Below are 56,962 nucleotides of genomic sequence, written 5' to 3' on the forward strand. Positions count from 1 at the left end.
ACGCCGAACTATCGCGCCGTTGGCCGCGCCATCCACACCAACGGGCCGATCGCCGGCGCGTTTCGCGGCTTCGGCGTGCCGCAGGCGACCATCATGCAGGAGACGCTATACGACGCGATGGCCGAAAAGCTTGGCTTGGACCGGCTGAATTTTCGCTTGATGAACGCACTTCGGAACGGCTCCGAAACGGTTACCGGGCAGGTCCTCAAGGCCGGCGTCGGCATTGCCGAGTGCCTCGAAGCCCTGAAGCCGCATTGGGCGCGCGCGCTGGCCGATGCTGAAAACTTCAATGCCGAAAACACGGCCAAGAAACGCGGTGTTGGCGTCGCCTCCTGCTGGTATGGCTGCGGCAACACTTCGCTGCCCAATCCTTCGACGATCAAGATCGGCATCTCCCCCGCCGGCAAGGTGGTGCTGCATCAGGGCGCGGTCGATATCGGCCAGGGCTCCAACACCGTGATTTCGCAGATCGCCGCCGACGCGCTCGGCGTGCCGCTGTCGCTGATCGTGTTGCGCAGCGCCGACACCGCCATCACGCCTGACGCCGGCAAGACCTCCGCCTCGCGCCAGACCTTCGTCTCCGGCAAGGCGGCGGAGAAGTCGGGCCGGAGCTTGCGTGAAAAGATCCTGCGCTTCGCCAATGTCTCGGAGCGCGCAACGCTGCAATTCGATGGCGCGGCGCTCGTCATCCGCGAGGGCGAGGCCACCCGCCGCGTCGATCTCGCCGGGCTTGCCGTGGATGCTGACGGTTTCGTCTTCGGCGCGCAGGAGACCTACGATCCGCCGACCTTGCCGCTGGACGAAAAGGGCCAGGGCACGCCCTACGCACAATATGGCTATGGCGCGCAGATTGCCGAGCTTGAAGTCGACCTGAAGCTCGGCACGGTCAAGCTGATCAAGATCACCGCCGCACACGATGTCGGCCGCGCCATCAACCCGCTGCTTGTCGAGGGTCAGATCGAAGGCGGCATCGCGCAGGGCATCGGCATGGCGCTGATGGAGGAATACATCCCCGGCCGCACCGAGAATCTGCACGACTACCTCATCCCGACCATCGGCGACGTGCCGCCGATCGAAACCATCCTGGTGGAGGTTCCGGACCCGGAAGGACCGTTTGGGGCCAAGGGTCTGGGCGAGCATGTTCTGATCCCGACCGCACCGGCCATCCTCAACGCCATCCGCCATGCCACCGGCGTTCTGGTGACGAAAGTTCCGGCGACGCCAAGCCGCATCCGCGCGGCGATCCGGGAGGCTCGGCTATGATGAGGGCACGGCATGGTGGCAATCCATCCTCTCCCGGCCTACGGCACGCCAATCACCTATGGCACAGCCGACCCCCACTCCGTCACGCTTCGCGTGACACCTCTCCCCCTCAAAAAGGGAGAGGAAGGGTGCCAGACATTCGGACGGCGTTTCCTCTCCCCCGTCGATCGGGGGAGAGGTGGTTTGCGAAGCAAATCGGAGTGGGGGTCGAATGGCATAGTCGATTGCCCTCAAGTTCCTGGAGAAAGGATGCCGGCAGGCAGGTGAGGGGCGGCGCGAATCGTCCTATGCTGGCTCTGCCCCTCATCCGCCACTTCGTGACACCTTCTCCCCGTGAACGGGGAGAAGGAAGGGAGGCGCCATCATGAGCGAGCTTGCCGAACGCTTCGACACCCACGACCCCGGCGAAAAGCAGGTGGCCGAGAAGATCCGCTGCGATGCCTGCCCGGTCATGTGCTACATCGCCGAAGGCCGCACCGGCGCCTGCGACCGCTACGGCAATACGGGCGGGCGCATCGTGCGCTGCGACCCGCTGACCATCCTCGAGTACAGCGCCGGGGCCGGCGGCGCGGTCGTGCCCTTCGCGGCGGAAGGCGAGGAATGGAATGGCGAACTGATCAACAGCGGCCGCCGCTTCGTGACAGCCATCGGCGCCGGCACGACCTATCCCGATTACAAGCCCGCCCCCTTCATCGTCAGCCAGGAGGTCGAGGGCGTCGATCTGGTGACGGTCGTCACCGAGGGTATTTTTTCCTATTGCGGCATCAAGATAAAGATCGACACCGACCGCTTCCTCGGCCCCGAAACGGCGATCGTGCGCGCCGAAGGCGAGGCGGTCGGCCATGTCACCACCGGCGAGTATGGCTCGCAGATGCTGTCGCTGGGCGGGGTGCATCACCTGACCGGCGGCTCCAAGTCGGAAGGCCGCGTTACCTGCGCGACCATGCTCGACCTTTGCAACCGCAAGCCGGTCGAGCTTTCCATCGACGGCGGCGTCACCGTCGTCGTCGAAGCCGGCAAGGCGCCGGTGATCGACGGCCAGGCCGAGCACCGCATGCGCGTCGGCTGCGGCTCGGCCACCATCGGCATGTTCGCGACGCAATGGCGCGGGCTGGTCGACGAGGTCGTGGTGGTCGACGACCACATCACCGGCGTCGTCTCCGAGCATCAGGCCGGCAAGGTGCTGGGCTGGGAGGACACGGGCATAAAAATCATCGGCCGGCGCTCAACGCCCGGCCGTTATTTCAAGGTTTCGGAACCCGGCCTCGGCTGGGGCGGCACGACCATTTCCGACCCGCTGTCGATCCTCGGCGAGTGGAACCCGAAGAAGGGCGCGCGGCCCGGCCTGTCGCTGCTGATGGTCTCGACCACCGGCGAGCAGTTCGCCTATTTCGAGCTCAACGACGATCTGAAGCCGGTCGAAAAACCGTTTCCCGAGCGGCTGCGCAAATCGGTCGGGCTGATCGAGGACAATTGCGAGCCGGCGCTGTGCACGGTGCTGTTCGTCGGCGGGGCCGGCGGCTCCTTGCGCGCCGGCGTGGTGGAAAATCCGGTCAACCTCACCCGCTCGGTGCAGGGCCTGAAAACCTACGTCACGGTCGGCGGCGCGCCGGTCTATGTCTGGCCCGGCGGCGGTATCACGCTGATGGTCGATGTCATGCGCGTGCCGGAAAACGCCTTCGGCTATGTGCCAACACCAGCACTTGTCGCGCCGATCGAATTCACGCTGCGCCGCGACGACTATATACGGCTCGGCGGCTATGCCGATGAAATCCGCAGCGTCGACGATGTCCTCGCCAAGGGCGGCGAATATTTCAATGCCCGCGCCCGCAAAGACGCGCCGGCTGACAATCCATGGCCGCCGCTGGCGCAATTGCGCCGCTCCAGCGAAAGCCCGGATCGATGAACGGCCCGCAGGTATCCTGGCTGGCCGACGGCAAGCGCCTTCACCTCAACCATGGCCCTATCGACTTGATCATCGAGTCTTTCGGCGAGGCGACGGAAGTGCGCGCTACGTATGAGCAAGCGGTCGCGCGTTTCCAGACGGTGCTGACCGAACTCGTCGCCGAACTGCCGGAGTTGCGCCGGCCTGCAAGTGTTCAGCCACGCGCCTTTGCCGGCGTTGTGGCGCGACGCATGGAGGCGGCGGTCAGCCGGCTTGCTGACAAGAACTTCATCACCCCGATGGCCGCAGTCGCGGGTTCCGTGGCAGAGGAAATCCTTGCTTCCATGCTCATAGGTCGAACCTTGCAAAAGGCCTATGTCAACAATGGCGGCGACATCGCACTGCATCTCGCACCCGGGGAAACGATGACGCTGGCCATCGCCGGCACCGGCCACGGCTTTGCCGACCGCATCACCATCCGGGCGGAAGACGGGATAGGTGGCATCGCCACCTCCGGCTGGCGCGGGCGCAGCCATTCGCTCGGCATCGCCGATGCGGTGACTGTTCTGGCGCACACGGCGGCCGAGGCCGACGCGGCGGCGACGCTGATCGCCAATGCCGTCGACCTGCCAGGGCATGCGGCAATCGCACGGCGGCCGGCGCGGGAGCTCGCGCCCGACAGCGATCTTGGCGACCGGTTGGTGACGGTCGGTGTTGGGGTGCTCAGCTCTGCCGAGGTAGACGCTGCACTGGGGCGTGGCCTTGATGTTGCAGAAGACTTTCGCCGGCGTGGACTGATTGAGACAGCAGCGCTGTTTCTGGATGGCGACAGTCGCCTGTGCGGGGAGGTTCGTCCTGAAGCATTGATGGCCCACGCTGCACCCTCTGTCCTGCCGAACATCTCCCGCGCCGCGACAATCGCATATGGCACGGCTAACCCCCACTCCGCCGAGCTTCGCTCGGCACCTCTCCCCCTCAAAAGGGGAGAGGAAAGGCGCCAGCCTTGCCGAGGTGCGTTTCCTCTCCCCCGTCGATCGGGGGAGAGGTGGCTCGGCGAAGCCGAGACGGAGTGGGGGTCGAATTCTATAGGCGATTACCCTGCCCTTGGAGATGTCCAGCAGGACAGAGGGTAGTGCGAATGCGCCCGCAAACAATCCTCGTTCCCACCACTCGACAAACATCGAAAGACCCGCACCATGCCTGACTTCCCGATCCGCAAGATCGCCGTCCTGACCGAAGAAATCTTTCACGAGGGCGGCCCCGCCACCAGCGAACCGCGCCGGCGCGTTGCCGGGCTGGCCGTCGTGAAAAACCCCTTCGCCGGCCGATACGCCGAGGAACTGCAGAGCGCGATGGACGATCTGAAGCCGCTGGGCCTGCTCCTCACCGACAGGATGATCGAGGCACTGGGCGGCGACATCAAGGCTATCGACGGCTATGGCAAGGGCGCCATAGTCGGCACCGGCGGCGAGATCGAGCATGGGGCGCTGTGGCATGTGCCGGGCGGCTATGCCATGCGCGAACGCCTCGGCCAGGCGAAGGCCATCGTGCCGTCGGCGATGAAGGTCGGCGCTTTCGGCTCGCGCCTCGACGTGCCGCTCGGCCATACCAACGCCGCCTATGTGCGCAGCCATTTCGATGCCATGGAAGTCGGCATCGCCGACGGCCCACGGCCGGACGAAATCCTGTTCTGCCTTGCCATGGCCTGCGGTCCGCGTATTCATAGCCGCATGGGCGGTCTTGAAGCCAAGGACATCAAGGTCTGGGACGGGCAGCGATGACCGGAGAAGACAATCTCCTGAAGCTTGTTGAAGCCGACGAGACGGAAGGCGAGTACCATCTGCAGGAGCAGGTCGGCTTTATCCTGCGCAAGGCGCATCAGCGCCATGTCTCAATCTTCGCCTCGCATATAGGCGACCTGACGCCGCCGCAGTTTGCAGCGCTCGCCAAGCTGCATGATGTCGGCGAGACCTCGCAGAACCAGCTCGGCACCCTGATAGCCATGGACGCGGCGACCGTCAAAGGCGTCATCGACCGGCTGAAGGCGCGCGGGTTGGTCGAACTGTCCAAGCACGAGGTCGACAAGCGCCGGCTGCTGGTCAGCCTGACGGTGGAGGGCCGCGCCATGGTGGAGCGGCTGATACCGCTGGCCCAGAAGATCACCGAGGAAACGCTGGCGCCGCTGACGCCGAAGGAGATCGGCACCTTCCTGAAGCTGCTGGCCAAGATGGCGTAACTCGCCTGCCGCATAGGCGAAAGGCTGAAGCATACCCCAAAGATCGGAATCGATTTTTGAAAGTCTCGCGCCCAGATTAGAAATAGCTAATGCGCGGTATATCCACTTTGACATATCGTTTCAACGCTCGCAGACCGCCCATGGCGCATGCGACATTTGCGTATGCTGCAGTGCGATATTTTATGTTGCAACGCAATAAAATCAGCGTAGGCTGAGTTCGAACCCTGGGAGGAGCAACCGTTTCACGGAAGGCGTGAAAGCATGCTCCAGATCATGATCCTCGTTTGCTCGGTCAATGTTTCCCCGGTCGACTGCCAGATGGAAACCGCCCTCGACGTCATCAGCGGCCCGCAGACGGCCAGCGCCATTTCCTGCGGCATGCAGGGCCAGGCGCTGATAGCGTCGACCTCATTCGCCAGGCGGCGCCCCGGCGAATATGTGAAAATCAAATGCACGCATTTGAAAGAGGCAAGGACGGCGCAGAAGATCTGAAGGCCGAATACTTGCAAGACGAATGAGCTTGGCCTTGCCAAGGTGTGCCTAATCCCCCTCTCCGTCTCGGCTTCGCCGATCCACATTCCGGGGCGAGCCACGGGTCTCGCCCGTCCTCCGGACCCCCCATTTCATGGGGGCGAGGAACCCAGGTTCTGCAAAGCTGCGACCTCGGCGAGTGCCGGTTCCTCGCCCCCGCATAGCGGGGGAGAGGTGGATCGGCGAAGCCGAGACGGAGAGGGGGAATTCCAGCCAGCACCGTTCCGAAGTCGTTACTTTTTCGCCACCCGCAGTTCCCGCGTCGCTTCCCGGTCGATCGAGTTCGCCGCCACCACGACCCCGAACATCTCTGCTGCCTGCTCAGCCGTGTAGTAGCCCAGCCGGACATCCCTCAGCACCAGTTCGGGATCGCGCTTGAGCGGATCGCCGTAGCCGCCGCCACCGGGTGTGCCGACCTGTACGCGGTCACCGGCCCTCAGTGGAATGTCCTGTTCCTTCGACAGATGCGGGGGCACATGGGCCTCGCCGCCTCGATAAACGGTGACGGAATTAACCGCGCCATCGCTGCCGCCGCGCACGCCCTGCGGACCGACGCGGCCATGGTCCATGACGAAGGAGGCACGCGCCTCGCCGCGCAGCAGTTCCACTTCGTATGCCAGCCCGAAGCCGCCGCGATGTTCGCCCGCGCCGCCCGAGCCTTCGCGCAGCGCATAGTGGCGGTAGAGCACGGGATAGGCCTGCTCCATGATCTCGACCGGCGGCGATTTCGAAATGCCGATGGTCGAGCAGCCATTGGAGAGGCCGTCATGGGAAAGATTGCCGCCATAGCCACCGCCGGAAATCTGGTACATGACATAGTCGCGGCCCCGTGCCGGGTCGCTGCCGCCGAGCGCGAAATTGCCGCTGGAGCCGGCGGGCGCTGCCGTCACTTTTTCAGGCACTGCCTGCACCATGGCCGCAAACACCGCCTCGGCGATGCGCTGCGAAACCTCCGCCGCACATCCGGAAACCGGGCGGGGGTATCTGGCGTCGAGGAACGTTCCCTCCGGCCGCTTCACCTCCAGCGGCTCGAAGGCGCCGGCGCTGATCGGCACATCGGGGAAGATGTGGCGCATGGCGAGATAGACCGACGATAAGGTCGTGGCCAGCACGCTGTTCATCGGGCCGATGCAGGGCGGGCTCGATCCCTCGAAATCGAAGGTCAGCGTATCGCCCTGTTTCTCGATCGCCAGCGCGATGGTCAGCGGCTGGTCGACCACGCCGTCGGAATCGACGAAGGCCTTCGAGCGGTAGATGCCGTCCGGGATCGGCGCGATATGCGCCCGCATCTGCTCGGCAGCGCGCCGGCGCAGTTCGGCGATGGCCTCGATCACCGTTTCGTCACCGTAACGATCGAGGATCGCAAAGAGCCGATCCTGCCCGACATAAAGCGCTGCTGCCTGGGCGCGGATGTCGCCGATGCGCTGGTCGGCAACGCGGATGTTCGAGCAGATGATCGAATAGATCTCCTGGTCGAGCATCTTCTTCTTGAACAGTTTTACCGGCGGCAGGCGCAGGCCCTCCTGCTCAACCGCCGTCGCTGAGGCGGAAAACCCGCCCGGCACCGAACCGCCGATATCGGGCCAGTGGCCGGTGTTGGAGAGCCAGCAGAAGATTTTTCCGCCGCGCCACACCGGCATGGCGAAGCGCACATCCATCAGATGCGTGCCGCCGAGATAGGGGTCGTTGACGATGTAGATATCGCCCTCGTCCGGGGCCGCGCATCTGCCGTCGCGGATCATCCCGATGATCGTGCGCGTCGAATACTGCATCACGCCGACGAACACCGGCAGACCCTGCGAACCTTGCGCGATCAGCGAGCCGTCCTGGGCTGAATAGATGCCGTCGGAGCGGTCGTTGGCCTCGGCGATGACAGGGGAGAATGCGGCGCGCGAAAAGGTGAGGTCCATCTCGTCGCAGGTCTGCTGGAGCGCTGCCTGGATGACGGAGAGGGTGATGGCGTCGAGGGAGGTCATAGCGCCAATCTCCTCCCTCCCCCTTGTGGGGAGGGATCGAGGGTGGGGGTATTTGCCGTGCGCCCTTCGTTGACTTCCTGCGACACTGCACGGCCGTAAGTACGACAAGCAAAGGAACCCCCACCCCTAACCCCTCCCCACAAGGGGGAGGGGGACAACGGCATCGCGTTCATTTGCCCACCTCGATCACAATATTCCCATCGCCGTCCGACCGCGCCTTATCACCAGGCTCCAGCACCGTCGTGGCATCCATCTGCTCAAGGATCGCCGGCCCCACAATCTCAGCATCCAGCGGCAGCTTTTCGCGGGCGTAGACCGGCGTGTCGTGCCATGCGCCATCATACCAGACCGGCCGCGTCTCGCGCAGCGCGCCTTCCAGCGTCTTCGCCCGCCCCGCCGGGTCGATCAGCCGCGAAAGATCGACCGCGGGTCGCACGCCGGTGACCGAAGTGTTGAGGTTGACCAGATTGGCTCGGATTTCCGGCAGTTCCACCTTGAAGCGGGCGAAATAGGCTTTTTCGAACAGGCTTTGCAGCGTCGCGCGATCCACTTGCGCCGACGGCAGCGGCACGTTGAGGATATGGGTCTGGCCGACGAACTGCATGTCGGCCGAATGCGTCACCCGAATGCTTTCCGGCTTCACCGCTTCCTTGGCGATGAGTGCCGCGCCCTCCTCGCGATGCCACTGCAGGATATCAGCAATACGTGCCTCATCGACGCTCGCCACCGGCTGGTTGACGGTGTTGACGAAATCGTGGCGCAAGTCGGCCACCACGCAGCCCAGCGCATTGGTGATGCCGGGCCGCGCCGGCACCAGCACCTTCGGCAGGCCGAGTTCGCGGGCAAGTGCCGTCGCATGCAGCGGCCCTGCCCCGCCGAAAGCGAACAGCGCGAAGTCGCGCGGGTCGTGGCCGCGCGCCACCGAAACCATGCGGATCGCGCCCGCCATCTTCATGTTGCCGAGCCGCAGGACCGCGCCCGCCGCCGCGACACCGTCAAGGCCGGTCGCCTGCCCGATCCTGTCGGCGAAGATCGCGCGCACATGCTCGACCGTCACCGGGTTCTCCACCGCCAGCAGCTTTTTCGGATCGAGCCGCCCCAGCACCAGATTGGCGTCGGTGATGGTCGGCTCCGTGCCGTCGCGCCCGTAGCAGATCGGGCCGGGATTGGCGCCGGCACTTTCCGGCCCGACCTGGATCAGCCCCGAAGCATCGACGCGCGCAATCGAGCCGCCGCCCGCCCCCACGGTGTGCACCGCCACCATCGGCACATGGATCGGCATCGCATATTCGATCTCGGTCTCGTTCGACACCGCCGGCTCGGCGTTCTGGATCAGCGCCACGTCGGTCGAGGTGCCGCCCATGTCGTAGGTGACGAGATTCTCATAACCGGCGCGCTTGCCGGTATAGGCCGCCGCAATCACGCCCGAAGCCGGGCCCGACATCACCGTCTTGGCTGATTCACGTGTGACGAAGCGGGCCGAGATCATGCCGCCATTGCCGTTCATGATCAGGAAATCACGGCCATAGCCGCGCGCTTCCAGTTCCGTGCGCAGCCGCTCGACATAGCGCTCGAGGATAGGCTGCACCGAGGCGTTGACGGCAGCGGTGACCCCACGCTCGAATTCACGCGCCTCCGAAAGCAGCGCGTGGCCGGTGGTGATGTAGCCGTTCGGCCAGCTTTCCCGCGCGATCTCGGCTGCACGTTTCTCGTGCTCCGGATTGGCGTAGGCGTGCAAAAAGTGGATGACGAGGGATTCGCAGCCGGCCTCGATCAGACGCTGCACGGCCTCGCGCATCTCCGCCTCGTCGAGCGGGATGCGAACTGCCCCCGATGCTTCCACGCGCTCGGACACTTCCAGCCGCAAGTCGCGCGGAATGACAGGCACGAACACGCCCGTCATGCCATAGGCCTGCGGCCGCGTGCGGCGGCCAAGCTCGATCACGTCGCGAAAGCCGCGAGTGGTGATCATGCCGGTGCGCGCCAGCCGGCGCTCCAGCACGGCGTTGGTGGTTGTGGTCGTGCCATGCACGATCAGGCCGATCTCGGGAATGGGAAAGCCGGTGTCGGCAAGGGCCGAAACCACGCCGAAAGCCTGGTTGTGAACGGTGGTCGGCGTCTTGGCGATGTGCACCCGGCCGCCGCCCCGGCCGTCGATCATCAAGAGGTCGGTAAAGGTCCCGCCGACATCGATGCCGGCGACCACACTTCCGGCATTTGCGGAATAATTCTCAACCATGCTCGAAACCCGAAATGTCCGGCCTAAGGATGGGAAGTAGATTGGAAAGGTGTTTCACGTCGCTATCTTGACGTCAATATCGTTTGTATACTAATAAATTTCGGACACAAGAGTCTACCGTTTCGGGATTTGTGGTGGCGCGCCGGGCAGTCAGGCCTTGGTTCGCAGGGCGATGTTTTTGCGCCGCCGCAGGCACAAGGTTTGGTTTCGATGAACACCGCGACTGCCCTGAATACCGTTGGCGCCAAGCCGCTCGACTTCCCTATACCGGCCAATGTTCATGCCGAGACCGTCGTCTCGGTCAAGCACTATACCGACCGCCTGTTCTCCTTCCGCATCACCCGGCCGCAGTCGCTGCGCTTCCGCTCGGGCGAGTTCGTCATGATCGGCCTGCCCAATGCCGAGAAGCCGGTGTTCCGCGCCTATTCGGTCGCCAGCCCGGCCTGGGACGAGGAACTGGAATTCTTCTCGATCAAGGTGCCGGACGGTCCGCTGACCTCGCACCTGCAGAAGATCCAGCCCGGCGACACGGTGCTGATGCGCCAGAAGGCGACCGGCACGCTGGTGGTCGACGCGCTGACGCCGGCCAAGCGCCTGTTCATGATCTCTACCGGCACCGGCGTGGCGCCCTTCGCCAGCCTGCTGCGCGATCCCGACACCTACGAAAAGTTCGATCAGGTCATCCTCACCCACACCTGCCGCGACGTGGCCGAGCTTGCCTATGGCAAGGAGCTGGTTGAGGGACTGGAGAACGATCCGCTGATCGGCGAACTCACCCATGGCCGCGTCACGCTCTATTCGACGACGACGCGCGAAGAGTCCTCCCATATGGGCCGCATCACCGCGCTGATCGGCTCGGGCAAGTTCTATTCCGACCTCGGCATCGAAAAGCTGAACCCGGAAACCGACCGCATCATGATCTGCGGCTCGATGCACATGCTGAAGGACGTCAAGGAACTCGCCGAAAGCCTCGGCTTCGACGAAGGCTCCCTCAGCCACCCCTCGACCTTCGTCGTCGAGCGCGCTTTCGTCGGCTGAGTTTTTGGCGAGTGGCGGGTGTCGCTCGTTTTGGCCGATTTTCTCCGGAAATCTTCGGACGCAAGCTTCAGCGTCGGTAGTTGGTGACTACGTCCGTGACATCGCCAACGTCAACCTTGACGATTAGCGATGCCAACCATGACGTCGTCTTCCCGGAAACCGCAGCGAAGCGGAGGTTATCCGGCACCCATTGGCCGCAGCATCGTCAGGCACGGCCCGGTCCTGATATTGAGGCGCGTTCTGTACCGTTGAAGCTCTTCTACATTCAGGCATGGATTCCCGACACTCTCCGCTCGTTCCTCGCTCACGAGGTCGAGAATGACGAATTGCATTTAGGCTTGCCGCCAATCTCAGGCGTTGGCGGTTTGGCGTTGGCCGTTTGGTGTGTTGGCGGCTTAGCGTTGACGGTTTGCGAAGGCGGCAAATAACAAGCTCGTCATCCTCGGGGCCGGAGCCGAACGAAGTTCGGCGGAGGGACCCGGGGATCCATGCCGGAACCTCGGTGAAATGTACCGCGGTGCAGAACAGCTGAAACTGAAGCTTGCTAACTGTGGGAAAGATTTTCACTCGATTTCCCAGCAACCCATTGTTTCCATTCACACCACACATTTTTTCACCCTCACTTTATCCACACCCTTCAAGCATCTTTCATAATCCAGCCAGTTCCTCCCACGGGAACGCCGGTCGCGACGGTGATCTGTGGGGAGGAACCGGCGCTTCCGTCTTGCGGCAAACGTAGCAGCAAGGCCGGGGAGGTTCCGTCCGAGGGTTCCCCTGCGGGTAATACGGCCCGCGCGTGCTGGACGAGCACATAGGCCCTGCAAACCAAAAGGTTTGCAGGGAGCAGCGGAACGGACGGGAACAGAAATCGCCGGCGGGGCGCGGACGTCGCGCCACGTACTAAACATTAGGAAAGGCACGGCCATGCGCCCCGCTTCCCACCCTCGTAGAGGGAGTTCTTTGACAATGGCCAGACGGTGAAAACCGGGCGTGGCGATGAATAGGTGCGTCCTTCGAGGCTCGCTACGCTCGCACCTCAGGATGAGGATGCGAGTTTCCTACGATCCTCATCCTGAAGTGTGAGCACATTTCAGAAGAATGGCTTTGCCGGCACACCCTCCCTCATCCTGAGGTGCGAGCGTTAGCGAGCCTCGAAGGACGCACCAGGGACAGTTTACTTTCTTGCCCGGAAAGGCAGCGGCGGCTGCGATCGCGCAAGGGGCAAAAAGTAAACTGTCCCCTGCCGCCTAGCAACGAAGCGAAGCGCCAGAGGGGTCGGTCAAGCAGCGCGCGGCCGCAAAAGAACGTCGAGCACACTACCGCAGCCACCCTACCCGGCCCTTTGCTTACGCTTCGGGCGTTCGTCGCTTCAATCGACAAATCGTTGTCGATTGATCGCCTTTAGCGACCGCGTCTCACGGGAGGGAAATGCCCGCAAAGCTCACCTCTTCTTGCAAACGATTTGCAATTGCATTGACAGCTGGCCGCTGCTGCTTTATCTCCAGGCACAAGGGCCGGGACTTCCGCGCGCCCAAACTCCACCCGACAGGATTTTTCATGACAGGCATTCGCGCATTTCTTGTTTCGTTATCGCTCACGGCTCTTGCGGCTATCTCCGCCAGCGCCGCCCAGGCCGCCGACAAGATGAATGTGGTCACCACCTTCACGGTGATTGCCGATATCGCCCGCAACGTTGCCGGCGAGGCCGCAACCGTTGAATCCATCACCAAGCCCGATGCCGAGATCCACAATTACCAGCCGACACCGGGCGACATGATCAAGGCGCAGAAGGCCGACCTGATCCTGTGGAACGGGCTCAATCTCGAGCTCTGGTTCGAAAAGTTCTTCGCCAATCTGAGCGAAGTGCCGAGCGTCGTCGTCTCGGAAGGCGTCGAGCCGATGGGCATCGCCGAAGGCCCCTATACCGGCAAGCCGAACCCGCATGCCTGGATGTCGCCCGAGGCGGCGCTGGTCTATGTCGAGAACATCCGCAAGGCCTTTGCCGCGCAGGACCCGGACAATGCCGAGGCCTATGCCAGGAACGCCGCCGCCTATTCTGAAAAGATCAAGGCGACCGTCGAGCCGATCCGCACCGAGATCGCCAGCATTCCGGAAGACCGGCGCTGGCTCGTCACCAGCGAAGGCGCATTCTCCTACCTCGCCCGCGACTTCGGCCTGAAGGAGCTTTATCTCTGGCCGATCAATGCCGACCAGCAGGGCACGCCGCAGCAGGTGCGCAAGGTGATCGACGCGGTGCGCGCCAACAACATTCCCGCCGTGTTTTCCGAAAGCACCATTTCGGCCTCGCCCGCCGAGCAGGTCGCCCGCGAGACCGGCGCCAAATATGGCGGCGTGCTCTATGTCGACTCGCTGAGCAACGAAGACGGCCCGGTGCCGACCTATCTCGACCTGCTGCGCGTCACCACCGAGACGATCACGAAAGCGCTCGTGCAATGAATGCTTTAGACAGGGCGAAGCCAGCCAGCAGAACGGAAGACGGCAGCGGGCTTCGTGTCGACAGCATCACCGTCACCTATCGCAACGGCCACACCGCGCTGCGCGATGCCAGCTTCGCCATCCCGACCGGCACTATTACGGCGCTGGTCGGGGTCAATGGCAGTGGCAAGTCGACGCTTTTCAAGTCGATCATGGGCTTCGTGCCGCTGGCCGCCGGCACGGTCGAGATTTTTGGCCAGCCGGCAGCCTACGCCCTGAAGCGCAACGCGGTTGCCTATGTGCCGCAGAGCGAGGATGTCGACTGGAACTTTCCGGTTCTGGTCGAGGATGTCGTCATGATGGGCCGCTACGGCCACATGAACTTTCTGCGCATGACGCGGCCGGTCGACCGGCAGGCAGTGGACGAGGCGCTGGAACGGGTCGGCATGGCCGACTACCGCAAGCGCCAGATCGGCGAGCTTTCCGGCGGCCAGAAGAAGCGCGTCTTCCTCGCCCGCGCTCTGGCGCAGGAAGGAAAAATCATCCTGCTCGACGAGCCCTTCACCGGCGTCGATGTGCGCACCGAAGAGGCGATCATCACGCTGCTGCAGGCGCTGCGCGACGAGGGCCGGGTTATGCTGGTTTCCACCCATAATCTCGGCAGCGTGCCACGCTTCTGCGACCGCGCGGTGCTTATCAACCGCACGGTGCTCGCCGCTGGACCGACAGCGGAAGTGTTCACGCAGGCCAATCTCGAAAAGACCTTCGGCGGCGTGCTGCGCCAGTTCATCCTCGGCGGTGCCGATCTCCACGCCGACGCCGACAAGCGCCGCGTCACCGTGCTGACCGACGACGAGCGCCCCTTCGTCATCTATGGCGACGAGCCTCAAACGGCGAACAGGGCAGAAATGTCAGAGACAGAAAAAGATCGTATCGGAAAAGAGAAATGACCGTGTTTCATCTGCTCTACCTTCCTCGATCGGCGCATGCCATTTCACCCCCGCCCCTTACCCCTCCCCACAAGGGGGAGGGGTTTTCTGAGACGCTGACGCCCCCCTCCCCCCTGTGGGGAGGGGTTAGGGGTGGGGGTCGGAAAGCTAGAGACGCGAAGGCAAGTCCTTCCCGCACTACACCGCCGTCTCTACGCGAGGTCATTGCATGAGTGTCCTCCTCGAACCCTTCGGCTATGGCTACATGGTCAATGCCATGTGGGTGTCGGCGCTTGTCGGCGGCGTCTGCGCCTTTCTCTCGGCCTATCTGATGCTGAAGGGCTGGTCGCTGATCGGCGACGCGCTCTCGCATTCGATCGTGCCGGGGGTTGCCGGCGCCTATATGCTCGGCCTGCCCTTCGCGCTGGGGGCGTTTCTCTCCGGCGGGCTTGCGGCGGCGGCCATGCTGTTCCTCAACCAGCGCACCAAGCTGAAGGAGGACGCCATTATCGGCCTGATCTTCACCTCCTTCTTCGGCCTCGGCCTGTTCATGATCTCGCTGTCGCCGGCCTCGGTGAACATCCAGACCATCGTGCTCGGCAACATCCTCGCCATCACCCCGGGCGACACGCTGCAGCTGGTCATCATCGGCGGCGTCTCGCTGGCGATTTTGCTGGCGAAATGGAAGGACCTGATGGTTGCCTTCTTCGACGAGAACCACGCCCGCACCATCGGCCTCAACCCGGACTGGCTGAAGGTGCTGTTCTTCACGCTGCTTTCGGCCTCGACGGTTGCTGCCTTGCAGACGGTTGGCGCCTTTCTCGTCATCGCCATGGTGGTGACGCCGGGCGCAACCGCCTATCTGCTCACCGACCGCTTTCCGCGACTGATCGCCACCAGCGTCGCCATCGGCGCGGTCACCAGCTTCGTCGGCGCCTATGCCAGCTACTTCCTCGATGGCGCCACCGGCGGCATCATCGTTGTGCTGCAAACGCTGATCTTCCTCTCCGCTTTCGTCTTCGCCCCCAAGCACGGCATGCTGGCGGCGCGGCGCAAGGCGCGCGAAGCTCTGGAGGCGGGGGTATGATTTACTTCGGGACCAGCAGCGCTGCCCCTCACCCTTACCCTCTCCCCGTAAAAGACGGGGAGAGGGAGGCGTCAGCGTTGCAGCTTCGTCCTTCCTCCCGTCCTTCACGGGGAGAAGGTGCAGGCAGGCGGATGAGGGGCAAACAATCATGACCGAAACCCTCCTCATGCCATTCGCATTCCCCTTCATGCAGCAGGCTTTCGTCATCGCCGTGCTGGTCGCCATACCCATGGCGATGCTGTCGGCGTTCCTGGTGCTGAAGGGCTGGTCGCTAATGGGCGATGCCATCAGCCATGCGGTGCTTCCGGGCGTGGTGCTTGCCTATATCGCCGGCATTCCGCTCGCCATCGGCGCGTTTGCCGCCGGCATGGTCTGCGCGCTTGCCACCGGCTTCCTGAAAGAGAACAGCCGGGTCAAGGAAGACACGGTCATGGGCATCGTCTTTTCCGGCATGTTCGGCCTCGGCATCGTGCTCTACACCAAGATCCAGACCGACGTTCACCTCGACCACATCTTGTTCGGCGACATACTCGGCGTGACCTGGGGTGATGTCGCGCAGACCGGCATCATCGCCGCGATTACCGTCGGCGCGATCGGCATATTCGGACGCGACCTGCTGCTGCACGCCTTCGACCCGCAGCACGCGCAGGCGATCGGCCTGCCGGTGAGGCTGCTGCACTACGGGCTGCTGGCGATCCTGTCGCTGACCATCGTCGGGGCGCTGAAAGCGGTCGGCATCATCCTGGCGATCGCCATGCTGATCGCGCCGGGGGCGATCGCCTTCCTGCTGACGGACCGGTTCTCGCGGATGATGCTCGTCTCCGTCATCATCGCGGTGGCGGCATCCTTCTTCGGCGTCTACCTCAGCTTCTTCATCGACAGCGCGCCCGCGCCGACAATCGTGCTTCTGATGAGCATCGCCTTCATCGTGGCCTTCATCTACTCGCGCTGGAAGACCGCCCGCGCCGAGCGCAGGCTGACCGAGGCGAGAATATCCTGAGAGGTTGCAGACACAACAACGGCGGGGCAAAACCCCGCCGTTGTCATGCGCGTCTTGGGATCAGGCCGCTTTCGCAGCCAGGCGGTCGCGCGCGAAGGAGCGTCCATCAGCGTCGAAGATATGCAGGTCGCCGGGATCGGCGGTCAGCCGCAAGACGGCACCGCGCGTGATCTCGGCATTGCCGGGCAGCTTCGCCACCAACGGTTCGGTGACGCGGCCAACCTGGATATAAGCCATCTGCACTTCACCGAGCTGTTCGATGTAATCGACGACGCCCTCGAAGAGAAAATCCTTACCCGTCGCGATGTTGAGGTCTTCCGGGCGCACGCCGAAACTGACCTTGGTGCCTGCAGCGTCTGCCGGCGTTGCCACGGGAACGGACACGTTGTGTCCGCCGACGTGGCTGACGATCGTCGGCTGGCCCGTCTTTTCGATCGTTGCCGGCAAAATGTTCATTGCCGGCGAGCCGATGAACTGCGCGACGAACAGATTGCCGGGATGGCGGTAAAGCTCCATCGGCGAGCCGACCTGCTCGATGCGGCCATCCTTCAACACCACGATACGGTCGGCAAGCGTCATCGCCTCGACCTGATCGTGGGTGACGTAGATCATCGTCGTTTCGGGCATGCTCTCCTTGAGCTTGGCGATCTCGATGCGGGTCGCGACGCGCAGTGCTGCGTCGAGGTTGGACAGCGGCTCGTCGAACAGGAACACCTTCGGATTGCGCACGATGGCGCGGCCGATGGCGACGCGCTGGCGCTGGCCGCCGGAAAGTGCCTTGGGCAGGCGTTCGAGATATTTGGTGAGCTGCAGGATTTCGGCGGCCTGGCGCACGCGCTTGTCGATCTCGGTCTTGTTTTCGCGGCCGATCCGCATGCTGAAAGCCATGTTGTCGTAGACGGTCATATGCGGGTAGAGCGCATAGGACTGGAACACCATGGCGATGCCGCGCTTGGACGGCGGCACGTCGTTGACCTTCTCGCCGGCAATCTCAAGCGTGCCGCCGGTGATTTCTTCCAGCCCGGCGATGGTGCGCAGAAGCGTCGACTTTCCGCAGCCCGACGGTCCGACGAAAACGATAAACTCGCCGGACTTTATGTCGAGATCTATGCCGTGCAGGATGTTGAGGTTGCCATATGCCTTCTTGACGCTGGTCAATGTGAGATCGGCCATAATATCCTCCCGATTTCCTTTGTTCCCCGATCAGGCGAGACGCCCGAACCAGGCTTCATAAGCTCCAAGCCGAATCGCGCCGGCGCCGGCATTTCCCGAAAATCCATGACCCGACAGCGGCTGCGCCGTGTCGTTTCCGCCGAGATCGATCACCGCAGGCGCCGAGCCCAGATTGAAGGCGCAGACGATTTCCTCGTTGCCTTCGCGACGGGTGAAGGCGACCGCGTCACCGTCTGCCGCGAGGAAGGAAATATCGCCCTTGGTGAGTGCCGGATGCATACGGCGGAAGTCGAGGAAGCGGCGGTAATGCTCAAGCAAGGACGCTTCGTCGCCTTCCTGAGCGCTGACCGACAGCGGCAGATGATCCTTCGACACCGGCAGCCATGGTTTCGCGGTCGAGAACCCGCCATTGGCAGCGTTGCCATCCCAAACCATCGGCGTGCGGCAGCCATCGCGGCCCTTGAATTCGGGCCAGAAGCGGATGCCGTAGGGGTCTTGCAAATCCTCGAAAGCGAGATCGGCCTCGCCGAGACCAAGCTCCTCGCCCTGATAGATGCAGACCGAGCCGCGCAGCGACATGAGCAGAGCCGAAAGCACCTTCAGATAGGCGGTGCGATCGGCCTCGCCCCCGCCCCAGCGCGAGGCATGGCGCATCACGTCGTGGTTGGAGAAGGCCCAGCACGACCAGCCGTCGCTGGCAACGTCGCCGAATGTTTCCAGCACGGTCCGCACGCGGGCAGCGGTGATCTTTTCCGGCGCCAGGAAGTCAAAGGCGTAGCACATCTGCACGCGGTTATCGCCGGCGGTGTAGGCGGCGACGATATCGAGGCCGCGCTGTGCATCGCCGACTTCGCCAACTGCGGCAGCCGCCGGATATTCGTCGAGCAGAGCGCGGAAGCGCTCGAGGAAACCGAGATTGTCGGACTGGCTCTTGTCGTAGAGATGGTCCTGATAATTGTAGGGGTTCACCGCCGGCGCGATGGAATCGTTGCGCTGCTCCTTCGGCAGCGGCGGATTGTCTTCCAGCCCGGCGGAGTGGAAGTAGAAGTTGATCGTGTCGAGGCGGAAGCCGTCGACGCCGCGCTCCAACCAGAAGCGGGTGGCGTCGAGCACGGCGTCCTGAACCTCGACATTATGGAAGTTGAGATCAGGCTGCTCCGCCAGGAAATTGTGCAGGTAATATTGCAGACGCCGCGCGTCCCACTGCCAGGCCGAGCCGCCGAAGATCGACAGCCAGTTGTTGGGTGGCGTGCCGTCCGGCTTGGCATCGGCCCAGACGAACCAGTCAGCCTTGGGGTTGGTGCGCGAAGCGCGGCTTTCCCGGAACCATGGGTGCTCGTCGGCAGTGTGCGAGATGACCTGGTCGATCATCACCTTGAGGCCCAGCCGGTGCGCCTCGGCAATCATCGCGTCGAAATCGGCAAGCGTGCCGAACATCGGGTCGACGTCGCAATAGTCCGACACGTCATAGCCGAAATCCTTCATCGGCGACTTGAAGAACGGCGAAATCCAGATCGCGTCGACGCCGAGCCCGGCGATATAGGGCAGGCGCTGGATGATGCCTTTCAGGTCGCCGATGCCGTCGCCGTTCGAGTCCTGATAGCTGCGCGGATAGATCTGGTAGATCACCGCGCCACGCCACCAGTCGCGGTCGACCGCCGGTTCAGGATGTTCGATTATGCGTGCAGCATGCATGGGCGGTCAGCCTCCTTTGACGGAGCCCGCGAGCAGGCCGCGGACGAAATAGCGTTGAAGCGAGAAGAACACGGCCAGCGGCACCAGAATGGTGACGAAGGCCGAGGTGGTGAGGATTTCCCAGTTGCCACCGCGCGAGCCGAGCAGGGCATTGAGTTTTCCCGTGAGCACGAGCTGGTCCGAGCCCGAGCCCAGGAACACCATTGCCACCAGAAGGTCGTTCCAGACCCAGAGGAACTGGAAGATGGCGAAGGAGGCGAGCACCGGGAAGGACAGCGGCAGCACGATCTTGATGAAGATCTCGAAATCGCTGGCGCCGTCGATGCGCGCCGATTCCATGATCTCGCGAGGCAGACCGGCGATGTAGCTTCTGAGCAGATAGATGGCGAAAGGCAGGCCGAAGCCGGTATGCGCCAGCCAGATGCCGAGATAGGTCTTGGCCGGCACACCGAAGAACGCGCCGACGCCGTTGTAGAGCTTGAGCAGCGGGATAAGCGACATCTGCAGCGGCACGACGAGTAGGCCGATGATGGTTGCGATCAGCAGCGCGCGGCCGGGAAAGCGCATCCAGGCCAGCGCATAGGCTGCAAAGGCCGCAATCAGGATCGGGATGATGGTGGCCGGTATGGTCACCGTCAGCGAGTTGATGAAGGAGCGCCCGATGCCTTCGGAAAACAGCACCGTCTGATAGTTGTCGGTGGTGAAGCGCGGCGGCATCGAGGAGGCGAAATAGATGCGGCGGCCGCGATCGCCTTCAAAGGCGACCGGCGAGGATTGCACATAGGAGCCGTCGTCATTGACCTGAAGCGTCACGCCATCGCCGAGGTCGGCAACGGCGCCTGCCGCAAACTCGGTCGGAGCCTGCGACTTGATGCCGAAGGCGCTGATCGTGCGGTTGTCGCCGGCCTTGAGCAGATTGCCCATGATCAGGAATTTGCCGTCTTTCTGAACTTGGTCGGCGGCGGTGCCCAGCCGCCCGTCGTCGTTCTGCGAGGAGGTGACCAGCGACGTCCACCAGCCGGTGACGGCAAGCTGGTTCTTGTCGCGCAGCGAGCTGACGAGGATGCCGAGCGTCGGGATCGTCCAGATCGCGACGAAGATCAGAACCGCGATATGGACGCCGAAGCGGCCGAGGAAGGATTTTCCGGTGGAGCTGGCCATCTCAGTGTCCTCCGCCTTCGCGATTTGCCTGACGAATGTTCCAGATCATGATCGGAACGACGGCCAGCATGATGATGACGGCGATGGCCGCGCCGCGGCCGAAATCGCCGCCGCCGCGGAACATCCAGTCGAACATCAGGTTGGCCAGCGTGTTCGAATTCCACTGGCCGTTGGTCATGGTCAGGACGATGTCGAAGACCTTCAGCACGAGGATGGTGATGGTGGTCCAGACCACGGCGATGGTGCCCCAGATCTGCGGGATCATGATCTTCCAGAAAATCTGGAAACCACTGGCGCCGTCGATGGTCGCCGCCTCGATCGTCTCGTCGGGAATGCCGCGCAGCGCCGACGACAGGATGACCATGGCAAAGCCGGTCTGGATCCAGATCAGGATGACCATCAGGAAGAAGTTGTTCCAGAACGGCGTCGATATCCAGACCTGCGGATTGCCGCCGAAATACTGGACGATGGCGTTGAGGATGCCGATCTGCGGCTGGCCCTCGCCGCGATATTCATAGACGAATTTCCAGATGACGCTGGCGCCGACGAAGGAGATGGCGAGCGGGGCGAAGACCAGGCTCTTGGCGATGTTGCCCCACCAGATCTTGTCGGTGAGCACCGCGATGATGAGGCCGAGGAAGGTGCAGGCGGCCGGCACGACGGCAAGCCACAGGATGTTGTTGAAGATCGCCTGCAGGAACTCCCGGTCGCCGAAGGCCCAGCTGTAATTGGCCATGCCGACGAAGTTCTGCCCGGTGCGGTCGTGAACGGAAAGGATCAGCGTGGCGACAACCGGGTAGATCAGGTAGACGGCGAGGATGATCATCGCCGGGCCGACGAACAGCCATGGCCGGATGTAGCCCTGCCGGCGAAGGTTATCGATAGCAGCCGCGCCCGACACACCGCGCGAGGGGAAGATGACATCGAGTAGGCGGTTTGCTGTCCAGAAATAGACGACGCAGCCGCCGACGCCGATGATGATCGTGAAAACCGCTGAGAGAAGCTGTGCCGTCATGGGATCGTCCCCCCTGATCAGACTTGCGATAATTTCCTTAGAGCCGTTCAGCTTTTTGATAGAAACGTTGAACAGCTCTAACTATTTGTTTTTACGCAATTCCGAACGGAAAACCGCTACACACTTTTCCCGGAATTGCTTAGGCATCCTGCCGGAAGGATCCGGGCCGTTGGCCCGAATCCTGTTTGCGGCCTGATTGGCCCTACTTGATCGCGTCCCAGCTCTTCTGGACGTCGGCTGCCACGTCGGCTGCCGGCTTGCCGCCGACCAGATCGATCATGCCGGTCCAGAAGGCGCCGGCGCCGATCTTGCCGGGCATCAGGTCCGAACCATCGAAGCGGAAGGTCGAGGCGCCCGACAGTATCTCGCCCTGCTTCTTCAGGGCGTCGCTGGCATAGGCGTCGTTGTTGACCGATTTGAACGGCGTGACGAAGCTGCCCTGCGCCATCCACAGCTCATGCGCCAGCGGCAGCTTGAGGAACTCGATGAAGGCGCGCGAGGCCTTGGTGTCCTTGGTGATCATCGCCAGCGTGCCGGCGCCGAGAACCGGCGTACCGAGTTCGGGCTTCGAGGCATAGGTGGGATAGTAGAAGAAGTCCGCATCCTGCCCGAGCTTGGTGCCTTCCGGGAAGAACGAGGGAATGAACGATGCCTGATGGTGCAGGTAGCATTTCGGCGGCACCGAGAAGAGACCCTTCGGGCTGTCGCGGAAATCGGTTGCGGACACTGCGGCGGCACCGCCGCTGACCATCTTGTCGTCGGTGGCGATCTTGGCGAAGATATCGAGCGCGCCGATCACAGCCGGATCGTTGAACGGGATCTCGTTCTTGACCCATTTGTCATAGGTTTCCGGCGGCTGCGTGCGCAGCATGATGTCTTCGACCCAGTCGGTCGCCGGCCAGCCGGTGGCGCCACCCGAACCCAGGCCGATGCACCACGGCGTGCCGCCATCGGCGATGATCTTTTCCGACAGAGCCTGCAGTTCTTCCTGCGTCTTGGGAACTTCGTAGCCGGCTTCCTCGAAATTATCCGGCGAATACCAGACCAGCGACTTCACGTCGGCCTTGTAGGGAAAGGCAAAATAGCCGGCCTTGCCGTCCTTGTCCTTGAAGGTGCCGAGATCGACCCATGACTGGCCGGCGCCGTAATTGTCCTTGACCCAGGCGGCCGTCTCGTCGCCGAGCGGCGTCAGCAGGCCCTTAGAGGCCAGGTCCTGGATCAGGCCCGGCTGCGGCAGGATGGCGATGTCGGGCGGGCTGCCGGCCTGCGTGTCGATGACGATCTGCTGCTCGTAATTCTCGGACGAGGAGTATTTGAGATCGACGCCGGTGGCTTCGCTGAAATATTCGAGAACGTTGCGGACCAGCGCTTCGTCCTCACCGCGCCACGGTCCGAAAATGGAGAGCGTCTGGCCCTTGAGGTCGACTTTCTTCAATGTTTCGAAATCGGCCCAGTGGAAACGGGCGTCCTCGCCCGGCTTGAATTTCAATTCCGCCTGAGCGGGCGCACCGAGCGCCAGCGCTGCCAGCGCCACGCCTATGAAAAGGCTCTTTCTCATCGACTTTCCTCCCAGTGGTCACAGGTCATCGGCGAAACCTCCATTTCGCCGTGCCGATGTCGCCCTGGTCGCGTCCGCCTTGCGGAACCGTCAACTCCCGACCGTGCTGGCCGAAAGTCTTCCAAAGCGCTTTGGCTACTTTTATCATCGCCGCCGAAACGGGTCAGAGTCAAGCGTCATGTTACATAAACCGATTTAAATTGCAAATTTGCTGCGTTGCGTCATTGTTTTTTGCGTCGCAACAGCGAATTTCACTTCTGAAACGAGCTTTCTGCACCTAAACTGGAAATTCCGGATTTGGGTAAGGGCAAAGGAAAATACCGATGTTTAAAAGCGCTTTGAGGATAGAGGCGTGAACCTCAAGCAACTGTCGCTGATGCTCGACCTGTCGCAGACCACGGTCAGCCGGGCGCTCAACGGCTATCCCGAAGTCAGCGAGGAAACGCGCCGGCGCGTGGCGGACGCCGCAAAGCGCCACGGCTATCGCCCCAACCCCAGCGCGCGCCGTCTGGCGACCGGCAAGGCGGGCATGATCGGCTATGTCATGCCGACTGGCGCCAGCGTCGATATCGATCCGCATTTCGTCGAATTCCTGTCGGGGCTGGGCGACTATGCCCGCGCGCATGATCTGGATCTGGTGCTGAGCCCGGCCGATGCCCGCGACGAGGAAACGACCTACCGCCGCATCGTCGCCAACAAGCAGGTCGATGCGGTCTATGTCTCCGCACCGCGCCATGGCGACAAGCGGGTGGCGCTCATTCATCAGCTCGGCATGCCCTTCATCGTCCACGGCCGCAGCGAGGGGCTGGATTTCGATTATCCCTACCTCGACATCGACAACGAGGCCGCCTTTCACGAAGCGACACGGCTTCTCGTCCAGCTCGGCCACAAGCGCGTTGCGCTGATCAATGGCGACGATACGCAGACCTTTGCGATCTTCCGCGAACGGGGCGTGCGGCGCGCGTTGGCGGCAAGCGGCATTGCGCTCCCGCCGATCTTGCTGCGATCGGTGGCGATGACCGAGGAAAACGGCTACCGCGCCACCCGCAGCCTGCTCGAACAGAGCGAGGCGCCGACGGGCATCGTCTGCTCCAGTCTGATCATGGCGCTGGGCGCGGTGCGTGCGGTGCGCGATCTCGGCCTGACCATTCCCGGTGACCTGTCGCTGATCGCCCATGACGACGTCTTCCCATGGCTCAAGCCGGAAAACTTTTCCGTGCCGCTGTCGACGACGCGCTCTTCGATCCGCGCGGCGGGCCAGCGCATTGCCGAACGGCTGGCAGCACGCATCTCAGGGCTGGAAACCGGCGCACGCGGCGAAATCTGGCCGGTCGACCTCGTCGTGCGCGGCTCGATCGCCGGCGCACCTAGCTGAACCAGCGCAAACCGGCTTTCTTCTATCGACAATCGCGGGGCCAGGCTTTACGGGGCGAGGAAATTTTTCGTGACCCTGAAAGGCCCGGCATGCGCACAAAAACCCTGATCGCCCCTTCGGTGCTGGCATCGGATTTCTCCAGGCTTGGCGACGAGGTCGCGGCTGTCGCGGCAGCCGGTGCCGACTGGATCCATCTCGACGTCATGGACGGCCACTTTGTTCCGAACATCACCTTCGGCGCGCCGGTCATCAAGGCGATCCGCGACCGCACCGACAAGGTGTTCGACTGCCATTTGATGATAACGCCGGCCGACCCCTATCTCGCGGCCTTTGCCGACGCCGGCTGCGATATCATCACGGTCCATGCCGAGGCCGGCCCGCATCTCGACCGCTCGCTGCAGGCGATCCGCAATCTCGGCAAGAAGGCCGGCGTTTCATTGAACCCGTCGACGCCCGAAAGCGTCATCGAATATGTGCTCGACCGGCTCGATCTCGTCCTGATCATGACCGTCAATCCCGGCTTCGGCGGCCAGGCTTTCATCCCGGCGATGGTGGAGAAGGTTAGGCGCATCAAGGCGCTGATCGGCGACCGCCCGATCGACATCGAGATCGATGGCGGTGTGAGTGCCGAAACCGCGCCGCTGGTCACGGCTGCTGGTGCCAATGTGCTGGTGGCGGGCGCTGCGATCTTCAAGGGCGGCAGTGAAGCGGCATACCGCGCGAATATCGAGGCGATCAGGACGGCGGCTGACGGGGCTCTGTAATCTCCCCCCTCGAGGGGGAGATGGCGCGTAGCGCCAGAGGGGGTCGGTCAAGGCAGCGCTCACCATTGCTCGGAAGTCGAGCACTGCGCCGGCGAGCCCCTCTCCGTCTCGGCTTCGCCGAGCCACCTCTCCCCATTTCATGGGGCGAGGAACCTAGATTCTGCGAGGCCGCGCGATTTCAGAACTTGGGTTCCTCGCCCCGCTTGCGGGGAGAGGTGGCGCGCGAAGCGCGACGGAGAGGGGCTTCTGCGATCCGCAAACTTACGCGGTCAACTCGCCGCGAAAACCTTCTCACCCTCAATCCAAACCCCCTCCACATCCAGCGCATCCGACAGATGCACGATGCTGGCGGCAGCGCCCTCGCCGAGATGGCCAAGACGGACGGCCTGTCCGACCGCCTGCGCGGGATAAAGCGAGGCCATGCGCAGCGCCTCGTCAAGCTCAAGCCCGATGGTCTCACGCATGAAACGTACCGCCGAGATCATGTCGAGATCGGCGCCCGCCAGCGTGCCGTCTTCCAGCGTCAGCCGGCCATTCTCGCGGCGGATCAGCCGGCCGTTCAGCGTGAACGACTTCATGTCGGTGCCGATGGTCGCCATGGCGTCGGTGACGAGGAATATCCGAGCCGGCCCCTGCTTGGCGCGCAGCGCAATGCCGATGGTCGCAGGATCGACATGGATGCCGTCGGCGATCAGGCCGGCCGACAGTGTGCCGGTGTCGATCGTCGCCCCTGCCAGCCCCGGTTCGCGATTGCCGATCTGGCTCATCGCGTTGAACAGATGCGTGACCATGGTGGCACCTGCGGCAGCCATTGCCCGCGTGGTCTGGTAACTGGTGTCGGAGTGGCCCAGGCTGACAATGACGCCGGCGCTTGCAAGCCCGGCGACGCGACGCTCGTCGACCGACTCGGGCGCAACGGTGGTCAGAAGCACCGGCATCTTTTCGCGTGCGGCGATCAGCCTTGTCTCGTCCTCGTCGGTCATCGGCCGGATCAGCGCCGGGTCGTGCGCGCCCTTGCGGGCCTTCGACAGATGCGGGCCTTCGAGGTGGAGGCCGAGGAAACCCGGCACCTTCTGCAGCGCTGCCTGCGCGCCTGCCGCGATGGCGGCTTCGGTGATTTCCGGCGTGTCGGTGATCAGCGTCGGCAGCAGCGCCGTGGTGCCGAAAGGCACGTGGGCTGCGCAGATGGTGCGGATCACTTCCAGCGATGGGCCATCATTCAGCATAATGCCGCCGCCGCCATTGACCTGAAGGTCGATGAAGCCGGGCGCAAGGATACCGCCCTTGAGTTCGATCAGGCTTATGCCGGCAGGCAGGCTGCCGCGCGGCGCGATGCGCTCGACGCTGCCGTCGCGAACGATAAGCGCGGAGTCTTCATGCCACGCCTGTCCGTCGAAAATGCGTGCGCCGGCGATGGCAAAACGATCAGTCATAGGGTCTCGGTCACTTTTCTCAGGTTTCGCGGTTCGTCGGGGTTCAGCCCGCGATGGCGGGCGAAGGCCTCGACGAAGCCGTAGAAGGAAACTATCAGCGCCAGCGGGTCGGTCAGCGGATGGCCGGTGGCGACGTAGGGCAAGCGCACCGCCTTACCCGCTTTTTCCGATGTCATGAAGACCGCCGCGTGCTTTTCGGCAAGCTGGCCGACGACATCGGCCATGGACAGTTCCGACGCATCCCGCGCCGCCAGTGCCAGCACCGGGAAGCCGGGGCGCACCAGCGCCAGCGGGCCGTGCATGACCTCCGCCGCACTATAGGATTCGGCATGCATGGCGCAGGTTTCCTTGAACTTCAGCGCCGCCTCGTTGGCGATGGCGAAGGAAGGGCCGCGGCCGAGAATGAACAGTGAGCTTTCGCCGGCAAGTGCTGCGGCCAGTTCCATCCAGTCGCAATCGACCGCCTTTGCCAGATGCACCGGCAGGTCGCGGAGCGCATTCATCAGCGCATCGTCATTGGTGCAATGCGCCATCAGCGCCAGCCCGGCGACCGCCGAATTCATGAAGGTCTTGGTTGCCGCGACACTCTTTTCCACACCGGCCAGAATGTCGATCGTGTGGTCGGACGCTTTTGCCAGTGGCGAATCCGGCGTGTTGGTCAGCGCAATCGTCAGCGAACCCGCCTTGCGGGCGGCATCCGCCATGGCGACGATGTCCGGGCTCTTGCCGGATTGCGAGATCGCCAGGCAGGCGGAACCGGCAAGACGAAGCTTTGCACCATAGATCGAGGCGACGGAGGGGCCGACGGAGGCGACCGCCAGACCGGCGGTAAGCTCGATCGCGTATTTCAGAAAGGAAGCAGCGTGGTCGGATGAGCCGCGCGCGACGGTGACGATGAAGCGCGGGTCGCGCTCCCGGATGTCGCGGCCGGCCTCGGTCAGCGCCTGACCGGAACCGTCGAGCAATCGCGCCACGGCGTCGGGTATTTCGACGATTTCGCGCCGCATATGGGTGGTGTGAGTCACTTACAGTCTCCGAGATGCTATTCCGAACCCGCCAGGCGCAGTTCGGCGACGAAGTCATAGGCGTCGCCGCGATAGATGGAGCGGGTGAATTCGATGACCTTGCCGGTCGCCAGATAGGAAATCCGCTCGATGTTGAGGCTGGCCGAACCGGGCGGCACGTCGAGCAGCTTGGCGTCCGCTTCGCCGAGATTGGCCGCGGAAATCCGCTGCACGGCGCGAACGGGACGGTTTCCCGTGCGCTCCAGCACCGCATAGAGCGAGGAGCCGATGGCTGCCGGGTCCGGCAGGACGGTGGCCGACAGCGAAGCGCGTTCGATCGCCAGCGGCGTGTCGTTTGCGATGCGCAGGCGGCTGATGCGGGCGACCAGTTCCTTGGCCGACAGGCCGAGCACCATGATCTCGTCGGGCGAAGGCGGATAGACGCCACGGTCGAGCCAGGTCGAGGTGACCGCCATGCCGCGCCTGGCCATATCCTCGGTGAAGGAGGTGAGCCGCGACAGCGATTGCTCGACACGCTCGACACGCGGCGCGACGAAAGTGCCGGAGCCGTGGCGCTGTACCAGAATGCCGCCCTTGACCAGATCCTGCACCGCCTTGCGCACGGTGACGCGCGAAACGTCGGCTTTCACCGCGATATCGCGTTCGGAGGGCAAGGCATCGCCCGGCCCGATGACGCCGCGCTGGACCGCGTCCTCGATGCTCTTCTTCAGTTGCAGGTAGAGCGGCGCACCGTTGCGCGCAGACGCCTTCACGGTCGAGAAAATCTGTTCCGCGACGTCAGGCATGGGCGGGCGCTCCGGCATTGCCGAACAGCCGCGCCGCCATCGTCACGGCGCCGCCTAGTGCGTCCTGCAGCGGCGCATGCATCATCGCCTGATAGCGGGCCGACATATAGGGCGCGACGAGGCCGGCGAGGCCGCCGAGCAGGCAAAGCCTCTGGCCGGGTTCGAGCTTCAGCGCGTCCAGCGCTTCCTCGAGATCGCCGACGGCGCGCTGAAGCACGCGCGCGGCGACCGGGTCGCCCTTGCCGGCATGGTCGAACACCATCGGTGCGAAAGTGCCGAAATCGGCCGGTTTCGATGCCGCGCCGAACTTGACGATGTCGCGCGGATCGCCGGCGAATTTCTTCATCACCGCCTGCGTCAGCGCTGAGCCGGGACGGATGTCATCATGGGCGAGCAGCGTTTCCTGCAGCAGGTCGCGGCCGATGCGCGCGCCGCCGCCGAGATCGCCGAGCAAAAAACCCCAGCCGCCGATGGTCTGCATGGCGTCGCCCTTGCGCGACATGAAGATCGAGCCGGTGCCGATGATGGCGATGGCGCCGTCATGGTCGCCGAGCGCACCGTTCATGGCGATCAGCGCGTCGCTTTCGACGAGGCTGCGGCGGAAGGGCAGGATCGCTTCGAGCTGCTGCTTGTAGCCGCCGACATTGGTGCCGGCGAGGCCGAGCACTGCCGACGTGTCAGGGATGTGGCCGGGGTCCAAGTTCGCCTCGACGAAGGCCAGCCGCGCCGCCTCGACGATGTTGTGGCGGGCGCCGTCCAGATCGGTCATGATGTTGGCCGGGCCGCTCTTGCCGCGGCCGACGACGTCGCCGGAAGCCGTCGCCAATGCGGCCCTGCAGCTTGTGCCGCCGCCATCTATCCCGAGCACCAGATTCACTGTGAAGTCTCCTCGTCGGTCATGATACCAATAAAATACCAATAGCCAAGGATTAATTTCCGAGCAACGACGACAGAAGCGAAACCTATTGATTTATAACAATTTTATACACCTTCCCCATCGTCATCTCGGCTAATTCGTTAACGCGGCTGGACAAGTGGTATTTTTTTGGTATTGTCGATCCAGAGAGGAGATTTGATGGCCGACACGCGTACCGGAATGGTGCACGAAAGGGCCGGCGCGTTGCAAATGCGAGCGCCTGCGAACACGCACCAGCTATCCTCCGACGCGGACGCGATCCTGCCTGCCGCCGGCATTCGAATGCCGGCGCAGCATTGAGACTGCTCGAAAATGCGGGCCGAGTTTCGCCCGTCTTGTCGAGAATGGAGGAGAGCGAGGGCTCTCATCAAAATCGAACCTGAACAGGTCAACAGGGAGAACCGAAATGAAACGTACGGCACTAACCACGCTTCTGATGGCAACCAGCATCCTCGGCTCGGCCGGGCTTGCGGCTGCACAGGATGCCGCGCTTACAGTCGAAAGCTGGCGCAATGACGACCTTGCCATCTGGCAGGAAAAGCTCATCCCCGCCTTCGAGAAATCAAATCCCGGCATCAAGGTCACCTTCGCGCCATCCGCGCCGACCGAATACAACGCCGCGCTGAACGCCAAGCTCGATGCCGGTTCCGCCGGCGACCTCATCACCTGCCGCCCGTTCGATGCCTCGCTCGAACTCTACAACAAGGGCCAGCTTGCCGATCTCGCCAGCCTGCCCGGCATGGAAAACTTCTCCGACGTCGCCAAGTCCGCGTGGACGACCGACGACGGCAAGGCGACCTTCTGCGTGCCGATGGCATCCGTCATCCACGGCTTCATCTACAATCAGGAAGCCTTCGACAAGCTCGGCATCAAGCCGCCGGCAACCGAGGAAGAATTCTTCGCAGCGCTCGAGAAGATCAAGGCCGACGGCACCTACATCCCGATGGCTATGGGTACCAAGGATCTCTGGGAAGCCGCGACCATGGGCTACCAGAACATCGGCCCGACCTACTGGAAGGGTGAGGAAGGCCGCCTGGCGCTGATCAAGGGCGACCAGAAGCTGACCGATCCGGACTGGGTCGAGCCCTATGCGACGCTTGCCAAGTGGAAGCCTTATCTCGGCGACGGTTTCGAGGCGCAGAGCTATCCGGACAGCCAGAACCTGTTCACGCTCGGCCGCGCTGCGATCTACCCGGCCGGCTCGTGGGAAATCTCGGTGTTCAACACGCAGGCCCAATTCAAGATGGGCGCCTTCCCGCCGCCGGTGCGCAAGGCCGGCGACACCTGCTACATCTCCGACCACAACGACATCGGCATCGGCATGAACGCCAAGAGCAAGAACCCCGAAGCAGCGAAGAAATTCCTGTCCTGGGTCGCTTCGCCCGAGTTCGCCACCATCTACGCCAACGCGCTGCCGGGCTTCTTCAGCCTGTCCTCAACGCCGGTGAAGATGGAAGATCCGCTGGCGCAGGAATTCGTGTCCTGGCGCGAGAAGTGCAAGCCGACGATCCGCTCGACCTACCAGATCCTGTCGCGCGGCACGCCGAACCTCGAAAACGAGACCTGGGTCGAATCGGCAAACGTCATCAACGGCACCGATACGCCCGATGTGGCAGCCAAGAAGCTGCAGGACGGTCTCGACAGCTGGTACAAGCCGGCAAAATAAGGCTCAGGCAGCAGGTCGGGTCGCGCATCATGCGCGGCCCGGCTTCTAACAACCAGTCGAACTAGATGACACCGCAAGAGCTGGCGACGCGCCACCCCAAACTTTTTCATGTGACAGCGGCGGGAGCTGCTCGAAGTATCCTTGATCACGGTCTCTATTCGACCCGAGACATACTTGAACGCTGGGAAGTGTCTGCGGGGAAAAGGTTGGAACTGATGACGCGCCGACGCCCTCGCGCGGTTGCGCTAGATCACCCAAAACGTGGGCGGGTTATCATCAACGACAATGCCCCTCTTCATGAAGGCAAATTAGCCAATGTTCTCGACGACGGCCTAACATCTGGCGATTGGCTTGAGATGCTCAACAGTCGCGTTCTCTTCTTCGTAGCCGGCAAACCACTCAGACAACTAATCGGCTCCGTTATGAACAGAGGCACCGCGAAGGACATACTGGAACTGGATACTGAACGGCTCGCACAGGCGTATGGTGATTACATGGAGATCGTGCCGATTAACTCGGGGAACACAAACTACAACGCCGTGCGCCGCGGATACGCGACTTTTGCGGCCCTACCTGAGACGGATTACCAAGTGTGGCGGCACCGGCGCGCCAAATGCACGCCTGACAGCATCAAGGAAGTGGCCATTCGGGGGTCGATTCCCGATATTTCAGATTTCGTCCTTAAGGTGATCGAAGGAACTGCAGGGCATGACTGACCGTAGCCCCACACGCTGGCATATCGCCGTTTTCCTGGCGCCGGCGGTGCTTGTCTATACGGCGTTCATGATCCTGCCGCTGTTCGGCACGCTGCAGCTATCGCTGTTCACTGCCGACGGCCACCAGTCCCGCATCTTTGCCGGGCTCGACAATTTCCGCCGGCTGTTCTTCGACCCGCGCTGGTCGGCTACCTTCTGGAATGCGCTGTGGAACAACACCTGGTTCTTCATCATCCACATGCTGGTGCAGAACCCGATCGGCATCGCGCTGGCAGCCCTGCTTTCCAGCCCGAAACTGCGCTTTTCGGCTTTCTACCGCACCGCGATCTTCATCCCGACCGTGCTGTCCTTCGTCATCGTCGGCTTTGCCTGGAAGCTGATCCTCAGCCCGCTCTGGGGCGTGGCGCCGAACCTGCTCGACCTCGTCGGCCTGAAGAGCCTGTTCGTGCCGTGGCTCGGCAAGGAGGAATATGCGCTGACCACGCTCGGCCTGATATCCGTGTGGCAATTCGTCGGCATCCCGATGATGCTGATCTATGCCGCCCTGCTGTCGATTCCAGACGAGGTGATCGAGGCCGCCGAATGCGACGGCATCACCGGCATGTCGCAGTTCTGGAAGATAAAGCTGCCGCTGATCCTGCCTTCGATCGGCATCATTTCGGTGCTGACCTTCGTCGGCAATTTCAATGCCTTCGACCTGATCTATTCGGCGCAAGGCGCGCTCGCCGGTCCGAACTATGCGACCGATATTCTCGGCACCTTCCTATACCGCACCTTCTTCGGTTTCCAGTTGCAGACGGGCGACCCCTATATGGGCTCGACCATCGCCTCGATGATGTTCTTCATCATCCTCACCGGCGTCTGCCTCTACCTCTTCGCCATCCAGACGCGCCTGCGTCGGTATCAGTTCTGAGGGCGGCGCGATGAGCAAGGCAACACACTCCCTCCCCCGCACCATCGCCGCCCACGCGGTGCTGATCGCCTATACGGTGATCGCGCTGTTTCCGGTCGTGGTGATCATCATCAACTCGATGAAGTCGCGCAATGCGATCTTCCGCACGCCATTGTCGCCGCCGACGCCCGAGACCTTCGATCTCGTCGGCTACACCACCGTTCTGGCGCAAGGCGATTTCTTCCTCTATTTCCAGAACAGCTTCATCGTCACCGTCGCCTCGCTGTTCTTCGTGCTGCTGTTCGGCGCGATGGCGGCCTTCGCGCTCGCCGAGTACCGCTTCAAGGGCAATACGCTGATGGGGCTCTACCTGGCGCTCGGCATCATGATCCCGATCCGTCTCGGCACCGTCGCGATCCTGCAGCTGATGGTGGCGAGCGGGCTGGTCAACACGCTGACGGCGCTGATCCTCGTCTATACCGCGCAAGGCCTGCCGCTCTGCGTGTTCATCCTGTCCGAATTCATGAAGCAGGTGTCCGACGATTTGAAGAATGCCGGCCGCATCGACGGGCTCAGCGAATACCGCATCTTCTTCCGCCTCGTCCTGCCGCTTGTGCGTCCGGCCATGGCGACCGTTGCCGTCTTCACCATGATCCCGATCTGGAACGATCTGTGGTTCCCGCTGATCCTGGCGCCCTCGGAGGCGACCAAGACGGTGACGCTCGGCGCGCAGCTCTTCATCGGCCAATACGTCACCAACTGGAATGCCGTGCTGGCAGCGCTTTCACTGGCGATCCTGCCGGTGCTGGTGCTCTACCTCATCTTCTCGCGGCAATTGATCCGCGGCATCACCTCGGGAGCCGTCAAGTGAGTGCGTCCAGTGAAAAGCCCCTGCGCGTCGTCGTTGCCGGGCTCGGCAATATGGGCCGCAGCCATGCGCTGGCCTATCACAACAATCCCGGCTTCGAGATCGCATCGCTGGTCAACCGCTCGGATGTGCCGCTGCCGGCGGAACTGTCGGGCTATGAAATCCGCCGTTCCTTCGAGGACACGCTGCGCGAGCTGAAGCCGGACGTCGCCTCGATCAACACCTATTCCGACAGCCACGCCGATTACGCAGTCGCTGCCCTCGAAGCCGGCTGCCACGTCTTCGTCGAAAAGCCGCTGGCAACGACCGTTGCCGATGCCGAGCGCGTCGTGGCGGCGGCCAAGGCCAACGGCAAAAAACTGGTGATTGGCTACATCCTGCGCCATCACCCCTCATGGATCAGGCTGATCGCCGAGGCGCGCAAGCTTGGCGGGCCCTATGTCTTCCGCATGAACCTGAACCAGCAGTCGAGCGGCCACACCTGGGAAACCCACAAGCAGCTGATGAAGACGACCTCGCCCATCGTCGATTGCGGCGTGCATTATCTCGACGTCATGTGCCAGATCACCGATGCCAGGCCGGTCGAAGTACGCGGCATGGGCGTGCGCCTGTCCAACGAGATCGCCTCCGACATGTATAATTACGGCCATCTGCAGGTGCTGTTCGACGACGGTTCGGTCGGCTGGTACGAGGCGGGCTGGGGGCCGATGATTTCCGAAACCGCCTTCTTCGTGAAGGATGTCATCTCGCCCAATGGCTGCGTCTCGATCGTCATGGATGAGAAAGCAAAATCCGACGATGTCGATGCCCATACCAAGACCAATATGATCCGCGTGCACCACGCCGCCACCGGCAAGGACGGCCGCTTTGCAGCGCCGGACCAGAACCTGTCGATGAGCGGCGAGCCCGGCCATCAGGATCTGTGCGACCTGGAGCAAGCCTTTCTGCTGAAGGCCGTCCGCGAGGACATCGACCTCACCCGCCATATGAGTGACGCCGTGAAATCGCTCGCCGTCTGCCTCGCGGCGGATGAAAGTGTGCGCACCGGCCGCGCTGTTACGCTGTAGGAAACGGAAGGGAACGACCAGTTGGGTTCGCTCAAAATCGAGAACGTCAAAAAATCCTTCGGCAGTGTCGACGTGCTGAAAGGCATCGACCTGGAGGTGAACGACGGCGAGTTCGTCGTTTTCGTCGGCCCCTCCGGCTGCGGCAAGTCGACCTTGCTGCGCGTCATTGCCGGGCTGGAGGACGCAACCTCCGGCAATGTGCTGATCGATGGCCGCAAGGTCGATGCCGTGCCGCCGTCCGATCGCGGCATCGCCATGGTGTTCCAGACCTATGCGCTCTATCCGCATCTCTCCGTGCGCAACAATATGAGCCTCGGCCTCAAGCAGGCCAAGACGCCGACTGAGGAGATCACGCGCCGCGTCGCCACGGCGTCGTCGATGCTGTCGCTGGAACCGTATCTCGAACGCCGGCCGGCAGAGCTTTCCGGCGGCCAGCGCCAGCGCGTCGCCATCGGTCGCGCCGTGGTGCGCGAACCAAAACTGTTTCTCTTCGACGAACCCTTGTCCAATCTGGATGCAGCCCTGCGCGTCAACACGCGGCTGGAGATCGCGCAGCTTCACCGGCGGCTGTCGGCAACGATGATCTATGTCACCCATGATCAGGTCGAGGCCATGACGCTGGCCGACAGGATTGTCGTGCTGAATGGCGGCCGCATCGAGCAGATCGGCAAGCCGATGGAGCTTTACAATTCGCCGGCTAATGAATTCGTCGCAAGCTTCATCGGCTCGCCCAAGATGAACTTCATCGACGGCGCTCGACTCGGCGAAGCAAAGGCCAAGACCGTCGGCGTTCGCCCCGAACATCTGACTGTCGACGCCAAATCCGGCACATGGAAAGGCACGGTCATCCATGCCGAGCATCTCGGCGCCGACACCAATCTCTATATCGACACGGAAAAGGCCGGCCTGTTGACCATTCGCATCTTCGGCGTCTACGACGCCGAGCCGGGTGCGACGCTCTATGCCACGCCCGATCCCGCGCGGACCTATCGGTTCGACGCGGAAGGCAAGACGCTGGCTTGAAAGCTGCTTTCGGCCGCTGCATCCTGCCTGTTGAAACGGTGCGGTGTCGATGAACGAAGAAAGCCTGAACCAGCTTGCAGACTGGATCGTCCAGCGCGGTCTCGCCGGTGACAGCGAGATCGCGCTTCTGCACGGCTTTTGCGATCGCTGCGTCGAGGCCGGGCTCGATCTCTCCCGCAGCGTTGCCATCGTCGACACGCTGCACCCTGTCTATGAAGGCCGGGCTTTCTTCTGGGCGCGCGACCAGCTGCTTGAAACGCCGGTCGTGGAATACGGCCCGAGCAATCAGGGCGAAGGCCTGGAGGAGTGGAAGAAGAGCCCGTTCTACCAGCTGCTTCAGAGCGGCGAGAACGAAATGCGGCGGCGGCTCTGCGACGGCGAGACCGAGGGCTTCTCCCTTTTCAGCGACTTGCAGCGGGAAGGCCAGACGGACTACCTGGCCATGGTACACCGGTTCGGCCGCGACGCCGCCATCGGCGAGCTGGACTGCATCCTGTCGCGCTGGACGACGGACCGCGCCGGCGGGTTCAGCGAAGCCGATGTCGCAGCACTTCGCCGTCTGGTTCCCGTACTGTGCCTGGCGATCAAATCGACATCGCTCGCGCGCATCGCCCAGTCTCTGGTGGAGGCCTATCTCGGTCGCGATGCCGGCCAGCGCGTCCTGCAGGGCCGTATATCGCGCGGCATCGTCGAAAGGATAAACGCCGTCATCTGGTTCTCCGACATGCGGGGCTATACCGCTTTGTCGGAGAGGATCGATTCCGACCAGCTCATTCCGCTTCTGGATGATTATGCGGAAATCGTCATTACGGCAGTGCAGGGTGCAGGCGGCGACGTGCTGAAGCTGATGGCCGACGGCATATTGGCTATCTTCACCGCTGACGATCCGGCCGATGCCTGCGTTTGCGCACTTCAAGCCGAAGCCGACCTTCGGCTGAGGCTGGAAGCACTCAACAACCGGCGGTCGGCCGAAAACCAACCGGTCACCGGCATTTGTCTCGGGCTGCATATCGGCGATGTCTTCTATGGAAACATCGGCAGCAAGGACCGGCTGGACTTCACCGTGGTCGGCCAGGCCGTCAACGAGGCGAGCCGCATCGAGACGATGTGCCGCTCGGCCGGGCGCGGCACGCTCTTTTCTTCGGCATTTCGAGACACCTTGCCGGAGGCGGAAAGGGCAAAACTCGTCTCGGTCGGACGCTACGCCTTGCGCGGCGTCGGCAAGGCGCAGGAGCTGTTCACACTCGACCCGGAAATCGCCGGCTGACGATTTCCGGTCGGGTTTGGCTCAGGCGTCAGCCTTCACATCCTGCCGCTGCTGCCCAAGGCCTTCGATGCCGAGTTCGACGACGTCGCCGGCCTTGAGGTAGCGCGGCGGCTTCATGCCCATGCCGACGCCGGGCGGCGTGCCGGTCGAGATGATGTCGCCGGGATGCAGCGACATGAACTGGCTGAGATAGGAAACGAGGTAGCGCACGCCGTAGACCATCGTCCTGGTCGAGCCGTCCTGCACCTTCTCGCCATTGACGGTGAGCCACATTTTCAGGTTCTGCGGGTCCGGCACCTCGTCCTTGGTCACCAGCCACGGACCGATCGGCCCGAACGTGTCGCAGCTCTTGCCCTTGGTCCATTGGCCGGAACGTTCGGTCTGGAAGGCACGCTCGGAGACGTCATGGGCCGTGCAATAGCCGGCGACATAGTCGAGCGCGTCGGCCTCGGAGACATATTTGGCCTTGCGCCCGATAACGACGCCGAGTTCCACTTCCCAGTCGGTTTTTTCCGAGCCGCGCGGGATCAGCAGATCGTCGTCCGGACCGACAATGGCCGATGTCGCCTTCATGAAGATGATCGGTTCCGGCGGCACGGTGGCGCCGGTCTCGGCGGCGTGGTCGGAATAGTTGAGGCCGATGCAGATGAATTTTCCCGTGCCATGCACGCAGGGGCCGATGCGCGGATTGCCGGTGACCACGGGCAGCGAAGCCGGGTCGATGCGCGCCAGCCGGTCGAGTTCCTTGGGATCGATGGTCTCGCCGCCGAGGTCGGCAATATGCTGTGACAGGTCGCGGATCACGCCATCCGCATCGATCAGGCCCGGGCGCTCGCGTCCCGCTTCTCCATAGCGCAGCAATTTCACGTCAAAACTCCTTCAATGAAAATCAGATCGTCCAGCCGCCGTCGATGGCATAGGCCTGGCCGGTGGTGTAGGTGGCGCCGGCAAGATAGACGGCGAGTGCAGCGATTTCATCCGGCGTGCCGAGTCGGCCCATCGGCTGGCGGGCGATGAAGGCGGCCCGCGCCGCCTCATAATCGCCGCCGGCGCGCATGCGGCCCTCCAGCGACGGGCTCTCCACCGTGCCGGGGCAGATGGCGTTGCAGCGAATGCCCTGGCCGATATGGTCGGCGGCGACCGCCTTGGTCAGCCCGATCACCGCTGCCTTGGTGGTGCCGTAGGCGAAGCGGTTCGGCACGCCCTTTATGCTCGACGCAACCGACGACATGTTGATGATCGCGCCGCCGCCGCGCTCGATCATGCCGGGCAGCACGGCGCGGATTGTTCGGATCATGGCCCGCACATTGAGGTTGAAGGCGAAGTCGAGATCGCTGTCCTTCATCTCGAGAATGGAGCCCGAATGGACGAAGCCGGCGCAGTTGAACAGAACGTCGACCGGGCCGATCTCGGCAAAGGCTTTTTCCACTGCCGCGTCGTCGAGCACGTCGAGTTTTCGCGTCACGATACCGGTTTCCCGCGTGAGTTCGGCAAGCAGCGTCTCGTTGATGTCGGTGGCGGTCACCGCTGCGCCTTCGCGCGCAAAGGCCAGCGCAGTCGCCCGGCCGATGCCCTGCGCCGCAGCCGTAATCACCACGCTCTTGCCGGCCGATGTCCCCGTCATGCTTCCTCCCGACGCAAAGCTCGCCCTCTGGCGGAGCAGCTCATCAAATTGTTTATTTATCGGTAAAGAACAAGACCAGAAGCGTCAAGCCCGATTGCCGCATGAGAAAACCGCTCAGTCGCCATAGGGAACCCAGACATTCTTCACCTCGACGGCGCGGCGCAGGAAGGCATCGCCGGCGACGAGATCGGAGCGCCAGTCGACATTCTTGCCGCCGCTGGTCCAGACCCGCTTGAGGTTGCCGATCGATTCCGCTTCGACCAGCTTGCAGGTGTCGGCATCAGCCACGCACCACAGTCCGTCGACATCGTCATGCTTGGCCAGCACCGCCGCCAGTTCGGCATGCTTGCCGGTGACGATGTTGATCGCGCCGCCTGGAACGTCGGAATATTCGATGACCTGATAGAGGTCGGTTGCCAGCAGCGCGTGCTTCTGGCTCGGCACGGCCACCACCGTGTTGCCCATGGCAAGTGCCGGTGCTGCCAGCGAGATCAGGCCGAGCAGCGGCGCCTCGTCGGGTGCGACGATGCCGATGACGCCGACCGGCTCATGCAGCGCCAGTGTGACGGCGCGAGCGGGCGGCGCATGCACGCGTCCTTCGAACTTATCGGCCATGCCGGCAAAGGAAAACAGCCGCTCGATCGAAAGCTCGACCTCCTCGCGCGCCGCCTTGGCGGTTGCGCCGGTAAGTTGCACCAGCCGCGCTGCGAATTCGTCCGCGCGGGCGGCGAGATTTTCGGCGAGGAAATAAAGCACCTGGCTGCGGTTGTAGCCGGTGGCCTCGGCCCAGGCCTTGGCGCCCCGCGCTGCCGACACCGCATCGCGAATGTCCTTGCGGCTGCCGAGCCCGACTTCGCCGGCAAGTTTTCCCTTCTTGTCGGCGACTGCGAGCGAATAATTGCCGTCCGGCCGCACCTGCTTGCCGCCGATGAACAGCTTTGCCGTGCGGTCGATGCCGATGCCATCGGCTTCCGCGCGCTCGGTGACTTTTTCCGTCACCGCCGGCTTGATCACTGAGCCCAGCGGCAGCTTTGCCGCCAGATATTCAAACATGCCTTCGCGGCCACCCTCGCGGCCGAAGCCGCTTTCGCGGTAGCCGCCGAAGCCGCATGCGGCGTCGAACATGTTGGTGCCGTTGACCCAGATCACGCCCGCCTTGATCTGCGGGGCTGCATGCAGCGCGAGGTTGATGTTTTCGCTCCACACCGAGGCCGCGAGGCCGTAACGCGTGTTGTTGGCAAGCTCGATCGCTTCCTCCGTCGAGCGGAAGGTCATAGCCGCCAGAACCGGCCCGAATACTTCTTCCAGAGCAAGGATATTAGCCGGCGAAACACCGGTCGCCAGCGTCGGCAGATAGAAATAGCCCGTCGAAGGCAGCGGGCAGTCCGGCTGCCAGCATTCGGCGCCCTGTTTCGCGCCCTCGGCCACCAGTCCGCTCACCCGGTCAAGCTGGGTCTTGTCGACCAGCGGACCGATATCGGTGTTCTTGTCGAGCGGGCTGCCGACGCGCAGACGGCCCATGCGCGTCTTGACCTTGGCGATGAAGGCGTCGGAAATACCTTCCTGCACCAGCAGGCGCGATCCGGCGCAGCAGACCTGGCCCTGGTTGAACCAGATGCCATCGACCAGACCTTCGACCGCGCTGTCGAGATCCGCATCCTCGAAGACGATGAAGGCAGACTTGCCGCCAAGCTCCAGCGACAGCTTCTTGCCGGAACCAGCAGTCGCCTTGCGGATGATCTTGCCGACTTCCGACGAGCCGGTGAAGGCGATTTTCTGCACGCCCGGATGATTGACGATCGCCGCACCGGCGTCCGGCCCGCCGGGCACGATGTTGACGACGCCCTTCGGCACGCCGGCGCGCTCGCAAATCTCGGCAAACAGAATGGCCGTCAGCGGCGTGTATTCGGCAGGCTTCAGCACCACGGTGCAGCCGGCGGCGAGAGCGGGCGCGATCTTCCACGCCAGCATCAGCAGCGGGAAATTCCACGGGATGATCTGGCCAACGACGCCGACCGGCCTGTGATCCGGGAACTCCTTGTCGAGCGACTGCGCCCAGCCGGCATGATGGATGAAATGGCGGATCGCCAGCGGCACGTCGATGTCGCGGCTCTCGCGGATCGGCTTGCCGTTGTCGATCGATTCCAGCACCGCAAACAGCCGCTGGTGGCGCTGCATGGCGCGGCCGATGGCGTAAAGCACCTTGGCTCTGGCGTAGCCGGACTGCGCACTCCATTTCGGCAGCGCCTTGGCGGCGGCGGCGACTGCCGTGTCAATATCGGCGTCACCCGCGTCGGAGATTTTTGCCAGCAGCTTGCCGGTTGCGGGTTCGCTGGTCTCGAAGGTCTTGCCGCCTGCCGCCGCCTTCCACTCGCCGCCGATGAACAGCGCCTTGCCGAAATCGCGCCCAGCAAGCCAGGCGTCGGCCTCGTTGCGGGCCTCTGGGGCCGCGTCATATTCCATCGCGGCGTAGCGTTCGAGAATGTTCATCGAAAAATCTCCCGAATTCTTTGCCGTCACGCCATCGCGTGGCGATGATTGGCCGAGTAGCGGCCGGTCAGATGATGCTCAAGCTGACGCTCTATGTCGGTCAGCAGGCTCGACGCCCCGAAGCGGAAAAGCTCGGGCTCCAGCCATGGCCGGCCAAGCTCTTCCTTCATCAGCACCAGCCAGTCGAGCGAGACTTTGGCGGTGGAAATGCCGCCCGCCGGCTTGAAGCCGATGAGATAACCGGTGTGCTCGAAATAGGCGCGGATCGAGCGCACCATGGCAAGCCCGACCGGCAGCGTGGCGTTGACGCTTTCCTTGCCGGTCGAGGTCTTCACGAAATCCGCGCCCGCCATCATCGCCACCATCGAGGCGAGCATGACATTGCGCAAGGTCGCCAGATCGCCGGTACCGAGGATGACCTTGAGATGCGCCTCGCCGCAGGCGGCGCGCATGGCGACGATCTCGTCGTAAAGCTCCTGCCATTTGGCGCCGAACACCAGCCCGCGCGGAATGACCACGTCGATCTCATTTGCGCCGTCCTGCACCGAGGCCTCGATTTCCTGAAGCCGGGTGGCGAGCGGCGCAAGTCCATGCGGGAAGGCGGTGGAGACGGCGGCGACATGAATGCCGGTGCCTTTCACGGCTTCAACAGCCGTGGCGACGAAGGGGTGGTAGACGCAGACGGCGGCAGGCCGGATAACCGTGTCGCCGAGGCCGAGGCCTTCTGCAATGTCGCGGCGCAGCGGGTTGATCGCCTTGGCGCAAAGCCGGCGCACGCGCTCGTCGGTATCGTTCGAATTCAGCGTGGTCAGGTCCATGCAGGCAATGGAACGCAACAGCCAGGCCGCCTGGTTGTCGGCCTTGATCGAGCGGCGCTTGGTGAGCGAGGCAACGCGGCGCTCCAGTGCCGAGCGGTTGACGTTGCGCATGGATTCGAGAAAGCCGAGATCGAGCGCCATGCCGGGGTTGCGGGCGATGCCGTGCGTGGCGGGCGTGTTGGCGGCAACGCGCGTCGGCAACGAAGTCACCTTGAGCCCCTGGGACTCTTCGGCACCGAGATCGGCCTCAAGAAACTTGCTGCTCATCACCTCCCCTTTCACTCCACACTTTTCGCAGAGGATAGCTCGTGAAGTGACGCTTCACGAGTCCCGTGAGCCGTAATAGCGAAGAAAGCGACCCAATGCAGCTAACTTTTGACCGTATGGTCAAAACCAGCCGGTTCGCCTGTGGTATCCGAGGTCCGCTTTCCCGCGGCCGGCTCTTAGTTCTTTGCAACTGGGTGTCATCTGGCGCATATTCCGAGCATGGCAAAGCAGAAGAATCAGAAGCCCGACTACGAAAAAATGCTGCGCAAGGCAGGGATCAGGATCACCCGCCCGCGCCGCATCATCGTGGAGATATTGACGGCGACAGATGACCACCCCGACGCGCTGGAAATCTTCCGGCGTGCGGCCGAGATCGATTCCGGCATCTCGCTGTCCACCGTCTATCGCACGATGAAGGTGCTGGAAGGCCTGGGAGCCATTCACCGCCACGCCTTCGAGGGCGGGCCCTCGCGCTTCGAACAGGCCAGCGGCGAGCATCACGACCATTTGATCGATCTCGACACGGGCGACGTCATCGAATTCAAGTCCGACCGCATCGAGCAATTGCAGAACGAAATCGCCGAGGCGCTGGGCTACGATATCGTCCATCATCGGCTGGAACTCTACGGCCGCAAGCGGCGCGGGCGCTGAACCGTGCTTGCCCAGCAAAGTGACATCGGCGCTGCGCCGGGAGCAAACTGCGCTGCCATGCATTATGGCAGGGGCAGACCCGCGCCGTGACGTGTTGACGCGGCCGGCCCGCCGGTCGATCATCCGCCCCATAAGGTGAGGCACTTCTCAAACCAAAAACAATCCGGGATGAAAAAATGGAAAAAGCCGAAATCGGCCTGATTGGCCTTGGCGTCATGGGCTCCAACCTGGCCCTTAATATCGCCGAAAACGGCCACCCGATCGCCGTGTTCAACCGCACCACCAGCCGCACCGGCACCTTCTTCGAGGCGGCCGGCGACCTGCGCAAGATGATCGTGCCCTGCACGACGCTGGCCGAACTCGCCGAGGCGATCCAGCCGCCGCGCCCGGTCATCATCATGGTGCAGGCGGGCCAGCCGGTGGACGAGCAGATCGCCGCACTGCGCCAGGTGCTTTCGGCGGGCGACATCATCATCGATGCCGGCAACGCCAATTTCCGCGACACGATCCGGCGCTTTTCCGAACTCCAGGGATCAGGCCTGACCTTCATCGGCATGGGCGTTTCCGGTGGCGAGGAAGGCGCGCGCCACGGCCCGTCGATCATGGTCGGCGGCACGGAAGATTCCTACAAGCGCGTCGAAAAAATCCTCACCGACATTTCGGCCAAGTTCGAGGGCGAGCCCTGTGCTGCCTGGCTCGGCACCGGGGGTGCCGGGCATTTCGTCAAGACCATCCACAACGGCATCGAATATGCCGACATGCAGATGATCGCCGAAATCTACGGCGTGCTGCGCGATGGGCTCGGTATGAAGCCCAAGGAAATCGGTGCGGTTTTTGCCGAATGGAACAAGGGCCGGCTGAATTCCTACCTGATCGAGATCACCGCGACCGTTCTTGCTGCTGACGATCTCGATACCGGCAAGCCGATCGTCGAGATGATCCTCGACCGTGCCGGCCAGAAGGGCACCGGCAAATGGTCGGTGATCGAAGCGCAGACGCTCGGCGTTTCGGCAACCGCGATCGAGGCCGCCGTTTCGGCCCGCATTCTGTCATCGCTCAAGGACGAGCGGCTGGCAGCTGAGAAGGCTTATGGCACCGGCGGCGTCTCGAAGTTTTCGGGCAACCGCGACAAGGTCCTGCATGACCTGGAACTGGCGCTGTTCGCCGGCAAGATCGCGGCCTATGCGCAAGGGTTCGCGGTGATGGACGCAGCCTCGAAACAGTTCGGCTGGAACCTGCCGATGCCGACCATCGCCAAGATCTGGCGCGCCGGCTGCATCATCCGCTCGCAGTTTCTCGGCACGCTGGCCGACGCTTTTGAGAAGAGCGGCGCGCTCGCAAACCTTTTGATGGCACCGGCCTTCATCGAGATGATGAAGGAGGCGCACCCCTCGCTGCGCCGCATCGTGGCGCAAGCCGCCGAAGCCGGCCTGCCGACGCCGGCGCTGTCGTCGGCCCTCGCCTATTTCGACAGCTATCGACAGGGACGGGGCACCTCCAACCTGATCCAGGCGCAGCGCGATTATTTTGGCGCGCATGGCTTCGAGCGCATCGACGCGCCCGGCGCACATCATGGTCCCTGGGCCGGCGGCGGCTGAGCCTTCCCAAGCTCCAGAATGCAAAAGGCGCAGCCGGCAATCCGGTTGCGCCTTTTTTTGTTTTCAGCGAATGCGCGAAAATTACTTCTTCCGCACCGGCCCCGTGCGCTCGGCTGAGCGAGCCCAGAGATTGATGTCGGCCTCGCGGGCGTATTGATCGATCTCGGCAAGCTCGGCATCTGAGAAATCCGGGTTCTTCAGCGCACCTACGCAATCTTCCACCTGCTCCGGCCGGCTGGCGCCGATCAGCGCGGAGGTCACGCGACCGCCGCGCAGCACCCAGGCCAGCGCCATCTGCGCCAGCGTCTGGCCGCGCTTCTCGGCAATGGCGTTCAGCGCCTTGATGTTGGCGAGCGCCTTGTCGTTGAGGAACTCCTGGCGCAGCGACTTGCCTTGCGCGGCGCGGCTGTCTTCAGGGATGCCTTTCAGATATTTCGTCGTCAGCATGCCCTGCGCCAGCGGCGAGAACACGATCGAGCCGACGCCGAGCCCGTCCAGCGTATCGAGCAGCCCGTCATCCTCGACCCAGCGGTTGAGCATGGAATAGCTCGGCTGGTGGATGAGGCAGGGCGTGCCGAGCTCGCGCAGGATCGTGGCCGCCTCGCGGGTGCGCTGCGAGTTGTAGGACGAGATGCCGACATAGAGCGCCTTGCCCGAGCGCACGGCATGGTCGAGCGCCATCATCGTTTCTTCCAGCGGCGTCTCCGGATCGAAGCGGTGCGAATAGAAGATGTCGACATAGTCGAGACCCATGCGCTTGAGGCTCTGGTCGAGGCTCGCCAGCACATATTTGCGGCTGCCCCATTCGCCATAAGGCCCCGGCCACATGTCGTAGCCGGCCTTGCTGGAAATGATCAGCTCGTCACGCAGGCCGGCGAAATCGGTACGGAGGATTTCGCCGAAAGCGGTTTCGGCCGAGCCGGGCGGCGGGCCGTAATTGTTGGCGAGATCGAAATGGGTGATGCCAAGGTCGAAAGCCTTGCGGCAGATCGCCTGCTTGGTCTGGTGCGGCGTATCATTGCCGAAATTGTGCCAGAGCCCGAGCGAGATCGCCGGCAGCTTCAGGCCGGAGCGGCCGCAGCGGTTGTAGCGCATCGTCTCGTAGCGGTTGTCGGCGGGATGCCAGGCCATGGTGATTTCCTTAAAAGATTGGGTGCGTCCTTCGAGGCTCGCTGCGCTCGCACCTCAGGATGAGGGAGGTTGGTGCTACTATAAAGATCAGGAAAGTTGGCGCTATCCTTCACTCGGATTCTGCCACCCTTCGACCAGATACTGATGAGCACGCTCTCCAGAACCTGGCTTGAAGCGCACCAACCTCCCTCATCCTGAGGTGCTCGCGAAGCGAGCCTCGAAGGACGCACCTATCATTCATTCATCGTCCGAAACAACCTCGCTTTTCGGGCGCTTTATTTCTTCGCCAGCAGCGCCTTGGCTTCCTTGATGCCGAGTGCGGCAGGCCGCTCGCAGGTCGTCTGCATGTCGACGAACTTGCCGCTGTCGCCCGATTTCAGGATGCCGGTCATGATGTCGACGACATGCAGCGCAAGGTCGAGCGAGCAGCGATGCGGCCGTCCCTCCCGGATGGCGATCGCCATGTCGGCAAGGCCCGCCGTGCGATAATTGGCCATCGGTCCTTGCGAATGGACTTCATTCGCCTTCTGGAAAGGATGGTCCCATTTCGGCAGCTTCTTGGCCGGCTTGCTGCCCTTGGTGTAGCGCAGGTCGCCGCCGAAGAAATTGGGATCGGGCATGTAGAGCGTGCCGTCCTCGCCGTAGAGCTCCATCGGCGCATGGCCGCTGTGCCAGACGTCCCAGCTCGCATTGAAGGTGATCACCGCGCCGTTCTCGAATTCCAGCAGGGCATGGATGGTCGTCGGCGTCGAGACGGGGATTTTTTCGCCGGCGCGCGGCTTGGAGCTGATCGTCCGCTCCTTGGCGGGGATGGCGGTCAGCGCCGCCACCCGCTTCACCGGCCCGATGAGCTGGACCAGATTGGTGATGTAATAGGGTCCGAGATCGAGGATCGGCCCGCCGCCGGGCAGGAAGAAGAAATCCGGGTTCGGATGCCAGTGCTCCATGCCGTGGCTCATGACATGGCAGGTGCCGCTGGTGATCTTGCCGAGCTTGCCGTCGTCGATCATGTGGCGGGCAAGCTGGTGCGATCCGCCGAAGAAGGTGTCGGGCGCAGAGCCGATGCGCAGCCCCTTCTTTTCTGCCCGCTTCTTGAGATCGAGCCCTTCCTTGACCGAGAGCACGAAGGGCTTTTCCGAATAGACATGCTTGCCGGCGTCCAGCACCTGCTTCGACACCTCATAGTGGGCCGCAGGAATGGTGAGGTTGACGACGATGTCGATATCGTCGGCCTTGAGCAGCCCGTCGACGCTCTCGGCGCGCAGCGAGAACTCCTTTGCGCGCGCCTTTGCAGCTTCTTCATTTATGTCGGCGCAGGCGCGCATCTCCATGCCGCGAAACAGCGGCGACAGCTTGAAGTAAGCCTTGGAGATGTTGCCGCAGCCGATGACGCCGATCCCGAGTTTCTTTGCCATGATCGTCGTCTCCTAGAAGCTCTTGGCGGCTTCGAGCGAGCGCCGGGCGAAGCGCTCGAAATTGTTCGGATTGTCCTGTTCCATGATGAAGTATTTTGCTGGTGTCCGGTCGCGCAGCACGGTGGTCAGCGCCCTCCAGTCGATCGTGCCGTGGCCGACATCGGACCAGCCATCCTCGTCCAGTCCTTCGCCGCTGCGGGCAATATCCTTCACATGCACAGCAACGATGCGCGAGCCGTATTTGTCGATCCACGCCATGGGATCGGCACCGCCGCGAACGATCCAGGCAATGTCGGCTTCCCAACCGATATCGGGAGCCGTTTCGAGAATGTGCGTCAGGGGCACGGAGCCGTCCGGAAGTGCCGCGAATTCGAAATCGTGATTGTGCCAGGCGAAACCGAAGCCGGCCTTCTTGGCCTTGTCGCCCACCGCGGCCAGGCGCTTGCCGAAAGCCTGCCATCCTGCCGTATCGGTCGGGCGCTGCTCGGCCACCAGATAGGGGCAGACCAGAACCTTCATGCCGAGCGTATTCGCGATTTTTTCCGCGCTGGCAAAGTCGTTCTCCAGCATGTCGATGGAAAAATGCCCGGTCGGCATGACAAGGCCGTTCTTGTCGAGTTCGGCGCGCAGGCCGGCGGGATCGTCATAGACGCCGCCAAAGCCTTCGACTTCCCGGTAACCGAGCCAGCCAAGCGTTTTGACGACATCGTTCCAGGGCTGAAAATTGCGGGCGCTGTAAAGTTGAAATGACCAGTTCATGCCGATTGTCCGTGTTTGATGTTGGGAGTTCAGATGCGGTTTCCGGTGGGAGCGTCGAACAACGAGGCGCGCGCCGGATCGAAGCCGACGATCACGCGGTCGCCGACTTTCAGGGGCTTTTCCGCCTCGGCGCGGAAGGTGAGATTGCTGCCGCCAAGCTTGGTCCAGACGAGCATGTCGGAGCCCATCGGCTCGATGATGTCGACCTGGATTTCGCGCGAGAACGGCAAGGCGGTCGCCTGCTCGCCATGGGCGATATGTTCGGGCCTGATGCCGAATATGCAAGCGCCGGCGCCGGCGGACTTGTCGAAAGCATAGCGATCGAGCGGCACCGAAACGCCATCGGCCTTGAAATGCGGCTTCTCGCCGCCTTCGAGCTGACCGCTTATGAAGTTCATGCTCGGAGAGCCGAGGAAGTCGGCGACGAAGCGATTGACCGGGCGATTGTAGATCGCCTGCGGCGCGTCGAGTTGCTGGATGACGCCGCCCTTCATTACGGCGATGCGGTCGGCGAGCGTCAGCGCCTCGATCTGGTCGTGGGTGACATAGATCATGGTGTTGGCGAGCCGCTGGTGAAGGCGCTTGATTTCGACGCGCAGTTCCGAGCGCAGCTTGGCGTCGAGATTGGACAGGGGTTCGTCGAACAGGAACACGTCGACGTCACGCACCAGCGCCCGGCCGATGGCGACACGCTGGCGCTGGCCGCCGGAGAGCGCGGCAGGCTTTCGCTTCAGCAACGGCTCGATCTGCAATATCTCGGACGCGCGCGCGATGCGCTTGGCAATCTCTTCCTTCGGCAGCCCCGCCGTCTTCAGGCCGAAGGACAGGTTTCCCTCGACACTCATCTGCGGGTAGAGCGCGTAGGACTGGAACACCATGCCGATGCCGCGGTCCTTCGGCTCTTCCCAGGTAACGTTCTTGCCGTTGATGAAGATCTGTCCGTCGGAAATATCGAGCAGGCCGGCAATGCAGTTGAGCAAGGTCGACTTGCCGCAACCGGACGGCCCGAGCAGCACCAGAAACTCGCCTTCGGCGATATCGAGGTTCAGCGCCTGAAGCACCTGCACATTGCCGAAATTGAGCGACAGATCCTTGATCGAGACGCTGGGCTTGCCTGCCGCCATGACCATCAACCCTTGACCGCGCCGGCGGCGATGCCGCGCACGAACAGCTTGCCGGAAGCGAAGTAGACGATCAGCGGCACGAGGCCGGTCAGGATGGTTGCGGCCATGTTGACGTTGTACTCCTTCACGCCTTGCACTGAATTGACGATGTTGTTGAGCTGCACGGTCATCGGGTAGGTGTCGGGCCGCGTGTAGACGACGCCGAAGAGGAAGTCGTTCCAGATACCGGTGACCTGCAGGATGACCGCGACGACGAAGATCGGCAGCGACATCGGCAGCATGATGCGGAAATAGATGCCCCAGAAGCCGGCGCCATCGACGCGGGCGGCTTTGAACAGCTCTTCGGGAACCGAGGTAAAATAGTTGCGGAAAAGCAATGTCAGGATGGGCATGCCGAAGATGGAATGCACGATGACGAGGCCCCACAGGCTGCCGTAAAGGCCGATTTCCCGCAGCAGGATGACGATCGGGTAGATCATCACCTGATAGGGAATGAAGGCGCCGACGATGAGGATGGTGAAGAAGAGATCGGCGCCCTTGAAGCGCCAGTTGGCGAGCGCGTAGCCGTTGATGGAAGCGAGCGCGATCGACAGGATCACCGACGGCACGGTGATGCGCACCGAATTCCAGAAGCCGCGCGAAAGGCCGTCGCAGTTCAGGCCCGTGCAGGCCTGCGACCAGGCTTTGACCCAGGGCTCGAAGGTGATCTCGACCGGCGGCGAGAAGATGTTGCCGAGGCGGATTTCGGGCATGCCCTTCAGCGACGTGACGACCATCACATAGAGCGGCAGCAGGTAATAGACGGCGACGACTATAAGCGTGCCGTAGAGAAAGATGTTGCGGCGGGAAAAGGTTTTTCGCGGCCGCGCGCCGCGAGGGCCGGACACAATCTGCGATGCGGCCGGCGAGTCAGCGGGCGCCATGTCGAGGACAGCGGTATCAGCCACGCCGCGCCCTCCCGAATTCAAGATAGGCCCATGGCACGACCACGATGATCACGCTGAGCAGCATCATGGTCGAGGCGGCAAAGCCCTGGCCGAGGTTCTGGGCGAAGAACATATAGTCGTAGACATATTTCGCTGGCACTTCGGAAGCGATGCCGGGGCCGCCGCTGGTCTGGGCGACGACGAGATCGTAGACCTTGATGATGCCCGAGGCGATGATGACGATGGTGGTGATGAAGACGGGCCGCATCATCGGAATGACGATGAAGAGGTACGTCTTCCACATCGGGATGCCGTCGACGCGCGCCGCCTTCCAGATGTCCTCGTCGATGCCGCGCAGGCCCGCCAGCATCAGGCACATGACAAGACCGGTGCCTTGCCAGAGTGCTGCGATCAGAATGCCGTAGATGACGATGCTGGCATCGTAGAGCGGGTTGAAGGTGAAGCTTTCCCATCCCAGCCCGCGCACCACGGCCTGCACGCCGAAATCCGGGTTGAGCAGCCATTGCCAGACCAGCCCGGTGACGATGAAGGACAAAGCGAACGGGTAGAGGAAGATGGTGCGGAACGTATCTTCAAAGCGGATCTTCTGGTCGAGAAGTGCGGCAAGCAGAAAGCCGATCGCCAGGGAGAAGATAAGCGACAGCACGCCGTAGATTGCAAGGTTCTCGACGGCCACGGTCCAGCGCGGTGCTGCCCAGAGCCGGTAATACTGGTCGAGCCCGACGAAATTGAAGCGCGGCAGAAGCTTCGAATTGGTGAAGGAATAGAGCACGGTCCAGGCGGTGCCGCCGGCGAAGACCACGACCGCCGTGAGGATCATCGGCACGGAGGCGATCTTGGCGCTCAGGTTCCTGAACAACTGGCTGGGGCGCTTCGGATAGGTTTCGCTCACAGCAATCCTTTCGGATATGAGGCCAGAACGCACCGGCCCGCTTCAGACGGGCTGGTGCGTATTGTCGTCAGCGAGATCAGTCGGCGCTCGAGATGATGTCGGCAAAACGCTTCTGGGCGTCTTCGACAGTCAGGCCCTGATTGGAGAAGAACTCGGAGAAGAGATCCTCCTTCTGCTTCTGGGTGTCCTGCGACATGAGCTGGTCGGTCCAGGGCATGACATCGCCCTTGGCCAGGATGTCGAGGCCCTTCTTCATGCAGTCGTTGGCGGTGTTCAGGTCGACGTCGCCGCGCACCGGCAGCGAGCCTTTCTTGAGGTTGAACGCAACCTGCGTCTTGGGGTCGAGAAGCGTCGTCGCCAGCGCTTCCTGCGCCTTGGCTTTCGCCTCGTCCTTCAGCAGCGGGAAATAGAAAGCGTCGCCGCCGGTCGCGATCATGGGGTTGAGGCCGAGCCCCGGCAGGCAGGAATAATCCTTGCCGGCCACCTTTCCGGCAACCTGGAATTCGCCCTGCGCCCAGTCGCCCATGATCTGGCCGCCGGCCTTGCCGGTGATGACCATGTTGGTCGCCTGGTTCCAGTCCTGCACATTGGTGCCCTTCGACATCTTGCGGGCATCGTCGGCGGCCTTGAAGACCTTGCCGATCTCGGGCCCGGCGGCAAATTCCGCATCCTTGTCCTGATAGACCTTCAGGAAGGTGTCCTTGCCGCCAACTGCGGCGAGCAGAACGTCGAACGCGCCCGATGCCTGCCATGGCTGGCCGCCGACCGCCAGCGGCACGATGCCGGCCTTTTCGAGTGCCGGAGCAGCAGCCACGAACTCGTTCCAGTCCTTCGGCACGGCCACGCCAGCCTTCTCGAACGCTTCGTTGGACAGCCACAGCCATTGCCATGAATGGATATTGACCGGCACGCAGTAGATCTTGCCGTCGATGGTGCAGCTGTCGAGCAAACTCTTCGGCCGAACGATCTCCGTCCACTTTTCCTTGGTGGCGATATCGGTGAGGTCGCGCATCAGCCCGGCCTGCACGAGTTCCTCGGCCTGGCGGCCGTGGTTGAACTGGGTGGCGCCCATCGGGTCGCCGCCGGTGATGCGGCTGATCATGATCGGGCGGGCGGTGCCGCCGGAACCGGCGATGGCGCCGTCGACCCAATGATTTCCCGTCGCATCGAAGGCCTTGGCAAGCTCGGCAACCGCAGCGGCCTCGCCACCGGAGGTCCACCAATGCGTCACTTCGAGATCGGTCGCCGAAGCGGCGCCGGCAGTCATGAATGCAACCCCCGCTGCAAGCGCAGCGGTCGTGAGACAATAACGCATCGTCACTCCTCCCTGAAATCTGAAACGTTACAGCCCGGCACGCTATGCGAAGAAAAATGACTTCGCAACAGAAGAGTGGCCTGCCGGCGTGATTTTTTCGTGCTCCGAATAAATATAACGCAACCACCTGCCAGAACCGCAAATGCAAAAATCCTTGCTGCATCGCAATAAATCGGCAGAAATTTGCTTTTCGAATCAAAGCTGCGACATGTTTCATCACGCCTTGCCGGCTAACCAGCCGTTCCGCGACCGCGCCAGCCTTAACCATGCTTGAAGGCCGATCGATTCCGCACCGCACCATTTTCTGAAACGTTACAGGTATTGCGGGAAACACTTGCAAGGTCCAAGGTTAGAGTGCGATATGCGGGCACTCCGGGGAGCCGCAGGCAACGGCAATGAATGACAGACCACAATCCGACAATCCGACAGGCCCGGCCTCTTCCAGAACGGACGAGCGGCCGACGCTGAAGACGATCGCCTTTATGACCGGGCTTGGGGTCACCACGGTTTCGCGCGCCTTGAAGGATGCGCCGGAAATCGGCGTGGAGACGCGCAAGCGCGTCCAGCTCGTCGCCCGCCAGGTCGGCTACCGCCCGAACCGCGCCGGCGTCAGGCTGCGCACCGGCAAGACCAATGTCATCAGCCTGGTGCTCAACACCGAGGAGCAGGTCGGCGGCTTCGTCTCCGATATGATCTACGGCATTTCAGAACATCTGGCGCAGACGCCCTATCACTTCATCGTCACGCCCTATTCGCGCACCAACGATCCGCTGGAGCCGGTGCGCTACGTGGTCGAGACGGGCTCGGCCGACGGCATCATCATCTCGCGCACCGAGCCGAACGACGCCCGCGTGCGCTACATGGTCGAGCACGGCTTTCCCTTCACCACCCATGGCCGCACCCATATGGGGATCGAGCATCCGTTCCACGATTTCGACAACCGCGCCTATGCGGTTCAGGCGGTACGCAAGCTGAAGGCGTTGGGGCGCAAGCGCATCGCCCTGCTCGCGCCGACGCCGAACCTCAGCTATTACCGGCACATGCGCGAAGGCTTTCTCGCGGCTTTGGCCGAATGCGAACTGGACGAGATTTCCTTCAGCACGGCCAATCTGGACCAGTCGATCGACGAAATCCGCGAGCACACCAGGGAATTGATGCGCCGACGCACGCCGCCTGACGGCATCGTCAGCGGCAGCGGCTCGGCGACATTCGCGCTGGTCGCAGGCACGGAAGATGTCGGGCTTTCGGTCGGCGCCGATGTCGCCATCGTCTCGAAACAGTCGTCAAAGCTGCTGCATCTGCTGCGGTCGAATATCTACGTCGTCAACGAAGACATCCGGCTCGCCGGCCGCGAACTCGCGCGCTCCGTTATCGGGGCGATCGACCGCACGGCGGTGACTTCGCTTCAGAGCCTGAGCGTGCCGGAGGCGGTGGAGACGTGGTAGCCGCCTTCACCTTTGGCCGTTTCTGATCGTCAAGCCGCCTTGTCGCGGACCTGATAATCCTTGATCGCAGCGAAGCGGATCGCCTTCCAGCGCTCGGCCTCGTAGTTCAGCGAGAACTCGTGCTGGGCCAGGAACACCGGATCGCCGTCAAGATCGCGGGCAATGTCGCCGCGATGCGATTCGATGAAGCGCAGCAGATCTTCCTTGTCGTCGGCATCGATCCAGCGGCAGACCGAGAACCGCGCCATTTCGAAATCGACCGGCAGCGTGTATTCCGCCGACAGCCGCTCCTTCAGAACGTCGATCTGCAGCGCGCCGACGACGCCGACGATGGCCGGCGAGCCGTCCTCCGGCTGGAAAAGCTGGACGACGCCTTCCTCGGCCATCTGCTGGAGCGCTTCCTTCAGCTTCTTCGCCTTCATGGCATCGCCGAGCCTGACGCGGCGCAGGATTTCCGGCGCGAAGTTCGGCACGCCACGGAACAGAATGTCCTCACCCTCGGTCAGCGTGTCGCCAATGCGCAGCGTGCCGTGATTGGGAATGCCGACGACGTCGCCGGCATAGGCCTCGTCGGCAGTGATGCGCGAACGGGCGAAGAAGAACTGCGGCGCAGACAGGCTCATCTGCTTGCCGGTGCGCACCAGCTTGGCCTTCATGCCGCGCTGGAGCGTGCCGGAACAGACGCGCACGAAGGCGATGCGGTCGCGGTGGTTGGGGTCCATATTGGCCTGGATCTTGAAGACGAAGGAGGTCATCTTCTCCTCCGTCGCCTCGACCTTGCGCGTGTCGGCCTCCTGCGCGCGCGGCGCGGGACCGTAATCGCCCAGCGCTTCGATCAGGTCGCGCACGCCGAAATTGCGCAATGCCGAGCCGAAATAGACCGGCGTCAGGTGCCCTTCGCGAAAAGCCTTCAGGTCGAACGGCCGGCAGGCCTCGCGCGCCAGGTCCAGTTCCTCGATGAAAGCCGGCCGGTCATTGTCGGGCAGCAGGCCGGCGGCGCGGTTGGAATCGGGGCCGTTGACCGGCGTGCGCTCCTTCTCGTCGTCGCCACGGCGCACCGCGTTCTGGGCGAGATGATAGGTGCCGGCAAAGGTCTTGCCCTGGCCGATCGGCCAGGTGATCGGCGCGGTGTCGAGCGCCAGCTTCTGCTCGATCTCGTCGAGGATCTCGTAGGTGTCGCGCGCCTCGCGGTCCATCTTGTTGACGAAGGTGACGATCGGGATGTCGCGCATGCGGCAAACCTCGAACAGTTTCAGCGTGCGCGGCTCGATGCCTTTCGCGGCGTCGATGACCATGACGGCACTGTCGACCGCCGACAGCGTGCGATAGGTGTCGTCGGCGAAGTCTTCGTGGCCGGGCGTGTCGAGCAGGTTGAAGACGTTGTCGCCATATTCGAAGGTCATCACCGAGGTGACGACCGAGATGCCGCGCTCGCGCTCGATCTTCATCCAGTCCGAACGGGTCTGGATGCGGTCCTTCTTGGCCTTGACCTCACCGGCAAGCTGGATGGCGCCACCGAACAGCAGCAGCTTTTCGGTCAGCGTCGTCTTGCCGGCATCCGGGTGCGCGATGATCGCGAATGTGCGGCGCCTGGCAACCGCCTTGGCTATGTCTTCAGCCATTTACGATGATCCTGTTGATGCGCGGGCTTCTAGCAGCACATCGGCAGGCTGTCGAATACGAAATGGCGGGAGACGTACGCTCAGGTGCCGACCGGATGGAAGCGCCTGACGGCAAGGAACCCCGTCACGATGAAGGACAGCAGCACGATGCCCTGCACGATGGCGAAAGGCGGCTCGGAACCGGTGGGCGCCAGCGCGTTGAACGCCGGGATCTTCAGGAACGACTGCACCACCAGCACGAAGCAGTTGAGATAGAGCGCGATCACCGCCGTCACGACATAGATCCATCGCCACGAGCCGGCGAGATGATAGCTATAGCGCGCCGCGATTGCCGCAATCAGCAGGATCATCGACAGGATGCCGAAAGCGATTGCCGGCGTGAACCCGTTGAATGGAAAAAGAAAGCCGGTGACGCTGGTCAGCACCGTGGTGAGCAGGAAGATGAGCGTCCAGCCATCCATGCGCTGAGACTTCAAAAGCCCGTAGAGAACGACCAGTCCCGTGACGATGCCGATAAGACTGGTGATGACATGAAGAAGAGTGAATGTGGAAAGCGACATTCCAAGCAGCATTGCCTTGTCCCCTCAAACAACTTTTTCTACGGAACGCCTGCGCTTCGGTTTTGTAAAGACCCCTATTCTCAATAGGCGGGATAGATATGATCAACGGCGGACGAAGCCGCCCTCTGTAAGCGTGAGCGCGGCTAGATCGATGCCCTGTTTTTGGAACAGGTCACTGTAATTCTTCGCGGCGTTGCGCTGAAGCGATGCATCGCCGGACTTGCTGATGTGAATGCGGTTCGCCATCACAAGCACGGTGTTGTAGATGAGGTCTTCCGCCACCTCCTGTTTCTGCCCGTCGGTCATACGGCTGATCTTGGGGTCGGCGATCATCGCGGCGCGCATCGTGTCGCGCACCGCCTTGATGGACCGGGCGCTGAGGGTCTCGACATTGTTGACGAGCGCCCAGCTCGCGACGAGATAGGCGGTGTAGGCATCGGCAAGATTGCGCGCATCCAGCCCGTTGGGCCGGGCGATCTCGGCGCCGTAGCCTTTCAGCCAGTCGGCCTTCAGCGCGGCGTCGACGATTGCTGCCTGGGCAGGATTGGATTGCACCAGCTGCGACCTGAAGCGCGCCTTTACCTTGGCTGACACGGCGGGATCGCTGCGAAAGCCGAGGGTGCGCAGGGCTTTCTTGCCGGCCGTCGAACCCGGCCGCCTGGCGTTGGCTTTCGCATTGGCGTTGGCGACGCTGGCCATTGCCGACTGCGCGACGTAGCTGTTCGTAAGGTCGATCGAATCGTTGAACATGACCATGCCAAAATCCTGCGAATGGCCGCTGCCCATGGCAAGCATCAGGCCGATCAGGGCGCCGGCAAGGGAACGCATTCGCATCATGTTCCTTCCTCCTGTCTCGTGGCGGACGAGTTCAATCGGTGACGCCGTCGCAGGTCGTTTCCTGATTGGCGCAGATTCGGCGGAACCATGCGCGGCCTTCCTGCGGCTCGCTCTTCAGCCGGCTCACGGCTTCCGCATCGGCGGCGAAACTGACAAGCGCCCAGTCTCCGGCACAGCCTTCGACGGACCGGATATCGGCGACATCGGTCAGCCAATTGTCGCCTAGATCGAAAACGCGATTGCTCGATGCGTCGGGCCGCTCATAGCCACGCGCGGACTGCACCTGGAACCGCACCGCCTCCCCGCTTATCCAGCCGCGACCAGAAAAGGTCGGTCGCGACGGCAATCCGGTGCGGTTCGGATCGTCGCGTGCATTTTCGACAAGCAGCCATTTTTCATGTGATCCGACAATGGAAAGCGCGATGCCGTAACGATGGTCGTCGCTATC

Annotated in this window: 50 protein-coding genes and 1 pseudogene (2 of these 51 running past the window's edge); 25 read left to right on the forward strand and 26 right to left on the reverse strand. The window is 62.8% G+C overall.

Features of this window, described 5'->3' with window-relative positions; translation table 11 throughout:
* The 6 genes and pseudogenes from DZG07_RS01910 to DZG07_RS01935 all read left to right on the forward strand — a co-directional run.
* Nucleotides 1-1,263 carry the end of a molybdopterin-dependent oxidoreductase gene (locus tag DZG07_RS01910; RefSeq protein ID WP_119813877.1) on the forward strand. It extends 1,716 nt beyond the left edge of the window, so 1,263 of the gene's 2,979 nt are visible here — the last part of the coding sequence; its start codon lies off the left edge, out of view; the stop codon is at nt 1,261-1,263.
* A 364-nt stretch (nt 1,264-1,627) separates the two neighbouring features.
* Nucleotides 1,628-3,169: a 6-hydroxynicotinate reductase gene (locus DZG07_RS01915; protein ID WP_119813879.1), complete on the forward strand. Its 1,542-nt coding sequence runs from the start codon at nt 1,628-1,630 to the stop codon at nt 3,167-3,169.
* Nucleotides 3,166-3,999 (forward strand): annotated as a pseudogene (locus DZG07_RS01920) (UPF0280 family protein); the annotation flags it as partial. The gene DZG07_RS01915 and the pseudogene DZG07_RS01920, both read left to right, overlap by 4 nt.
* A gap of 345 nt (nt 4,000-4,344) precedes the next feature.
* The gene (locus tag DZG07_RS01925) at nt 4,345-4,929 is read left to right on the forward strand and encodes an amino acid synthesis family protein (RefSeq protein WP_119813881.1); all 585 of its coding nucleotides are present in this window, start codon (nt 4,345-4,347) and stop codon (nt 4,927-4,929) included.
* Nucleotides 4,926-5,384 (forward strand): MarR family transcriptional regulator, encoded by a 459-nt coding sequence (locus DZG07_RS01930; RefSeq protein WP_091911542.1) that lies wholly within the window; start codon nt 4,926-4,928, stop codon nt 5,382-5,384. The genes DZG07_RS01925 and DZG07_RS01930 overlap by 4 nt, the downstream gene beginning before the upstream one ends.
* A 261-nt stretch (nt 5,385-5,645) precedes the next feature.
* Entirely contained in the window at nt 5,646-5,876 is a 231-nt protein-coding gene (locus tag DZG07_RS01935; RefSeq protein ID WP_119813883.1) for a hypothetical protein, read from the forward strand.
* Between the two features lie 272 nt (nt 5,877-6,148).
* On the opposite strand, the gene DZG07_RS01940 is transcribed toward DZG07_RS01935, so the two are convergent.
* Entirely contained in the window at nt 6,149-7,891 is a 1,743-nt protein-coding gene (locus DZG07_RS01940; RefSeq protein WP_119813885.1) for a hydantoinase B/oxoprolinase family protein, read from the reverse strand.
* A 169-nt stretch (nt 7,892-8,060) separates the two neighbouring features.
* The gene (locus DZG07_RS01945; protein WP_119813887.1) at nt 8,061-10,130 is read right to left on the reverse strand and encodes a hydantoinase/oxoprolinase family protein; all 2,070 of its coding nucleotides are present in this window, start codon (nt 10,128-10,130) and stop codon (nt 8,061-8,063) included.
* Nucleotides 10,131-10,340: 210 nt separating this feature from the next.
* On the opposite strand from DZG07_RS01945, the gene DZG07_RS01950 reads away from it, so the two are divergent.
* The 6 genes from DZG07_RS01950 to DZG07_RS01975 all read left to right on the forward strand — a co-directional run bounded on the left by DZG07_RS01950 (nt 10,341) and on the right by DZG07_RS01975 (nt 16,620).
* Entirely contained in the window at nt 10,341-11,168 is an 828-nt protein-coding gene (locus DZG07_RS01950) for a ferredoxin--NADP reductase (RefSeq protein ID WP_119821301.1), read from the forward strand.
* Nucleotides 11,169-11,263: 95 nt separating this feature from the next.
* Nucleotides 11,264-11,596 carry a hypothetical protein gene (locus tag DZG07_RS23695; protein ID WP_133304711.1) on the forward strand — a complete coding sequence of 111 codons (333 nt, stop codon included), beginning with the start codon at nt 11,264-11,266 and terminating at the stop codon, nt 11,594-11,596.
* Nucleotides 11,597-12,812: 1,216 nt separating this feature from the next.
* Nucleotides 12,813-13,625 (forward strand): metal ABC transporter substrate-binding protein, encoded by an 813-nt coding sequence (locus DZG07_RS01960; protein ID WP_245429623.1) that lies wholly within the window; start codon nt 12,813-12,815, stop codon nt 13,623-13,625.
* Nucleotides 13,622-14,554, forward strand: a complete 933-nt coding sequence (locus tag DZG07_RS01965) for a manganese/iron ABC transporter ATP-binding protein (protein WP_119813893.1) — start codon at nt 13,622-13,624, stop codon at nt 14,552-14,554. The genes DZG07_RS01960 and DZG07_RS01965 overlap by 4 nt, the downstream gene beginning before the upstream one ends.
* 208 nt (nt 14,555-14,762) lie before the next feature.
* Nucleotides 14,763-15,620 carry a metal ABC transporter permease gene (locus DZG07_RS01970; protein ID WP_119813895.1) on the forward strand — a complete coding sequence of 286 codons (858 nt, stop codon included), beginning with the start codon at nt 14,763-14,765 and terminating at the stop codon, nt 15,618-15,620.
* Nucleotides 15,621-15,768: 148 nt separating this feature from the next.
* Nucleotides 15,769-16,620 carry a metal ABC transporter permease gene (locus tag DZG07_RS01975; RefSeq protein WP_119813897.1) on the forward strand — a complete coding sequence of 284 codons (852 nt, stop codon included), beginning with the start codon at nt 15,769-15,771 and terminating at the stop codon, nt 16,618-16,620.
* 60 nt (nt 16,621-16,680) lie between these two features.
* Here DZG07_RS01975 and DZG07_RS01980 read toward each other — a convergent pair whose 3' ends face one another.
* The 5 genes from DZG07_RS01980 to DZG07_RS02000 all read right to left on the reverse strand — a co-directional run bounded on the left by DZG07_RS01980 (nt 16,681) and on the right by DZG07_RS02000 (nt 23,222).
* Complete coding sequence (locus tag DZG07_RS01980) at nt 16,681-17,793, reverse strand: ABC transporter ATP-binding protein (protein ID WP_091911556.1); 1,113 nt, start codon at nt 17,791-17,793, stop codon at nt 16,681-16,683.
* A 30-nt stretch (nt 17,794-17,823) separates the two neighbouring features.
* Nucleotides 17,824-19,488, reverse strand: a complete 1,665-nt coding sequence (locus DZG07_RS01985; protein ID WP_119813899.1) for an alpha-glucosidase — start codon at nt 19,486-19,488, stop codon at nt 17,824-17,826.
* 6 nt (nt 19,489-19,494) lie between these two features.
* On the reverse strand, nt 19,495-20,649 hold the full coding sequence (locus DZG07_RS01990) for a carbohydrate ABC transporter permease (protein WP_091911559.1): 1,155 nt from the start codon (nt 20,647-20,649) through the stop codon (nt 19,495-19,497).
* 1 nt (nt 20,650) lies between these two features.
* Nucleotides 20,651-21,664: a sugar ABC transporter permease gene (locus DZG07_RS01995; protein WP_091911560.1), complete on the reverse strand. Its 1,014-nt coding sequence runs from the start codon at nt 21,662-21,664 to the stop codon at nt 20,651-20,653.
* A 202-nt stretch (nt 21,665-21,866) separates the two neighbouring features.
* Nucleotides 21,867-23,222, reverse strand: coding sequence for an ABC transporter substrate-binding protein (locus DZG07_RS02000; RefSeq protein WP_091911562.1), 1,356 nt, complete (start codon nt 23,220-23,222; stop codon nt 21,867-21,869).
* Between the two features lie 352 nt (nt 23,223-23,574).
* Between DZG07_RS02000 and DZG07_RS02005 the strand changes: the two genes are divergently transcribed.
* Both DZG07_RS02005 and rpe read left to right on the forward strand, forming a co-directional pair.
* Nucleotides 23,575-24,597, forward strand: coding sequence for a substrate-binding domain-containing protein (locus DZG07_RS02005; RefSeq protein ID WP_119813901.1), 1,023 nt, complete (start codon nt 23,575-23,577; stop codon nt 24,595-24,597).
* 89 nt (nt 24,598-24,686) lie between these two features.
* Nucleotides 24,687-25,361: a ribulose-phosphate 3-epimerase gene (gene rpe, locus DZG07_RS02010; RefSeq protein WP_119813903.1), complete on the forward strand. Its 675-nt coding sequence runs from the start codon at nt 24,687-24,689 to the stop codon at nt 25,359-25,361.
* A 269-nt stretch (nt 25,362-25,630) separates the two neighbouring features.
* Here rpe and nagA read toward each other — a convergent pair whose 3' ends face one another.
* Genes nagA through DZG07_RS02030 form a run of 4 tightly spaced genes read right to left on the reverse strand, consistent with a single transcriptional unit; the run spans nt 25,631 to nt 29,481 of the window.
* Complete coding sequence (gene nagA / locus DZG07_RS02015; RefSeq protein WP_119813905.1) at nt 25,631-26,794, reverse strand: N-acetylglucosamine-6-phosphate deacetylase; 1,164 nt, start codon at nt 26,792-26,794, stop codon at nt 25,631-25,633.
* Nucleotides 26,791-27,801 carry an SIS domain-containing protein gene (locus DZG07_RS02020; protein WP_119813907.1) on the reverse strand — a complete coding sequence of 337 codons (1,011 nt, stop codon included), beginning with the start codon at nt 27,799-27,801 and terminating at the stop codon, nt 26,791-26,793. The genes nagA and DZG07_RS02020 overlap by 4 nt, the downstream gene beginning before the upstream one ends.
* Nucleotides 27,802-27,836: 35 nt before the next feature.
* Entirely contained in the window at nt 27,837-28,604 is a 768-nt protein-coding gene (locus DZG07_RS02025) for a GntR family transcriptional regulator (RefSeq protein ID WP_091911570.1), read from the reverse strand.
* Nucleotides 28,597-29,481 (reverse strand): BadF/BadG/BcrA/BcrD ATPase family protein, encoded by an 885-nt coding sequence (locus DZG07_RS02030; protein ID WP_119813909.1) that lies wholly within the window; start codon nt 29,479-29,481, stop codon nt 28,597-28,599. Before DZG07_RS02030 ends, DZG07_RS02025 begins: the two co-directional genes overlap by 8 nt.
* A gap of 198 nt (nt 29,482-29,679) precedes the next feature.
* Here DZG07_RS02030 and DZG07_RS23700 point away from each other — a divergent pair, with 198 nt between their 5' ends.
* From DZG07_RS23700 to DZG07_RS02065, 8 genes are all read left to right on the forward strand, one after another.
* Nucleotides 29,680-29,820: a hypothetical protein gene (locus DZG07_RS23700; protein WP_162931533.1), complete on the forward strand. Its 141-nt coding sequence runs from the start codon at nt 29,680-29,682 to the stop codon at nt 29,818-29,820.
* Nucleotides 29,821-29,926: 106 nt separating this feature from the next.
* A complete protein-coding gene (locus tag DZG07_RS02035) occupies nt 29,927-31,186 on the forward strand; it encodes an ABC transporter substrate-binding protein (protein WP_119813911.1) in 1,260 nt (419 codons plus the stop codon).
* Between the two features lie 65 nt (nt 31,187-31,251).
* On the forward strand, nt 31,252-31,902 hold the full coding sequence (locus DZG07_RS02040) for a hypothetical protein (protein WP_119813913.1): 651 nt from the start codon (nt 31,252-31,254) through the stop codon (nt 31,900-31,902).
* On the forward strand, nt 31,895-32,815 hold the full coding sequence (locus tag DZG07_RS02045; protein ID WP_119813915.1) for a sugar ABC transporter permease: 921 nt from the start codon (nt 31,895-31,897) through the stop codon (nt 32,813-32,815). The genes DZG07_RS02040 and DZG07_RS02045 overlap by 8 nt, the downstream gene beginning before the upstream one ends.
* 10 nt (nt 32,816-32,825) lie before the next feature.
* Nucleotides 32,826-33,665, forward strand: coding sequence for a carbohydrate ABC transporter permease (locus tag DZG07_RS02050; RefSeq protein WP_119813917.1), 840 nt, complete (start codon nt 32,826-32,828; stop codon nt 33,663-33,665).
* On the forward strand, nt 33,662-34,729 hold the full coding sequence (locus DZG07_RS02055) for a Gfo/Idh/MocA family oxidoreductase (RefSeq protein WP_119813919.1): 1,068 nt from the start codon (nt 33,662-33,664) through the stop codon (nt 34,727-34,729). Before DZG07_RS02050 ends, DZG07_RS02055 begins: the two co-directional genes overlap by 4 nt.
* A 21-nt stretch (nt 34,730-34,750) precedes the next feature.
* Nucleotides 34,751-35,752, forward strand: a complete 1,002-nt coding sequence (locus DZG07_RS02060) for an ABC transporter ATP-binding protein (RefSeq protein WP_119813921.1) — start codon at nt 34,751-34,753, stop codon at nt 35,750-35,752.
* 49 nt (nt 35,753-35,801) lie between these two features.
* Nucleotides 35,802-37,019 carry an adenylate/guanylate cyclase domain-containing protein gene (locus DZG07_RS02065; RefSeq protein WP_119821303.1) on the forward strand — a complete coding sequence of 406 codons (1,218 nt, stop codon included), beginning with the start codon at nt 35,802-35,804 and terminating at the stop codon, nt 37,017-37,019.
* Between the two features lie 21 nt (nt 37,020-37,040).
* Here the strand turns inward: DZG07_RS02065 and DZG07_RS02070 are convergent, their stop codons facing one another.
* From DZG07_RS02070 to deoC, 4 genes are all read right to left on the reverse strand, one after another.
* On the reverse strand, nt 37,041-37,886 hold the full coding sequence (locus DZG07_RS02070; protein WP_119813923.1) for a fumarylacetoacetate hydrolase family protein: 846 nt from the start codon (nt 37,884-37,886) through the stop codon (nt 37,041-37,043).
* A 22-nt stretch (nt 37,887-37,908) separates the two neighbouring features.
* Complete coding sequence (locus DZG07_RS02075; RefSeq protein WP_119813925.1) at nt 37,909-38,643, reverse strand: SDR family oxidoreductase; 735 nt, start codon at nt 38,641-38,643, stop codon at nt 37,909-37,911.
* A 114-nt stretch (nt 38,644-38,757) separates the two neighbouring features.
* Nucleotides 38,758-41,133 (reverse strand): aldehyde dehydrogenase family protein, encoded by a 2,376-nt coding sequence (locus DZG07_RS02080; protein WP_119813927.1) that lies wholly within the window; start codon nt 41,131-41,133, stop codon nt 38,758-38,760.
* Between the two features lie 26 nt (nt 41,134-41,159).
* Nucleotides 41,160-42,218, reverse strand: a complete 1,059-nt coding sequence (gene deoC, locus DZG07_RS02085; protein WP_119813928.1) for a deoxyribose-phosphate aldolase — start codon at nt 42,216-42,218, stop codon at nt 41,160-41,162.
* A gap of 219 nt (nt 42,219-42,437) precedes the next feature.
* Here deoC and DZG07_RS02090 point away from each other — a divergent pair, with 219 nt between their 5' ends.
* Together DZG07_RS02090 and gndA are read left to right on the forward strand one after the other, a co-directional pair.
* Nucleotides 42,438-42,869: a Fur family transcriptional regulator gene (locus DZG07_RS02090; protein WP_091911590.1), complete on the forward strand. Its 432-nt coding sequence runs from the start codon at nt 42,438-42,440 to the stop codon at nt 42,867-42,869.
* 176 nt (nt 42,870-43,045) lie between these two features.
* On the forward strand, nt 43,046-44,467 hold the full coding sequence (gndA, locus tag DZG07_RS02095) for an NADP-dependent phosphogluconate dehydrogenase (RefSeq protein WP_119813930.1): 1,422 nt from the start codon (nt 43,046-43,048) through the stop codon (nt 44,465-44,467).
* Between the two features lie 81 nt (nt 44,468-44,548).
* Here gndA and mgrA read toward each other — a convergent pair whose 3' ends face one another.
* The 7 genes from mgrA to DZG07_RS02130 all read right to left on the reverse strand — a co-directional run bounded on the left by mgrA (nt 44,549) and on the right by DZG07_RS02130 (nt 52,050).
* Nucleotides 44,549-45,598, reverse strand: coding sequence for an L-glyceraldehyde 3-phosphate reductase (mgrA, locus tag DZG07_RS02100; RefSeq protein WP_091911593.1), 1,050 nt, complete (start codon nt 45,596-45,598; stop codon nt 44,549-44,551).
* Between the two features lie 275 nt (nt 45,599-45,873).
* The gene (locus DZG07_RS02105; protein ID WP_119813932.1) at nt 45,874-47,013 is read right to left on the reverse strand and encodes a Gfo/Idh/MocA family oxidoreductase; all 1,140 of its coding nucleotides are present in this window, start codon (nt 47,011-47,013) and stop codon (nt 45,874-45,876) included.
* Nucleotides 47,014-47,025: 12 nt separating this feature from the next.
* Nucleotides 47,026-47,772, reverse strand: a complete 747-nt coding sequence (locus DZG07_RS02110; protein ID WP_119813934.1) for a sugar phosphate isomerase/epimerase — start codon at nt 47,770-47,772, stop codon at nt 47,026-47,028.
* 29 nt (nt 47,773-47,801) lie between these two features.
* Nucleotides 47,802-48,896: a sn-glycerol-3-phosphate ABC transporter ATP-binding protein UgpC gene (ugpC, locus tag DZG07_RS02115; RefSeq protein WP_119821305.1), complete on the reverse strand. Its 1,095-nt coding sequence runs from the start codon at nt 48,894-48,896 to the stop codon at nt 47,802-47,804.
* A gap of 5 nt (nt 48,897-48,901) precedes the next feature.
* Nucleotides 48,902-49,819, reverse strand: a complete 918-nt coding sequence (locus DZG07_RS02120) for a carbohydrate ABC transporter permease (RefSeq protein WP_119821307.1) — start codon at nt 49,817-49,819, stop codon at nt 48,902-48,904.
* 16 nt (nt 49,820-49,835) lie between these two features.
* Nucleotides 49,836-50,735, reverse strand: coding sequence for a sugar ABC transporter permease (locus DZG07_RS02125; RefSeq protein WP_091911759.1), 900 nt, complete (start codon nt 50,733-50,735; stop codon nt 49,836-49,838).
* A gap of 76 nt (nt 50,736-50,811) precedes the next feature.
* Nucleotides 50,812-52,050 carry an ABC transporter substrate-binding protein gene (locus DZG07_RS02130; RefSeq protein ID WP_091911598.1) on the reverse strand — a complete coding sequence of 413 codons (1,239 nt, stop codon included), beginning with the start codon at nt 52,048-52,050 and terminating at the stop codon, nt 50,812-50,814.
* A gap of 395 nt (nt 52,051-52,445) precedes the next feature.
* Here DZG07_RS02130 and DZG07_RS02135 point away from each other — a divergent pair, with 395 nt between their 5' ends.
* The gene (locus DZG07_RS02135; RefSeq protein ID WP_119813936.1) at nt 52,446-53,495 is read left to right on the forward strand and encodes a LacI family transcriptional regulator; all 1,050 of its coding nucleotides are present in this window, start codon (nt 52,446-52,448) and stop codon (nt 53,493-53,495) included.
* A gap of 29 nt (nt 53,496-53,524) precedes the next feature.
* Here the strand turns inward: DZG07_RS02135 and DZG07_RS02140 are convergent, their stop codons facing one another.
* The 4 genes from DZG07_RS02140 to DZG07_RS02155 all read right to left on the reverse strand — a co-directional run.
* Nucleotides 53,525-55,117, reverse strand: a complete 1,593-nt coding sequence (locus DZG07_RS02140; protein WP_091911601.1) for a peptide chain release factor 3 — start codon at nt 55,115-55,117, stop codon at nt 53,525-53,527.
* An 80-nt stretch (nt 55,118-55,197) separates the two neighbouring features.
* A complete protein-coding gene (locus DZG07_RS02145; protein ID WP_119813938.1) occupies nt 55,198-55,689 on the reverse strand; it encodes a hypothetical protein in 492 nt (163 codons plus the stop codon).
* Between the two features lie 90 nt (nt 55,690-55,779).
* Complete coding sequence (locus DZG07_RS02150) at nt 55,780-56,514, reverse strand: DUF6683 family protein (RefSeq protein ID WP_119920243.1); 735 nt, start codon at nt 56,512-56,514, stop codon at nt 55,780-55,782.
* 31 nt (nt 56,515-56,545) lie between these two features.
* A protein-coding gene (locus tag DZG07_RS02155; protein WP_162931534.1) for a hypothetical protein crosses the window boundary here: on the reverse strand, nt 56,546-56,962 show its 3' portion. 165 nt of this gene lie beyond the right edge of the window; 417 of the gene's 582 nt are visible here — the last part of the coding sequence; its start codon lies off the right edge, out of view; its stop codon occupies nt 56,546-56,548.

Source organism: Mesorhizobium sp. DCY119 (assembly GCF_003590645.1).
GTDB lineage: Bacteria > Pseudomonadota > Alphaproteobacteria > Rhizobiales > Rhizobiaceae > Mesorhizobium_M.

What these genes read in the sequence shown, in the direction of transcription:
- DZG07_RS01915 (WP_119813879.1), top strand. Translation starts at nt 1,628, where the DNA reads ATGAGCGAGCTTGCCGAACGCTTCGACACCCACGACCCCGGCGAAAAG.
- DZG07_RS01925 (WP_119813881.1), top strand. Translation starts at nt 4,345, where the DNA reads ATGCCTGACTTCCCGATCCGCAAGATCGCCGTCCTGACCGAAGAAATC.
- DZG07_RS01930 (WP_091911542.1), top strand. Translation starts at nt 4,926, where the DNA reads ATGACCGGAGAAGACAATCTCCTGAAGCTTGTTGAAGCCGACGAGACG.
- DZG07_RS01935 (WP_119813883.1), top strand. Translation starts at nt 5,646, where the DNA reads ATGCTCCAGATCATGATCCTCGTTTGCTCGGTCAATGTTTCCCCGGTC.
- DZG07_RS01940 (WP_119813885.1), bottom strand. Translation starts at nt 7,891, where the DNA reads ATGACCTCCCTCGACGCCATCACCCTCTCCGTCATCCAGGCAGCGCTC.
- DZG07_RS01945 (WP_119813887.1), bottom strand. Translation starts at nt 10,130, where the DNA reads ATGGTTGAGAATTATTCCGCAAATGCCGGAAGTGTGGTCGCCGGCATC.
- DZG07_RS01950 (WP_119821301.1), top strand. Translation starts at nt 10,341, where the DNA reads ATGAACACCGCGACTGCCCTGAATACCGTTGGCGCCAAGCCGCTCGAC.
- DZG07_RS01960 (WP_245429623.1), top strand. Translation starts at nt 12,813, where the DNA reads ATGAATGTGGTCACCACCTTCACGGTGATTGCCGATATCGCCCGCAAC.
- DZG07_RS01965 (WP_119813893.1), top strand. Translation starts at nt 13,622, where the DNA reads ATGAATGCTTTAGACAGGGCGAAGCCAGCCAGCAGAACGGAAGACGGC.
- DZG07_RS01970 (WP_119813895.1), top strand. Translation starts at nt 14,763, where the DNA reads ATGAGTGTCCTCCTCGAACCCTTCGGCTATGGCTACATGGTCAATGCC.
- DZG07_RS01975 (WP_119813897.1), top strand. Translation starts at nt 15,769, where the DNA reads ATGACCGAAACCCTCCTCATGCCATTCGCATTCCCCTTCATGCAGCAG.
- DZG07_RS01980 (WP_091911556.1), bottom strand. Translation starts at nt 17,793, where the DNA reads ATGGCCGATCTCACATTGACCAGCGTCAAGAAGGCATATGGCAACCTC.
- DZG07_RS01985 (WP_119813899.1), bottom strand. Translation starts at nt 19,488, where the DNA reads ATGCATGCTGCACGCATAATCGAACATCCTGAACCGGCGGTCGACCGC.
- DZG07_RS01990 (WP_091911559.1), bottom strand. Translation starts at nt 20,649, where the DNA reads ATGGCCAGCTCCACCGGAAAATCCTTCCTCGGCCGCTTCGGCGTCCAT.
- DZG07_RS01995 (WP_091911560.1), bottom strand. Translation starts at nt 21,664, where the DNA reads ATGACGGCACAGCTTCTCTCAGCGGTTTTCACGATCATCATCGGCGTC.
- DZG07_RS02000 (WP_091911562.1), bottom strand. Translation starts at nt 23,222, where the DNA reads ATGAGAAAGAGCCTTTTCATAGGCGTGGCGCTGGCAGCGCTGGCGCTC.
- rpe (WP_119813903.1), top strand. Translation starts at nt 24,687, where the DNA reads ATGCGCACAAAAACCCTGATCGCCCCTTCGGTGCTGGCATCGGATTTC.
- nagA (WP_119813905.1), bottom strand. Translation starts at nt 26,794, where the DNA reads ATGACTGATCGTTTTGCCATCGCCGGCGCACGCATTTTCGACGGACAG.
- DZG07_RS02020 (WP_119813907.1), bottom strand. Translation starts at nt 27,801, where the DNA reads ATGCGGCGCGAAATCGTCGAAATACCCGACGCCGTGGCGCGATTGCTC.
- DZG07_RS02025 (WP_091911570.1), bottom strand. Translation starts at nt 28,604, where the DNA reads ATGCCTGACGTCGCGGAACAGATTTTCTCGACCGTGAAGGCGTCTGCG.
- DZG07_RS23700 (WP_162931533.1), top strand. Translation starts at nt 29,680, where the DNA reads ATGGCCGACACGCGTACCGGAATGGTGCACGAAAGGGCCGGCGCGTTG.
- DZG07_RS02035 (WP_119813911.1), top strand. Translation starts at nt 29,927, where the DNA reads ATGAAACGTACGGCACTAACCACGCTTCTGATGGCAACCAGCATCCTC.
- DZG07_RS02040 (WP_119813913.1), top strand. Translation starts at nt 31,252, where the DNA reads ATGACACCGCAAGAGCTGGCGACGCGCCACCCCAAACTTTTTCATGTG.
- DZG07_RS02045 (WP_119813915.1), top strand. Translation starts at nt 31,895, where the DNA reads ATGACTGACCGTAGCCCCACACGCTGGCATATCGCCGTTTTCCTGGCG.
- DZG07_RS02050 (WP_119813917.1), top strand. Translation starts at nt 32,826, where the DNA reads ATGAGCAAGGCAACACACTCCCTCCCCCGCACCATCGCCGCCCACGCG.
- DZG07_RS02065 (WP_119821303.1), top strand. Translation starts at nt 35,802, where the DNA reads ATGAACGAAGAAAGCCTGAACCAGCTTGCAGACTGGATCGTCCAGCGC.
- DZG07_RS02075 (WP_119813925.1), bottom strand. Translation starts at nt 38,643, where the DNA reads ATGACGGGGACATCGGCCGGCAAGAGCGTGGTGATTACGGCTGCGGCG.
- DZG07_RS02080 (WP_119813927.1), bottom strand. Translation starts at nt 41,133, where the DNA reads ATGAACATTCTCGAACGCTACGCCGCGATGGAATATGACGCGGCCCCA.
- deoC (WP_119813928.1), bottom strand. Translation starts at nt 42,218, where the DNA reads ATGAGCAGCAAGTTTCTTGAGGCCGATCTCGGTGCCGAAGAGTCCCAG.
- DZG07_RS02090 (WP_091911590.1), top strand. Translation starts at nt 42,438, where the DNA reads ATGGCAAAGCAGAAGAATCAGAAGCCCGACTACGAAAAAATGCTGCGC.
- gndA (WP_119813930.1), top strand. Translation starts at nt 43,046, where the DNA reads ATGGAAAAAGCCGAAATCGGCCTGATTGGCCTTGGCGTCATGGGCTCC.
- mgrA (WP_091911593.1), bottom strand. Translation starts at nt 45,598, where the DNA reads ATGGCCTGGCATCCCGCCGACAACCGCTACGAGACGATGCGCTACAAC.
- DZG07_RS02105 (WP_119813932.1), bottom strand. Translation starts at nt 47,013, where the DNA reads ATGGCAAAGAAACTCGGGATCGGCGTCATCGGCTGCGGCAACATCTCC.
- DZG07_RS02110 (WP_119813934.1), bottom strand. Translation starts at nt 47,772, where the DNA reads ATGAACTGGTCATTTCAACTTTACAGCGCCCGCAATTTTCAGCCCTGG.
- ugpC (WP_119821305.1), bottom strand. Translation starts at nt 48,896, where the DNA reads ATGGCGGCAGGCAAGCCCAGCGTCTCGATCAAGGATCTGTCGCTCAAT.
- DZG07_RS02120 (WP_119821307.1), bottom strand. Translation starts at nt 49,819, where the DNA reads ATGGCGCCCGCTGACTCGCCGGCCGCATCGCAGATTGTGTCCGGCCCT.
- DZG07_RS02130 (WP_091911598.1), bottom strand. Translation starts at nt 52,050, where the DNA reads ATGCGTTATTGTCTCACGACCGCTGCGCTTGCAGCGGGGGTTGCATTC.
- DZG07_RS02135 (WP_119813936.1), top strand. Translation starts at nt 52,446, where the DNA reads ATGAATGACAGACCACAATCCGACAATCCGACAGGCCCGGCCTCTTCC.
- DZG07_RS02140 (WP_091911601.1), bottom strand. Translation starts at nt 55,117, where the DNA reads ATGGCTGAAGACATAGCCAAGGCGGTTGCCAGGCGCCGCACATTCGCG.
- DZG07_RS02145 (WP_119813938.1), bottom strand. Translation starts at nt 55,689, where the DNA reads ATGCTGCTTGGAATGTCGCTTTCCACATTCACTCTTCTTCATGTCATC.
- DZG07_RS02150 (WP_119920243.1), bottom strand. Translation starts at nt 56,514, where the DNA reads ATGATGCGAATGCGTTCCCTTGCCGGCGCCCTGATCGGCCTGATGCTT.